General features: G+C 66.3%; 36 protein-coding genes, 1 tRNA gene, 1 pseudogene and 1 riboswitch. Of the genes and pseudogenes, 15 read left to right on the top strand and 23 right to left on the bottom strand.

Annotated features, from left to right (window positions below; genetic code table 11):
* The first annotated feature begins 122 nt into the window (after positions 1 to 122).
* Entirely contained in the window at positions 123 to 776 is a 654-nt protein-coding gene (locus AWB94_RS30930) for a hypothetical protein (RefSeq protein WP_201029567.1), read from the top strand.
* A gap of 138 nt (positions 777 to 914) precedes the next feature.
* Here the strand turns inward: AWB94_RS30930 and AWB94_RS36380 are convergent, their stop codons facing one another.
* Genes AWB94_RS36380 through AWB94_RS35945 form a run of 3 tightly spaced genes read right to left on the bottom strand, consistent with a single transcriptional unit; the run spans position 915 to position 3,706 of the window.
* On the bottom strand, positions 915 to 1,238 hold the full coding sequence (locus tag AWB94_RS36380) for a DUF3850 domain-containing protein (RefSeq protein WP_084395248.1): 324 nt from the start codon (positions 1,236 to 1,238) through the stop codon (positions 915 to 917).
* On the bottom strand, positions 1,235 to 3,430 hold the full coding sequence (locus tag AWB94_RS30920) for an FAD-dependent oxidoreductase (protein ID WP_131805321.1): 2,196 nt from the start codon (positions 3,428 to 3,430) through the stop codon (positions 1,235 to 1,237). Before AWB94_RS30920 ends, AWB94_RS36380 begins: the two co-directional genes overlap by 4 nt.
* Before the next feature lie 39 nt (positions 3,431 to 3,469).
* Complete coding sequence (locus tag AWB94_RS35945) at positions 3,470 to 3,706, bottom strand: tyrosine-type recombinase/integrase (RefSeq protein WP_062657627.1); 237 nt, start codon at positions 3,704 to 3,706, stop codon at positions 3,470 to 3,472.
* Positions 3,707 to 3,856: 150 nt separating this feature from the next.
* Between AWB94_RS35945 and AWB94_RS30910 the strand changes: the two genes are divergently transcribed.
* The 4 genes from AWB94_RS30910 to AWB94_RS30900 all read left to right on the top strand — a co-directional run bounded on the left by AWB94_RS30910 (position 3,857) and on the right by AWB94_RS30900 (position 9,615).
* A protein-coding gene (locus tag AWB94_RS30910) for an IS3 family transposase (protein ID WP_109762345.1) occupies positions 3,857 to 5,016 on the top strand; the annotation gives its coding sequence in 2 pieces (ribosomal slippage) (positions 3,857 to 4,148 and positions 4,148 to 5,016; 1,161 coding nt in all).
* 221 nt (positions 5,017 to 5,237) lie between these two features.
* A tRNA-Gly gene (locus AWB94_RS35375) sits at positions 5,238 to 5,320 on the top strand.
* A 241-nt stretch (positions 5,321 to 5,561) separates the two neighbouring features.
* Positions 5,562 to 6,761, top strand: coding sequence for a Fic family protein (locus tag AWB94_RS30905; RefSeq protein WP_062657630.1), 1,200 nt, complete (start codon positions 5,562 to 5,564; stop codon positions 6,759 to 6,761).
* Between the two features lie 76 nt (positions 6,762 to 6,837).
* The gene (locus AWB94_RS30900) at positions 6,838 to 9,615 is read left to right on the top strand and encodes an ATP-binding protein (protein ID WP_064961324.1); all 2,778 of its coding nucleotides are present in this window, start codon (positions 6,838 to 6,840) and stop codon (positions 9,613 to 9,615) included.
* Here AWB94_RS30900 and AWB94_RS30895 read toward each other — a convergent pair.
* Complete coding sequence (locus AWB94_RS30895; RefSeq protein ID WP_062657632.1) at positions 9,587 to 10,594, bottom strand: 1-aminocyclopropane-1-carboxylate deaminase; 1,008 nt, start codon at positions 10,592 to 10,594, stop codon at positions 9,587 to 9,589. The two genes, AWB94_RS30900 and AWB94_RS30895, sit on opposite strands and share 29 nt — an antisense overlap.
* A gap of 77 nt (positions 10,595 to 10,671) precedes the next feature.
* Between AWB94_RS30895 and AWB94_RS30890 the strand changes: the two genes are divergently transcribed.
* From AWB94_RS30890 to AWB94_RS30880, 3 genes are all read left to right on the top strand, one after another.
* The gene (locus AWB94_RS30890) at positions 10,672 to 11,328 is read left to right on the top strand and encodes a GntR family transcriptional regulator (protein ID WP_062657633.1); all 657 of its coding nucleotides are present in this window, start codon (positions 10,672 to 10,674) and stop codon (positions 11,326 to 11,328) included.
* Between the two features lie 326 nt (positions 11,329 to 11,654).
* A complete protein-coding gene (locus AWB94_RS30885) occupies positions 11,655 to 12,482 on the top strand; it encodes an alpha/beta fold hydrolase (RefSeq protein WP_084395250.1) in 828 nt (275 codons plus the stop codon).
* A 74-nt stretch (positions 12,483 to 12,556) separates the two neighbouring features.
* Positions 12,557 to 14,074 carry a GMC family oxidoreductase gene (locus AWB94_RS30880; protein WP_062657634.1) on the top strand — a complete coding sequence of 506 codons (1,518 nt, stop codon included), beginning with the start codon at positions 12,557 to 12,559 and terminating at the stop codon, positions 14,072 to 14,074.
* Between the two features lie 32 nt (positions 14,075 to 14,106).
* Here the strand turns inward: AWB94_RS30880 and AWB94_RS30875 are convergent, their stop codons facing one another.
* The 3 genes from AWB94_RS30875 to AWB94_RS30865 are packed head-to-tail and all read right to left on the bottom strand — an operon-like array spanning position 14,107 to position 15,495.
* Positions 14,107 to 14,397 carry a hypothetical protein gene (locus tag AWB94_RS30875; protein ID WP_062657635.1) on the bottom strand — a complete coding sequence of 97 codons (291 nt, stop codon included), beginning with the start codon at positions 14,395 to 14,397 and terminating at the stop codon, positions 14,107 to 14,109.
* Between the two features lie 34 nt (positions 14,398 to 14,431).
* Entirely contained in the window at positions 14,432 to 14,827 is a 396-nt protein-coding gene (locus AWB94_RS30870) for a YybH family protein (RefSeq protein ID WP_062657636.1), read from the bottom strand.
* 56 nt (positions 14,828 to 14,883) lie between these two features.
* Positions 14,884 to 15,495 carry a TetR/AcrR family transcriptional regulator gene (locus AWB94_RS30865; protein WP_109762347.1) on the bottom strand — a complete coding sequence of 204 codons (612 nt, stop codon included), beginning with the start codon at positions 15,493 to 15,495 and terminating at the stop codon, positions 14,884 to 14,886.
* A gap of 97 nt (positions 15,496 to 15,592) precedes the next feature.
* On the opposite strand from AWB94_RS30865, the gene AWB94_RS30860 reads away from it, so the two are divergent.
* The 4 genes from AWB94_RS30860 to AWB94_RS30845 all read left to right on the top strand — a co-directional run bounded on the left by AWB94_RS30860 (position 15,593) and on the right by AWB94_RS30845 (position 19,029).
* Entirely contained in the window at positions 15,593 to 16,696 is a 1,104-nt protein-coding gene (locus AWB94_RS30860; protein WP_062657638.1) for a DmpA family aminopeptidase, read from the top strand.
* Complete coding sequence (locus tag AWB94_RS30855) at positions 16,696 to 18,120, top strand: APC family permease (protein ID WP_062657639.1); 1,425 nt, start codon at positions 16,696 to 16,698, stop codon at positions 18,118 to 18,120. Before AWB94_RS30860 ends, AWB94_RS30855 begins: the two co-directional genes overlap by 1 nt.
* A gap of 143 nt (positions 18,121 to 18,263) precedes the next feature.
* Entirely contained in the window at positions 18,264 to 18,566 is a 303-nt protein-coding gene (locus AWB94_RS30850) for a hypothetical protein (RefSeq protein ID WP_062657640.1), read from the top strand.
* A gap of 229 nt (positions 18,567 to 18,795) precedes the next feature.
* Positions 18,796 to 19,029 carry a hypothetical protein gene (locus AWB94_RS30845; RefSeq protein WP_062657641.1) on the top strand — a complete coding sequence of 78 codons (234 nt, stop codon included), beginning with the start codon at positions 18,796 to 18,798 and terminating at the stop codon, positions 19,027 to 19,029.
* A gap of 63 nt (positions 19,030 to 19,092) precedes the next feature.
* Here AWB94_RS30845 and AWB94_RS30840 read toward each other — a convergent pair whose 3' ends face one another.
* Positions 19,093 to 20,100, bottom strand: coding sequence for a bile acid:sodium symporter family protein (locus AWB94_RS30840; RefSeq protein ID WP_084395255.1), 1,008 nt, complete (start codon positions 20,098 to 20,100; stop codon positions 19,093 to 19,095).
* Positions 20,101 to 20,171: 71 nt separating this feature from the next.
* On the opposite strand from AWB94_RS30840, the gene AWB94_RS30835 reads away from it, so the two are divergent.
* Complete coding sequence (locus AWB94_RS30835) at positions 20,172 to 21,035, top strand: LysR family transcriptional regulator (protein ID WP_062657642.1); 864 nt, start codon at positions 20,172 to 20,174, stop codon at positions 21,033 to 21,035.
* Between the two features lie 4 nt (positions 21,036 to 21,039).
* Here AWB94_RS30835 and AWB94_RS30830 read toward each other — a convergent pair whose 3' ends face one another.
* The 8 genes from AWB94_RS30830 to AWB94_RS30795 form a co-directional block, all read right to left on the bottom strand.
* On the bottom strand, positions 21,040 to 21,924 hold the full coding sequence (locus AWB94_RS30830) for a glycoside hydrolase family 16 protein (protein ID WP_024455226.1): 885 nt from the start codon (positions 21,922 to 21,924) through the stop codon (positions 21,040 to 21,042).
* 84 nt (positions 21,925 to 22,008) lie between these two features.
* Positions 22,009 to 23,880, bottom strand: coding sequence for an ABC transporter ATP-binding protein (locus AWB94_RS30825; protein WP_234811948.1), 1,872 nt, complete (start codon positions 23,878 to 23,880; stop codon positions 22,009 to 22,011).
* A 46-nt stretch (positions 23,881 to 23,926) separates the two neighbouring features.
* Entirely contained in the window at positions 23,927 to 24,616 is a 690-nt protein-coding gene (locus tag AWB94_RS30820) for a VldE C-terminal domain-containing protein (protein WP_084395256.1), read from the bottom strand.
* Between the two features lie 146 nt (positions 24,617 to 24,762).
* Positions 24,763 to 25,779, bottom strand: coding sequence for an ABC transporter ATP-binding protein (locus AWB94_RS30815; protein WP_062657644.1), 1,017 nt, complete (start codon positions 25,777 to 25,779; stop codon positions 24,763 to 24,765).
* Positions 25,776 to 26,777: an ABC transporter ATP-binding protein gene (locus AWB94_RS30810; RefSeq protein ID WP_062657645.1), complete on the bottom strand. Its 1,002-nt coding sequence runs from the start codon at positions 26,775 to 26,777 to the stop codon at positions 25,776 to 25,778. Before AWB94_RS30810 ends, AWB94_RS30815 begins: the two co-directional genes overlap by 4 nt.
* Entirely contained in the window at positions 26,774 to 27,736 is a 963-nt protein-coding gene (locus AWB94_RS30805; protein WP_062657646.1) for an ABC transporter permease, read from the bottom strand. The genes AWB94_RS30810 and AWB94_RS30805 overlap by 4 nt, the downstream gene beginning before the upstream one ends.
* A gap of 3 nt (positions 27,737 to 27,739) precedes the next feature.
* Positions 27,740 to 28,729 (bottom strand): ABC transporter permease, encoded by a 990-nt coding sequence (locus AWB94_RS30800; RefSeq protein WP_062657647.1) that lies wholly within the window; start codon positions 28,727 to 28,729, stop codon positions 27,740 to 27,742.
* Between the two features lie 6 nt (positions 28,730 to 28,735).
* Positions 28,736 to 30,379: an ABC transporter substrate-binding protein gene (locus AWB94_RS30795; RefSeq protein ID WP_062657648.1), complete on the bottom strand. Its 1,644-nt coding sequence runs from the start codon at positions 30,377 to 30,379 to the stop codon at positions 28,736 to 28,738.
* Positions 30,380 to 30,600: 221 nt separating this feature from the next.
* Positions 30,601 to 30,803: riboswitch (cobalamin riboswitch) on the top strand.
* Positions 30,804 to 30,933: 130 nt separating this feature from the next.
* On the opposite strand from AWB94_RS30795, the gene metE reads away from it, so the two are divergent.
* Positions 30,934 to 33,213 carry a 5-methyltetrahydropteroyltriglutamate--homocysteine S-methyltransferase gene (metE, locus tag AWB94_RS30790; RefSeq protein ID WP_234811947.1) on the top strand — a complete coding sequence of 760 codons (2,280 nt, stop codon included), beginning with the start codon at positions 30,934 to 30,936 and terminating at the stop codon, positions 33,211 to 33,213.
* Between the two features lie 50 nt (positions 33,214 to 33,263).
* Here the strand turns inward: metE and AWB94_RS30785 are convergent, their stop codons facing one another.
* Genes AWB94_RS30785 through prpD form a run of 4 tightly spaced genes read right to left on the bottom strand, consistent with a single transcriptional unit; the run spans position 33,264 to position 37,059 of the window.
* Complete coding sequence (locus AWB94_RS30785; protein ID WP_084395253.1) at positions 33,264 to 33,533, bottom strand: WhiB family transcriptional regulator; 270 nt, start codon at positions 33,531 to 33,533, stop codon at positions 33,264 to 33,266.
* A 3-nt stretch (positions 33,534 to 33,536) separates the two neighbouring features.
* Complete coding sequence (locus AWB94_RS30780) at positions 33,537 to 34,646, bottom strand: bifunctional 2-methylcitrate synthase/citrate synthase (RefSeq protein ID WP_062657650.1); 1,110 nt, start codon at positions 34,644 to 34,646, stop codon at positions 33,537 to 33,539.
* Entirely contained in the window at positions 34,643 to 35,557 is a 915-nt protein-coding gene (prpB, locus tag AWB94_RS30775) for a methylisocitrate lyase (RefSeq protein WP_062657651.1), read from the bottom strand. Before prpB ends, AWB94_RS30780 begins: the two co-directional genes overlap by 4 nt.
* Positions 35,554 to 37,059 (bottom strand): 2-methylcitrate dehydratase PrpD, encoded by a 1,506-nt coding sequence (gene prpD, locus AWB94_RS30770; RefSeq protein WP_062657652.1) that lies wholly within the window; start codon positions 37,057 to 37,059, stop codon positions 35,554 to 35,556. Before prpD ends, prpB begins: the two co-directional genes overlap by 4 nt.
* A 121-nt stretch (positions 37,060 to 37,180) precedes the next feature.
* On the opposite strand from prpD, the gene AWB94_RS30765 reads away from it, so the two are divergent.
* Positions 37,181 to 38,605: a short-chain fatty acyl-CoA regulator family protein gene (locus tag AWB94_RS30765; RefSeq protein WP_062657653.1), complete on the top strand. Its 1,425-nt coding sequence runs from the start codon at positions 37,181 to 37,183 to the stop codon at positions 38,603 to 38,605.
* Here the strand turns inward: AWB94_RS30765 and AWB94_RS30760 are convergent.
* The 3 genes and pseudogenes from AWB94_RS30760 to AWB94_RS30750 all read right to left on the bottom strand — a co-directional run bounded on the left by AWB94_RS30760 (position 38,598) and on the right by AWB94_RS30750 (position 40,887).
* Positions 38,598 to 39,335, bottom strand: a complete 738-nt coding sequence (locus tag AWB94_RS30760; protein ID WP_109762353.1) for an Rv3717 family N-acetylmuramoyl-L-alanine amidase — start codon at positions 39,333 to 39,335, stop codon at positions 38,598 to 38,600. The two genes, AWB94_RS30765 and AWB94_RS30760, sit on opposite strands and share 8 nt — an antisense overlap.
* Before the next feature lie 87 nt (positions 39,336 to 39,422).
* Positions 39,423 to 40,436 (bottom strand): annotated as a pseudogene (locus AWB94_RS30755) (HNH endonuclease signature motif containing protein).
* A gap of 31 nt (positions 40,437 to 40,467) precedes the next feature.
* A complete protein-coding gene (locus tag AWB94_RS30750) occupies positions 40,468 to 40,887 on the bottom strand; it encodes a hypothetical protein (protein ID WP_062657654.1) in 420 nt (139 codons plus the stop codon).
* Positions 40,888 to 40,979: the final 92 nt, after the last annotated feature.

The following is a 40,979-nucleotide window of genomic DNA, read 5'->3' as shown; positions in this document are numbered from 1 at the left end:
CTCATTTTCGAGAGACCTCGACCTCTATCCCGGCAACGACGCGCCAACCACCTCTACACCCTCATCTGTGAAGAGCCGGATTACTGCGAGAGCTGGGGTCCCAAGTTGAGTTAGCCCCCGGCATGCCTGAATTCATGAGACGAACAAGGGATTTCGTTGCACAGGACGAGCGATACGCGAAGCACTTGATCTCGGTCGAGCACTACGTGGTTTCGACCGGTCTCCGGCAGATGATCGAGGGAAACCCCATTTTCGAACACCTAGATGGCGTTTGGGCATGCGAGTTGCTACCGGACCCGCCGACGGCCAACGAAGGCCTCCTCGACCCGTCCAGCTTCAACCCAGACGGCCCATTAACACAGATTGGCTACACGATTGACAACACCACTAAGACGCGCGCCGTATTCGAAATCAACAAGGGCATAAACAAACTCGAGAATGTCAACGTGAATGCCCGCATGGCACCTGATGAACGCCGGGTTCCGATTAGCAACATGATCTATATTGCGGATGGACCGAGCGATGTGCCGGTTTTCTCCGTAGTCGGAGGCCAGGGCGGCAAGACGCTCGCAGTGCACAGCGGAAACAACTACGACGGTGTACAGCAGCTGCAAGACGATGGGCGCGTAAACCACACGGCCAGTGCGGATTACGCCAAGGATAGCGACGCTGACCTATGGCTGTTCCGCTCACTGCGAATCATCGCGGACGCGATTTGCGCAAGGCGAGAACAGCTGATCGACAGCATTGTGAACCCCGCTGGACACGCAGTCTGACTTTCGATCTCTTTGGAAGCCAGACAACCTCTGACGCCGGCTAGCAATGCGGCACGGCGCTCCGAACCGAGCACCCCCTCGTGAAGAAACTTCGTCCGATCGCGCTTCCGGACTGGCGGCCCGATCGTGGCCTCGTATCTAGGTTGCGGCATGCAATGAACCCGAGATTTCGCGAAGGTCTGGAGACACGGAGAGCACGCGTACCGAGAGTATGCAGAAGTCGGGGTTGAGGCCTTGATCCGAAACTGCGCAAGGAACATCCCGCGACGTTATGGATGTGACGACGGCCTCACAGAACGATCCCGTGTAGGTCTGCGAGCTTGGGTCGTACTCGCGTAGAAGTACTCGGTCTCCCACGCGATAGTCGCGGTCATTGCGGCGCAACTCGTGAGCACGTTCACCGGCAATAATCGGACGGAAGAATCGCGACCAGCTCTTTAGGTCGTGTGTCCGGACGGTCATATCTGCTCCACTGGGGTGAATTCAGAGAAGTCGAAGTTCACGTACCTGAGGCTGTCCGTGCGCGGGGCATCCATGGCTGCCTGCTCAAGTGCTTGCCAATTCGCCGTGTCGATGGCCTGCGACTCGTCGTCGCGCGACCTGGCGGATCCCCAGAATTCGGTATTCGCTATTCGCCCAGCGATCGTGTGAGTGACTGTGGGCAGCGAATCAAGGAAGAAGCCGCACATACGGATCACCCCGTCCAGCATCTCGTCGTCGACGAATGCGTCCTCGTCATAACTGTCAAAATAGAGGACCGCTATGACATCCCAGGAGTGTCCGGACTGTCGATCGGTGGGCCCGAGGAGAGGGATGGCCGCCACCGAAGCCACATCGATGGCCATATTCTGTGACGCCTCGTCGAGACTCATAGCCGCCATGTCCGCCACGAGCGCGTCCTTTGTAGCACCGAGTTTGGTGCGAACGACGCGTCCCAAGGAGAAAGCGGCACCGATGGTGCCGTTGCGACTTGGGAACGTGCGACCCGCTCGTCTCTCCGGCGACACTTCGACCCCTTGGTAGTCGCAACATTGCTGGAGGACGACTTCGTCGCCGGAGAGCAGTGTGCGGTGCAGTGTGACCCGGAGCCGTCTGGAAGGTGCGGTCGCACTGGCGATAAAGGCGGAAACCGCAGAGCAAAAGGCGGTAGCGATCGCCTCGGTGGGGCTGGGCAGATACTCTTTGCGCCAAGTGCCCTTCACTTGATTCGTCGCTCGGCGTCCGGTGCCCTCCTCGGCCTCGGTGAGGCCGGGCATGTCGAAGTAGCCGCCCGACCAAGCCGGGACGTCATCCTGCAGGTATCGGCCGGAGTTCTCGAAGCACTGACGGACCTTTTCGCGGAGGCTAACCTCGAGCACGTCGGTCATGCCGGCTTCCGTCTCGGTGCCGTGCCGGATGATGATGCGCTCTTCGGGTACGCGATGCTCCCTAGCCAGCCGACTGAGGTCGGCCTCCCTCACTGCCGTAACAGGGGTAAATGCCCCGCACCGGTACAGGAGGTAGGCGAGTAACCGGTTCTGGAATGAGACGCGCTTGTCGACGAAGAGCCTAGCGAAGCTGGGTTTCCGCACGCGCAGCAGCACCGTGGTGTCCTGCCTGAGCCGGTCGCGCAGGCGATTCAGGACATCGCTAGCCGACGTCGCCAGCGACGGGTCCTCCCAGACTGCGCGCAGTTGCTCGAAGTCAGCGCCGGTCGGTGCCGTGTCATGGAGGGCGCGTAAGCGTTTGAGCAGCTCTTCGTGGTCGGAGAAGAGTTCGGCGAGGATGCGGTCTTGGCGGAAGTGCGAGATCCGCAGCCTGAACATGTCGATCATCGCTCCGTCACCCGAGCCCGAGACTATATACGTGCTGCGGGCCTGTCCGAGGTGCGGTTGTGCCAGCGTCTCGTTGCGCCAATAGAACACACGCGCCCCTGACTCCAGGCCGAAGCCAACCGCCAGGACGACGAGGTCGAACGACTCGGAATTTCCGACAGCGGTGGGCCGGTCGGCGGCGGGGACGGCCGGTTCACTTCCTTTACGCTCCTCGCCGATCCACTCGACCGTCATCGCCGGCGTGCTGCCGGCATTCGCGACCTGGATGTGGCGGGTATTGCAAAAGACCCTGATTGACGGCGGGTCTGAGGTGGTGCTTTCTGGGGCCGGTTGTTCGGTGCTGGCGACCTGGGCCCACTCCTTGAGGACCTGTACGACAACGTCGGACGCCCTGCTGGCTGTCCAGTTGAGCACCGGTAGCGCGGCACTGTAGGCCTCACTGCCCCGGCTGGGCCAGTCGTAGATGTGCGGGTGGAGCCACCTCGAGTCGCTACCGTGCTGCAGCGGCAGTACGGTGTCTCGCCGCTCGAATACGGTGATGTTGGCGTTGACCCGTTTCTTCAGTAGGCCCGCCGCGAAGGTCAGGCCAGCGAAACCCCCTCCCACGACCGCAATGTGCTTGCGCGACGGGTCAGGGCCATCACGATCGGAACCGGGTGCCCGGTCGAGGGGCACTTCGCCGGACTCGACTAGCGCCCAGGCCAAGTTGAGTGCACGCACCTGCTGGCTCAGGACCGTGATGCCCTTGTCGAACATCCCTACCATGAACACGGAGGAATCCGGCAGTCGAAAGCGCTCTAGCACCTGATCAGGCGTCTCCGAGACCTTGGTCGCAGTCACATTGCACGACCCTAGCGCTCAGGGGTCCGGCCCCGGAGGCTAACGACGACGCATGGGCACGACATTCGGCGTATCGACTGGACGGCTCATAGCCTCAAGCGCAGACATCGTCGCCGCGTGATCGTCATCGAACCGATGGGTGTAGATGGACAGAGTGGTCGTGACCTTCGCGTGGCCCATGAACCGACTCAGATGGAGCGGCGAAATTCCCGCCGCGACGCATAAGCTGGCGTACGTATGGCGCAGCGCGTGGAACTTCAACAGGGGCGGCTGCACCGGATCGCCGTCGCAAAGGCGATTGGCGCGTCGGACCGCGGGCCAAAAACGGCTTTGTAGAACGTTTGGTGTCGAATTGGTCTGGGTCTGCCCCCGGTTTGGTTGACTCCTGACCTGTGAGGATTCGTCCTTGCTGGAAGGATCAATCTCGTGCCGACACCGTTTCCTGCCGAGTTCCGAGCTGATGTCATCGCCGTGGCCCGCAAGGGCGAGGCGCCGTTGCGCCAGATCGCGAAAGACTTCGGGATCTCGGAGGCCTGCCTGCACCGCTGGCTCAAGATCGCTGACCGTGAAGATGGCCGCGGCCAGCCCGCCTCAGCATCCGATGCTGACGACATGGCCGCACAGCTGCGCGAAGCGCACAAACGGATCAAACTTCTCGAGCAAGAGGCCGAGGTGATGCGCCGCGCGGTCGGCTACCTGTCGCGGGACGCCAACCCAAAATGACCTACCCGCTGGTCCTTGACCTTGCCGCCGACAGGATCCCCGTCACGGTGACCTGCCGGGTCCTGGGATTCACCACCCAGGCGTTCTACAAATGGCGCAAAGCGCCCGTTTCGCAGCGGGATTGGGACGACGCACACCTGATCAACGCCGCCCGCGACATCCACGCCGATGACCCTGCCTTCGGGTACCGGTTCATCGCTGATGAATTGCCCGGACGCGGGATCACCGCCGGCGAGAACCGGGTCGCACGGCTGTGCTCCCAGGAGCGGATCTGGTCGATCTTCGCCAAGAAGCGCGGACTGAACCGCCGATCCGGACCACCGGTCCATGACGACCTCGTGGCGCGTCAGTTCAGCGCCCCCGCCACCAACAAGGTCTGGCTGGCCGACATCACCGAGCATCGCACCGACGAAGGCAAGCTCTACCTGTGCGCCATCAAGGACGTGTACTCCAACCGGATTGTGGGCTACTCGATCGACGCACGCATGAAGTCCACCCTCGCGGTGACGGCCCTGGAGAACGCCGTGGCACTGCGCTCACCGGCCGCGACGATCGTTCACACCGACAGGGGCAGTCAATTTCGGTCGCGGAAGTTCGTCCACGCACTGTCGCACAACGGGTTACACGGATCGATGGGACGTGTCGGCGCCTGTGGAGACAACGCCGCCATGGAGTCGTTCTTCGCCCTGCTGCAACGCAACGTGCTCGACCGGCGACGCTGGACCACCCGAGCTGAACTCCGGCTGGCGATCGTGTCCTGGATCGAGCGGACCTACCACCGAAGCCGCCGGCAACGCGCCCTCGGCAGGCTCACCCCGATAGAGTTCGAACTGCTCCACACACCAGTCGCAACCGCGGCCTGAAATTCACACCCCACGAGTCAACTAAACCCGGAGCAGACCCGTCCCTTAGACTCCTGTCGGATGCTGCCAGGGCGGAGACGTCCGCGGACGTTTGCCGCGGGTGACCGCGGTTTGACCGTCACCAAGGGTCTACAGAGCTAAGTCGCAGCCCGCCGGAAGTCTCCGGATATCGGCTACAAACAGCCGCCTAGCTGCATACATAGGCCGAGTTCCGGAGGGTTGCGGATGCTAGCGAACGACTCGAGATACGCCGAAGCAGCTTCCCAAGCTGAATACGCGGGTTCGATTCCCGTCATCGGCTCCATTTTTCACAGCCGCCAGTAGCTGTTCGAACGGTTCACCATCGGTTTTGGTAGTCATTAAGGGGTCCAGCCGAGTCCTGCAGATCTCGCCACGCGGGTGTCCCATGCGAACGTTGCCTCCGGCGGCTAAAGCGCCTGCGCCGATGGTTAGCCGCTCGACACCCCGGACCAACGCGGGTCAAAGTCCGACTTAGCGCAATAACTCGGACTAACGCTATCGTTAGTCCGAGTTAGGAGACGTCGATGCGACCCAACGGTGCGTGGCCGCGCCACAGCGCAGAGGAACGCCCCTGGGCACAGACCCAGAGAGGCGGCACGCGCGAAGACAGGACACTTCGTTCCGTCACCGTGTCGCTTCCCCCTTACATCGCCACAATCGATCCCGATATCACTGCTGATATCGCTGTCGAGCTCGAAGCTGCCATGAGCGAGATCTCTCGACTCGACAGCACGCACGGAACTCACCTCGCGGCGCTCGGCACTCTCCTACTTCGAACAGAATCGGTGGCGTCTTCGAAGATCGAGCGCATCGAAGCGAGCGTGGACGACTACGCGCGCGCACTCCACGGCGGACGAGGCAATTCGAGTGCGGTCTCGATGGTGGCGGCGACCACGGCCCTGAACGACATGATCGAGAGCGTCGACCGAAACACCCCCATCCAGATGTCCGCCGTCCTGCGCGCACATCAGGCGCTGATGCGAGATGACCCAACAGAGGGGCGGCACGCCGGTCACATCAGGACGGTCCAGAACTGGATCGGCGGAAGCGACTACTCGCCGCGAAATGCGCTGTACGTTCCGCCGCCACCGGACACGGTGCAGGCGTACATGGACGACCTGATGCAGTTCGCGAACCGAACTGACATACCCGCCCTGATCCAGGCCGCCATCGCGCATGCACAGTTCGAATCAATTCACCCGTTCACCGACGGCAACGGCCGCATCGGCCGGGCGCTCATCAACGTCATCCTTCGACGGAGGGGGGCAACCACACACCTGGTCGTCCCTCTGGCATCAGCACTCGTTGCAAACCGAGAGCGCTACTTCGGCGCGCTCGACGCCTATCGCGCCGGCGACCTACGCCCACTGATAGTCACATTCGCGAACGCATCAAGGACCGCCGCCGCCGAATCACGCACTACGGCAGAGCATTTGGATCGGATCCCAGCCGAGTGGCGCAACATGGTCGGACCGATCAGGCGTCACAGTGCGACCGACAAACTATTAGGGCTCTTGCCGTCGACTCCCATCGTTTCGTCCGACGACGTCGCATCGCGTGTCGACGCACCTCGCAGCAGCGTGTTCGCCGCAATCAAACGCCTGCACGAAGCCGGCGTCCTACGCCCATTGACCGACCGCAAGCGAGACCAGGTATGGGGAGCGGGCCTTGTCCTCGACGAGTTGGACGACTTGGGGCACCGGATCGAGCGGGCAAGCAGTTGAACCCGGCAGCTCCCGCCCCATGCTCTTGACAATCCCGACACGGCGATATGCAATATATCGCAGCAGAGGGGTGGGCATGGCGGAACTGTTCGGTCGCGGCGTCGAGCTGCACCGGATCGAGCGTTTCCTCGAGGGCGTGCGACGCACCGGCGGCGATACCCGCTTCGTCAGCGGCCAGCCCGGCGTCGGCAAGACAGCCCTGCTCGCCGCCGCGGCCGACCGGGCTCGGGCGGCAGACATGCTCGTGTTGAGCGCCTCAGGTTCGGAGTTCGAGGTCCACGTCGGCTATTCCGGGCTCAACCAACTGCTCCTGCCGCTGCGCGACGACGTGGACCGCCTTCCGCCCGGATCGCGCGATGCGTTGGTGGTGGCGCTGGGATTCGGGCCCGGCCCCCAACCGGATGCGCTGCTCGTCTGCAATGCCGCGCTGTCCCTCCTGCTAGCGGTCGCGGAACGCAAACCGCTGCTGCTGCTCATCGACGACATCCAGTGGATCGACGGCGCCAGCGCCATGGTGTTCGGCTTCATCGCGCGGCGGGTGGCGGGTCACCCCATCGGTCTGGTGATGTCATGCCGGACCGGCATTGTGTGTCCACTCGATCGCCGGGGACTGGCCGAGCAAGTGGTCGAGCCACTCGACCGCGAGGCGTCCGAACGCCTCGTCGACGACCGCTTCCCGCACCTGTCGCCGGGCGTCCGGGAACGGGTGCTCGAACTCGCCCAGGGAAACCCGCTCGCCCTGGTCGAACTGCCCGACCCGCTGAGCTGCATGCCGCCCCCGGTCGACCAGCCCGACGCCGTGCCGTTGACCGATCGCCTCCAGGCGCTGTTCACCTCCCGCGTCGCGGCCCTCCCGGATGCCACCCGCCGACTGCTGCTCGTGGCGGCGTTCGAGGGCACCGGTGACGTCCGCCTGTTGCGTCAGGTCGCCGGCGAGCAGCCGGGCCTCACCGATCTCGCCCCGGCCGAGCACGCGCAGCTCGTCCATGTCGATGACGGCGCCGCTCGAATCACCTTCCGCCACCCCCTGATTCGAGCGACGGTCGTCGCGATGTCCACCCACGAGGACCGTCGTCACGCCCACCTCACCCTGGCGCGATCACTGCACGCCGACCAGGAACGGCAGGCCTGGCATCTGGCCTCGGCAGCGGCCGGCCCCGACGACGCGACGGCCGAGGTGCTCGACCGGGTGGCACGCCGCACCATGCGCCGCGGGGATCCGCGCGGCGCGGTGTCGGCACTGGTCCGGGCGGCCGATCTCAGCACCACACCCCAGGCGCGAGGCCGCCGACTGGCCGAGGCCGCCTACATCGGCGCCGAGTCCGGCAGCACGCTCGGCGACCCGGAAACCCTTCTCACCCAAGCTCGTCGGGCCGGCCCTGACGCGACGGGATCGCTGCACGCGGCGAACGCCGCGACATTCCTGATGCTCAACGGCGGCGGCGCCGTCGACACCGCACACCGACTCCTCCTCGACGCCATCGAGACCGCCGACCACGGCTACCGGGCCGACGACGCGGCACTGGTCGAGGCGATGCACACCCTGCTCCTGCTCTCCTGGTACGCGGGCACGCCCACCCATTGGGAGTCGTTCTTCCGCATACTGCGGATGCTGACCCCCGAACCACCGGAGATCCTGGCACTGGCCAGCAGGACCTTCGCCGACCCGCTGCGCACCGGTGCGGCGGCAGCACCCGAACTGGAGCGCGTCCTCGCCACCCTCCCCGGTGAGACCGACTCCTCGCGGATCGTCCGGATCGGCGCGGCATCGGTCTTCCTGGACCGCCTGGCCGACACGCGCGAAGCGCACTGGCGGGTGGTCCGCCACGGCCGCGACGGTGGTTCCCCGCGCAGACACATCGGCGCCTTGATGCACCTGTGCCTGGACGACTACCTCACCGGACGCTGGGACGAAGCCGAGGAACTCGCCCACGAAGGGCAAGAGCTCTGCACCGCAACCGGTTTCACGTTCTTCACGTGGTACTTCCAATACAACCGAGCGGTGATCGCCGCCGGCCGGGGTCGCGACGGCGAGGCGTTCGCACTGGCCGACGAGATGAGCCATTGGGCACGCCCGCGCGGCGCCACCAGTGTCCTTCTCTATGCGCACCACCCCCGTGCGCTCGCCGCGGCGGCCACCGGCGACTTCGACGCCGCCTTCCGCCACGCCGCTGCGCTCAGCGCCCCCGGCGTCCTCAACGTCCATGTCCCGCAGTGCACCTGGGTCATGTTCGACCTCGTCGAGGCGGCGCTACGCACCGGTCGCAATGCGGAAGCTCGGGCCCACCTGGATGTCATGCGGGCCACCGATATCGCAGCACTGTCACCGCGAATGGACCTCATCCAGCGTGGGGTGGCAGCGCTGGTGCTCGACCATGAGGCCGCCGACGCCGCGCTCGAGGAAGCACTGGCCTCCCCGGCCTCGGACCGGTGGCTGTTCGAGGCCTGCCGCATCCGCCTGGCGTATGCCGAAGCCCTGCGCAGACGCAAGGAATCGCAGCGAGCGCAGCGGCACCTGCTCGTCGCCGGGGACGGCTTCGCCGCCATAGGTGCCAAGCCGTGGCTGGCGCGTGCCCGGCAGGAATTGCGCGCCGGTGGCCACCGCTCGTCACGGGAGCCGTCGGTGACGACGCTGACGTCGCAGGAGCTCGAGATCGCCCATCTGGCCGCCAGCGGGCTGACCAACCGGCAGATCGGCGAACGGCTGTACCTGTCGCACCGGACCGTGGGCGCCCACCTGTACCGCGCGTTCCCCAAACTGGGTGTGTCCTCACGGGCCGGGCTTCGCGACGCGCTGTCGGCCGACGCGAGCCCGGACGCCCCGGTCAGTCGAACGCGCCCGCGTACGCGTTGAGCGCAGGCTGCCCGCCCAGATGGGCGTAGAGCACCGTCGACCCTGGCACGATGTCACCGCGCCGGACCAGGTCGATCAGCCCGGCCATCGACTTACCCTCGTACACGGGGTCGATGATCATTCCCTCCAGGCGGGCGGTCAACCGGATGGCGTCGATCGTGGACTGCACCGGGATGCCGTAGCGGTCACCGGCCCAGCCTTCCAGCACGGTGATCTCGTCGTCCTGCAGCGACCGGCCCAGGCCGATGAGATCGGCGGTGTGCCTGGCGATGCGTGCCACCTGCTCGCGCGTCTTGGCGATGGTCGCCGACGCGTCGATGCCCAGGATGCGACGGGGCCGGTCCTGGCCGGCGAATCCGGCGATCATCCCGGCGTGCGTCGAGCCGGTGACGGTGCAGACGACGATCGTGTCGAAGAAGACGCCGAGTTCGCGTTCCTGCTGCTGCACCTCGTAGGCCCAGTTCGCGAAGCCGAGTCCGCCGAGCGGATGTTCGGACGCACCGGCAGGGATGCCGTAGGGGACGCCGCCGGCAGCGCGCACCTCGTCGAGCGCCGTCTCCCAGGAATCCTTGATGCCGATACCGAATCCGGCGGGGTCCAGACGCACGTCGGCGCCCATGATCCGGGAGAGCAGGATGTTGCCGACCTTGTCGTTGACGATGTCGGGCCAGTCGACCCAGCGTTCCTGCACCAGCCGCGCCTTCATCCCGAGCCGCGCTGCGACCGCGGCCACCTGACGGGTGTGGTTGGACTGGTAACCACCGATGGAGACCAGCGTGTCGGCGCCCTTGGCCAGGGCGTCGGGAACGATGTACTCGAGTTTGCGCATCTTGTTGCCGCCGTAGGCAAGTCCGGAGTTGCAGTCCTCGCGCTTGGCCCAGATCCGCGCGCCGCCGAGATGTTCGGTCAGGCGTTCCAGCGGGTGGACTGGGCTGGGGCCGAAGAGCAGGGGATAACGCTCGAAGTCGGCAAGGGACATGATTCCTCGTTCCATGGAGTGGGGATCGGTTGACGGGTCGACGTTCGCGGGACGCGTTCGACGGTGCATGATGGGGTATGCCGGTTCCCGTTGCCAGCGCCCTTGAGGGGCGGCAATTGCTGCGCGACAGCGTGTTCGTGCGAATTCGCGACGCCATCATCGACGGGACCCTCGAGCCGGGAGAGCGACTGGTCGACGGCGAGCTCAGTGCCTGGCTCGGCGTCAGCCGGACACCGATCCGGGAAGCACTCGCGCGCCTCGACGCGGCCGGCCTGGTCGAGACGAGGCCCGGCCGGTACACGATCGTCAGCCCGATCGACCCGCGCACCCTCGCCGACGCGCAGGCGGTGACGGCGGCGATGAACGAGCTTGCGGCGCGCACGGCGGTACCGCTGCTCACCGCCGACGATCTGGCCGGCATGCGGGCAGCCAACGCCGCCTTCGCCGAGGCATTGGCAGCGGGAGACGTTGTCGCTGCCGTCGCGGCCGACGACGCATTCCACCGGATTCTCGTCGACCGTGCGGGGAACGCGGCGGTCCGCACCGTGCTCGACCAGTACACGCCGGTGCTCAGGCGGGTGGAGCGCATCCGGTTCGCCTCGCTGCGCGGACGCGACTCGGTGGCTCAGCATGCCCGGATCATCGCCTTTGCCGAGGCCGGTGACGCGGACGCCGCCGCGACGGAGACCCGGAAGAACTGGATGACCCTCGACGCGCACGCCTCCGACGACTGATCGCCGAGGGTCGACTTCGACTGCGTCAGCGACATTTTCGCTGAGGAAGTGCCACATGACGCCCCCTTCATGGCCGTGGCTCACCGGGCCCGGTTGGGCGGCGCTTCGACCGATGGGCAAGCGATATGCAATATATCGCGACTATCCGGCGGTGGGCAACCGGGGGCGATGCAGTCGAGTCGAATGACTGCATCGCGGCCGATCCGCGCTCGGCACGTCGGCAGTCGGATGACTGATTCCCCCAGCCGCCGCGGGCACGAGAGTGGTCTGTGCGGGCCGACGGCGCCGATGGACAGCCGTGTCCCGGTCGAAATCCAAGGAGATCAATGAGATTCACATCCCTGTTGACGACGATCACCGCCGGTGCCGTGCTGGCACTGTCGGCCTGCGGCGGTGCATCGGCCGAGCGACCGGCCTCGCCCGATCAGCCCGCCGCGGCGGTCAAGCCCACCGTGGTGCTGGTCCACGGAGCGTTCGCCGATTCCTCGAGCTGGAACGGCGTGGTCGCGAGCCTGAAACGGGACGGCTACCCGGTGATCGCTGCGGCGAACCCGCTGCGCGGGCTGCATGACGATGCGGCCTACGTCGCCGGTGTCCTGAAGAGTGTGCCGGGTCCGGTCGTATTGGCCGGCCACTCGTACGGCGGATCGGTCATGAGCGAGGCGGCCGCGGGCAATCCCAATGTCAAGGCTCTGGTGTACATCGCCAGCTTCATCCTGGAACCGGGCGAGAGCACCTCCCAGCTGGCCGGCAAGTTCCCCGGTGGCCAGCTCGGCCCCACCCTGCAGACCGTCGCCGTGCCGCTGCCGGGCGGCGGCACGGCCGATGACCTCTACATCAAGCAGGAGGAATTCCAGCGGGTGTTCGCTGCGGACGTGGCACCGGAGGTCACAGAGCTGATGGCGGCAACCCAGCGGCCCATCACCGAGGGCGCATTGAACGAGCCGGCCAGCAAGGCCGCGTGGAAGAGCATCCCGTCATGGAATATGGTCACCACCGCCGACCTCGCGATCCCTGCCGAGTCGATGCGCTTCATGGGTGATCGGGCGAAGTCACACTCGGTGGAGATCGACGCATCCCACGCCGTGACCGTCTCCCACCCCGACGCCGTCGCCGAGCTCATCGGTCACGCCGCTCGCGCCACCGCCTCGTGACCACCGGACAGTCCGTCGGCGCGGACATCACAGCCCGGACGATTACGTGATGACAAACTGGAAGTGATTGGCAGATGACAGAATTCACCGAGTACGACTACGTGGTGGTCGGCGCCGGATCGGCCGGGTGCGTGATCGCCGCCCGGCTGTCGGAGGATCCCACCACACGGGTGTTGCTGCTCGAGTCCGGGCCCGCCGACACCCTGCCCGAGATCTCCGCGCCACCCGCCTGGCCGGCACTGTGGGGCACCGAGGTCGACTACTCCTACGACACGGTCCCCCAGGCCGGCACCGCTGGGCACGCCCACAACTGGCCCCGTGGCCACACGCTCGGGGGCAGCGGCAGCATCAACGCAATGGTGTACTTGCGCGGTCACCCGAACGACTTCGACCGATGGTCCGAGTCGGGTTGTACCGGTTGGGATTACGAGTCGGTGCTGCCCTACTTCCGGCGCATCGAGACGGTACCGGACGCGGATCCTCGCTACCGTGGCACCGCCGGTCCGATGACTCCGGCACCGGCCACGGCCGAGGTGGCAAATCCGTTGTCGCAGGTGTTCCTCGACGCCGCGGCCGCGGCCGGGTTCCCACTGACCGACGACTTCAACGGCAGCCAACCGGAGGGCGCCGGTTGGCACGACCTGTCCATCTCCGGCGGAATCCGGCAGAGCACCGCCACCGCCTATCTGCACCCGGTGCACGGCAGGGCCAACCTGACGGTCATGACGGATTCTCGCGTGCACGCCCTGAGATTTTCGGGAACACGGTGTACGGGAGTGGATTTCGTGCACGACGGTCGAAAGACGACCGTTCATGCCGCTGCGGAGGTGGTGATCAGTGCCGGTGCGGTGGATTCACCACGCCTGCTGCTGCTGTCGGGCATCGGACCCGCCGCGGAACTTCGCGCCACGGGCGTCCAGGTTGTCCACGACCTGCCCGGGGTCGGACGCAACCTGCACGACCACCCCCTGTGCGGCGTCGTCTACGAAGCGGCGCAACCGATTCCGGTCGCGAAGACAAACCATGCCGAGGCGTCGTTGCTGTGGCGCAGTGACCATTCGCTGGCCGGCCCGGACATGCAGCTGATGTTCATCCACGTGCCGTTCCATCCCCCGCACCTGGCGGCACCACCGAACAGCTTCACACTGGCGGTCGCGACGGTGCCGGATGCACGCGGTTCGATCCGGCTGGCGGGACCGGATCCGGAAACCCCGCCGGTGATCGACCCGAACTATCTCGGCGTGGAGTCCGACGTGCGGCGAATGGTGCACGGGATCGAGGTGGCACGCGAGATCGCCGCCGGCCCACCGTTCGCCCCCTGGCGAGCGCGCGAAGTGCTGCCGGGTGTCGACGCCGCCGACGAGGCGGCTTTGCGGGCCTTCCTGGCTCACGGCACCAGCACGTACTACCATCCGGTCGGCACGTGCGCGATGGGCATCGGGCCCGACGCCGTGGTCGGACCGGACTTGCGGGTGCGCGGGCTGACCGGTCTACGCGTTGCCGATGCGTCGATCATGCCGCGGATCATGCCCGTGAACACGAACGCCGCGGCCATCATGATTGGCGAGAAGGCGGCCGAGTTGATCCGCTGACCGCGACAGATACCTCGACCGATCCTCCGCCGTCAGCCCAGCCGGATCACGTACGTCCCGTCCTCGTCACGCTCGATCTCGCTGTCCGCACTGCTCACCCACACCGGCGATTCCGCGCGGCTGCCCAGGAACGCGTTGCGGATCGATCCGCCGGGCTGCAGGTGCACGTTCCATTCGTCGCCGGTGGCGAAGATGCTCACCACTTCCTCGCCGTCGGCGTTCCGAATCGAGAGCATCGACCCGTTGGCCGTCTGCTCGTCGTCTTCCTCCTCGGCGATCAGGTCGGCCAGTTCGTCATCGGGTTCATGGTGGTCGTCAAACACCGGCCCACCGTACCGACGCAGGGTGACACCTGAGCTACCCCGTCATCGGGAACGAATGGTGCTCGTGCACGATCAGCCATTCGCCGTCGACCTTGCGCAGACCCACGGTCATCCGCAGCCGGATGTCCGGGTTCTTCGCGAAATCCTCGGCACGGCCGCACTTCGCCAGCCCATAGGCGAAGCCGACATCCTCGCCGGCCACGATGATCAATTCGCCGAGCTCGAAAACTGCTCCGCCGCGGAGGAATTCGAAGAACGGCGGCCAGGTTTCGCGGTAGGCCGGCACGCCGCGGACACCGTCATACGGTGGCGGCACGTCGAACTGCACGAAGTCGTCGGCGTGCGCGGCGACGACGGCCTCCACGTCACGGGCCTTGATGCCGTCGACCCACCGGGTGATCACGTCTCGAACGTCGGCTTCCGCACTCACGGAATTCTCCTTTCCACACCGGTATCGACCTGCGCGGGCCACGGAAGTCATCGCCCTCAGTCGATCTCCGGCAACTCCACCCCGACCGCCAGCTCCGCGTACTGCCGCATCAGCCGCAAGGCGGTCGCCCGGCTGAAGTCCGGGTCCCGCGCGACGATGCGGTAGCCGAAGTAGTCCTCCATCCCCATGATCGTCATCGCGATATCGCGCGCCGGATGCCGCAGGCCGAACACGCCCCGCTGCGCACCGGCGGTCAGCAGGTCGGCATACAACCCCACCTGCCGGTGATAGATGCCCTGCACATCGCGACGCTGGTCCAGCTCGAACCCGGCCGAGAGCACCGCCCGCCAGATCGCACGCCATTCGGCATCCTCGGGTCCGGTCGGCAGGCCGGCGGCCATGGTCAGCACCAGCTGCTCGCGCACGTCACCGGACGTGCGCTGCAGTTGGAGGCGCTCATCGTAGAACCGGACGTCGGAGCGCAGCGCCAGCTCCGAGAGCAGCTGCGTCATGTCCTTGAAGTAGTAGCGCACCGCATTGGTGGTCAGCCCGAGTTCCTCGGCGACATCGGACAGCTTGAGGGTGGCCAGGTCATGTCGCTCGATGAGCGTGATCGCCGCGTCCATAATGTCGTGACGCCGTTCCACCTGCTTGTTCGGCCGTGCCATGACACCAATCTTGCCCGTTCTGTTGCGGGACGCCGCACACCGGCGCATAGTTCTTTTCCAATCAGGAAAACAACCACCGACGAAGCGAGCTGAACCCATGCGTGCCAGAGATCTCGGTGTCGTCATCGGGGAACACCCCACCGGCCCCCACAACGCCATCACCGACGTCGCCGGCGTGCGGGTCGGCCACACCACACTGCAGGGTGACGGCATCAACACCGGCGTCACCGTGATCGTCCCGCACGACGGCATCTGGACCGAGCCGGTGTTCGCCGGGGCGCACCGGCTCAACGGCAGCGGCGAGCTCACCGGCCTGGAATGGATCCGGGAATCCGGTGAACTCACCACCGCGATCGGCCTGACCAACACGCACAGCGTCGGCGTGGTGCGCGACGAGTTGGTGGCCGCGCAGGTCCGCGCCCGCGGCGAGGGCCTGTACTGGTCGCTGCCCGTGGTCGGCGAGACCTATGACGGCCTGCTCAACGACATCAACGGCTTCCACGTCCGGCCCGAACATGCCCGCTCCGCCCTGGAGAACGCCTCCACCGACGCCCCGGCCGAGGGCACCGTGGGGGGCGGGACCGGCATGATCTGCCACGGCTTCAAGGGTGGTATCGGCACCGCGTCGCGCACCACCGAAACGGCCGCCGGCGCATACACGGTCGGCGTGCTGGTACAGGCCAATCACGGCCGGCGCGAACGACTTCGGATCAACGGGGTGCCCGTCGGCGAGCTCATCGGACCGGACGAGGTACCGCTGCCGGACCTGCCGCGCCAGTACGAGCCGGGCTCGGGGTCGATCATCGTCGTCGTCGCCACCGACGCACCGCTGCTCCCCCACCAGTGCACCAGGTTGGCCCAGCGCGCGACGCTGGCCGTCGGACGCCTCGGCGGCACCGGCGAGCAGTACAGCGGTGACCTGATGCTCGCGTTCGCCACGGGCAACCGCGGCATCCCGCCCTATGCCTGGGATGAGGACGCCGCCACCGGACGTCCGGAGATTCCGCTGCGCATGGTCGCGCCGCAGTTGATGACCCGGCTGTTCGACCTGACGATCGAGGCCACCGAGGAAGCCATCGTCAACGCGATGGTCGCGGCCACCACCGTGACCGGGCGCACCGGTTTCACCGCCCACGCCATCGACCACGAGCTGCTGCGCCAAGCCCTGTCTCCCAACACTTCTCGACACCAGGAGGCCTGATGACCACCTCACCCAGCACGACCGAGCGCCGGCGCCTGACCGGGCACCTGGGCCCCGTCGGGATCGTCTTCATGGTGGTCGCGGCGGCGGCACCGCTGACGGTGATCGGCGGCAACATGCCGTTGGCCATGGGGCTGGGCAACGGCGCCGGCGCACCCATGGGTTTCGTGATCGCCGCCCTGGTGCTGCTGGTGTTCAGCGTCGGGTTCGTCACCATGACGCCGCACGTCCCCGAGGCGGGCGCCTTCTTCTCGTATGTGACCGTCGGCCTCGGTGAACGGATGGGCAAGGGCATCGCGGTCGTCGCGCTGATCGCCTACACCGCCATCCAGATCGGTATCTACGGCTATATCGGTTGGGCCATCAACGACACCGTGACCCACTACGGCGGACCCGTGATCCCTTGGCCGGTCTACGCTTTCGCGGTCCTTCTGATCGTCGCGGTGCTCGGCTACCGGCACATCGAACTGAGTGCCAAAGTCCTGGGCGTGGCGCTGGCATGCGAGATCGGCATCGTCGCGCTGCTCGACGTCGTGATGGTGGCCAAGCCCAGTCCGGCCGGAATCACCTTCATCTCCTTCGACCCGGCCACGTTCGGCAACGGCGCCATAGGCATCGCAATCCTGTTCGCCCTCACCGGGTTCATCGGTTTCGAGGCCACCGCGGTGTTCCGCGACGAGGCGCGTGATCCGGAGCGCACCATCCCGCGGGCCACCTACGCCGCCGTCGTCATCATCGGCGCCTTCTACGCGATCACGGTGTGGGCCTTCGTCGTTGCTCTCGGCCCCGGCCAGGTGACCGACGTGGCGCAACGCACCCTGGCGGGTGAGGGCAACATGCTGTTGGACACCACCGGCGAGATGTTGGGCACCGTCGGCCGCGACATCGTGAACGTGCTCCTGCTGACCAGCCTGTTCGCCTGTGTGCTGTCGTTCCACAACGTGATCGCGCGCTACCAGTTCGCGCTGGCCGGCAAGGGTCTGCTGCCCGCGCGTCTGGCCCGGGTGCACGACAACCACGACTCGCCGTCGTTCTCCTCGGTGGTGCAAACCGTCACGGCCGCAATCATTGTCGCCGCGCTGGCGGTACTGGGCGTCGATCCGCTGGTCGGGGTGTTCGGGTCGATGGCCGGTATCGCCACCGTCGGCATGGTGCTGCTGATGCTCACCACGTCCATCGCCGTGCTGGTATTCTTCCTGCGCAACCGCGACCGCGCGCACGGGCTGTGGCCCACCCGGATCGCGCCCACCCTGGCCGTCCTCGGCCTGCTCGGCAGCCTGTGGCTGGTGTTGTCCAATTTCACGCTGGTGACCGGGGGCAGCCCGACGCTGAGCACGATCCTCGCGGCTATCCCGTTCGCCGGCCTGGCCATCGGCTTCGTGGCGTGGCGGCCATCGCGATCGCTGTCGGTCTCGGGCGGCTGAACCGGCCCGTTCCTCGACCACCACAAGCCTGCAGACCCCTCGGACTACCGGCTAGCCGGAAGTGCACGTTGCCAGCTAGCCGTGGCGATTTCCGCAACCGGCGAGCGAATGATGGAAATACCCGAGAGGAACAGGAGACCACCATGAAGACCCGGATCGCATTCGCAGCCCCCCTGCTGGCCGTCGGCCTGGCCGCCGGTTTCGTCGCCCTGGCACCTGCCGGCGAAACCATCGCGGTCGCTGCCGGCCCCACCTCCACCACGTCGTGGCAGAACGACACCCACATCTCGGTCGATACCGGAGCCCCGTTGGGCGACGCGAAGGCCGGCACCAATCCGCTCATCCCGTACGGCACCGATCCCCAGGCGCCCGTCACCACCGGCTATGTGAATCGCAACCACGACGAGGGCATCACCTCCGACGGGGAAGTCGACCTTCCGTTCTGAGCACGCACTCGTTTGTGGTCCAGCGGTCACCTATGACCGCTGGACCACATTTATGTGAAATTCATATCTTCCAACTCGAATATGCGTTGTCTATGAGTACATTTCACGCGCTTTCCGGCGACGCGAACCGCGGGTAGACAGGAGTCAGGCGCGGCACACAACCGATGGCCGCGACACCTTCCACAACGGCCGCCTCTCGCGGTGCGGCCGCCCGAAAGAGAGGTTTCTCATGTTGTTCAAGAAATTTGCCGTCCCAGTCCTCGCGGCGGCCGGTATCGCCTTCGGCCTGGCCGGCGCTCCCACCGCACTCGCGGCCGGTAACGACCCGTGCACAACTGCGGTCTCGACGTCGCGATGCCTGGGCCCGCAGGGCATCGGCGGTTTCTCCGTTCCGCAGTCGGGCACCGGCGGCGTGATGAACGGTCCCTACGGCGCTTGGGGTAACCTTCCCCCGCTCGGCTGATGCGTGGGCCACACACAGCGATCTGCCGGCGGTCCGAGACCGCCGGCAGATCACGTTGTACCACTAGGCGTCCTGCCGTGCCTGCACCCTCGAGGTGATGACACCGGTCGACGACTGCCGGCCCCAGCGCCCGGCCAGCGTCGCGCAGGTGATGAGCTGGATCTGGTGAAAGATCATCAGCGGCAACACGATCAGACCCACCGGATGACCTGCGAACAGCACCGTCGCCATGGGCAGCCCGGTGGCCAGGCTCTTCTTGGACCCGCAGAAGATCACCACGATGCGGTCGGCCCGATTGAAGCGCAGCAGCCGGGCCATGCTCGCCGTCACGGCGAGCACCACCGCCAGCAACAGTGCGCACACCCCGACCACGGCCAGCAGGTGCAATGCGGTCATGCCGGCCCAGATGTGCTCGCTCATGCCGGCGCTGAACGCCGCATACACCACCAGGTACACCGAGCCGCGGTCGACCACCTTGGTCAGCGTGGTATGCGCCAGCACACGATATAGCTTGGGCCGCAACAATTGTCCGGCGATGAACGGCAGCAGCAGCTGGACCACGATCTCCAGGATCTGCCGCGGCGAGACGGTGGCGGCGCCCGTGGTCTGCATCAGCAGGGTCACCAGCACCGGGGTGACGAAGATGCCCAGCATGTTCGACGCCGACGCACTCACCACGGCCGCAGCCACATTGCCGCGCGCGATCGAGGTGAAAGCGATGGAGGACTGCACGGTGGACGGCAGTAGGCACAGGTACAGCACGCCGGTGTAGAGGTCGTCGGTCAGCACCGAGGGCACCAGCAGCTTGAGCGCCAGGCCCAGCAGCGGGAACAGCACATAGGTACAGGCGAGGACCGTGGTGTGCAGCCGCCAGTGCCGCAACCCGTGCAGCGCCTCGCGCGGTTCCAGCCGGGTGCCGTACAGCAGGAACAGCACGGCGATCGCGATCTTGGTGGCCCAGTCCAGTACGCCGGCGGCCGCCCCGCCGGCGGGCAGCAGCAGCCCGATCGCCATGGCAGCGAACAACCCGAGGAGGAATCCGTCGATCCGGAGTTTGGCCAGCAAGGTCACCGCTCCACGGTAGGGGCGACCGGACTCATTGCGAAAGGCGATGCGCCGGATATCTCTGATCACGTAGCGTGATGAATATGTTCGACCCGGAGCAACTGCGCACCTTCTTGGCCGTCGAGCGGGCGGGCGGTTTCACCGCGGCCGGGCGGGTGCTCGGATTGCGGCAGTCCACCGTCAGCGGGCACATCGCCCGCCTGGAACAGGCGGTGGGACGGGAGCTGTTCCGCCGGGACACCCGCAATCTGGCCCTCACCGCCGACGGCGCCGCCATGGTGGGCTTCGCCCGCAACATCCTGGACGCCCAGGCGCAGGCCGACCGGTATTTCTCGGAGTCCCGTCTGACCGGTTTCATCCGGCTGGGTGCCTCCGACGACCTGGTCACCCGGGATCTGCCGGATGTTCTCGTCGAGTTCCAGCGCTCCTATCCGGCCGTCGATCTGGAACTCGTCGTCGGGCTCAGCGAGAACCTCAAGATCCGGATGGCCGCCGGTGAGCTGGACATGATGGTGGCCAAGCGGTTACCCGGCGAGCAGCACGGCGAATTGCTGTGGCAGGACCGGCTGGTGTGGGCGGGGCGGGAAGGGACGACCGGCCCACCACAATCGGGCGGCGACCCGGTTCCGGTCGTGACCTATCCCCCGCCCAGCCTGACCCGGCACATGGCGCTGCGGGCGTTGGAACGCGAGCACCGCAGCTGGCGCATCGCCTGTGTCAGCGACAGCCAGCTGGGCCTGCAGGCGGCGGTACTGGCCGGGCTCGGCGTCGTGCCGCACGCCGAAACCCTTCTGCCGCAAGGCCTCTACCCCGTCGATGACGGGCTGCCGGAACTGGGCGCGCTGGAGTTCGTGCTGGTGTGCCGGCGCAGCACGCTGTCCGAACCCGAGCAGGCGCTGCGCGACGCGATCGTCGCCAACGCCCGGCGGATGCACCGGTGACGGATCAGAAGACGCGGATCCAGTCGATCAGCATCTCGGCCGGGTAGTTGCCGCCGGCCGGTTCACGCCCGCCCGATCCGCCGACGGCGATGTTGAACACCGGGGCCAGCGTGTAGCCGGGATCGTTGAAGGGCCAGTCCTCCAGCGAGTTGGCCGGAACCGTGAAGTACGGCTCCATGCCCGGGGCGTAGTCCTTCCAGAAGTACATGCCGGTCGGCAGCCACGTCATCCGCCAGGTGTGCCAGGCGCTGTCGATCGGGTGTGGATCCGTCGCGAACGAGGTGCCGTCCAGGCGGGCGTGCACCGTGCTGCCCGACGGCCAGTCCCGGTTGCCGTACCACTCGACCAGATCCACCTCGCCGCCACGCACCGGATCGTCGTTGAGCAGCCAGAATGCCGGCCACGCACCGTCGGTGAGGCAGTTGAGCTTGACGCGGGCCTCCCACGTGGTGCCGATGGCGCCGCGCCAGTTGCCGATGATCTTGGCGCTGGCGTAGCGCTCCTGGATGTTGTTACCGGGCCCGCGGGTGGCGCGGATGACCAGATTGCCCTTGCCGTCCTGGAACACGTGCTCCTGGTCGGTGACGTAGCGGCCCATGTTGTAGGGCTTGTCCCACTCGACGGGGTTCCGGATGGTCTCGCGCGCGGGGACGATGAACCAGTCCGCCGGGTTGGGCGGGGCACCCGCGGGACCATTGAACTCGTCGCGCCACAGGAAGGCCGGTTCGGCCGCGGCGGGGGTCGGCGCGGGCGCGCCCGGCGCTGCCGGACCGGGGACCGGACCAGGCCCCAGATCTCCTGGAAGCGGCTCCGCGTGGGCCGTCTGAGTGGGCAGCACGGCGGCGGCCGCACCCAGACCAATCATCATCATGACGCTGCGACGATCCATCTCAGGCACAGCAGAACCTTAGACGATACAAGTGACGATGGTGATTCAGCCTGTGTTCGCGCGCCGTTAACGTGCGGCAACACCTCAGCCGGTCGCGGCGTTCTGCGCTTCGTACAGGCGTTTGTACAGACCGCCCTCGGCGATGAGCGAGCGGTGATCTCCCGACTGCACGATTCTGCCGTCCTCCAGCACCAGGATCCGATCGGCGACGGCGGCGATGAAATCCATGTCGTGGCTGATCACCATGCACGTGCGGTCCCGCGCATAGCCTCGGATCACCCCGGTCAGCCGGGCCCGCTGATCGGCGTCCAGGTTCTCGGTCGGCTCGTCGAGAAGCAGCACCTGCGGGCGGCGCAACAGGCAACGCGCCAGGGCGATGAGCCGCTTCTGCCCGCCGGAGGGCACCTGGACGTCGATCACCGTGTCGTAGCCGTCGTGCATCCTGACCGGGTCGGTGATGACCGAGTGGATGTGCGCCTGGACGCAGGCCGCCTCGATCTCGGCGTCGGTGGCCGCCGGCCGGGCCAGCCGGATGTTCTCGCGGATGGTGTCCTTGGTGAAGAACGGGAACTGGGCCAGTTTGGAGACCTGCTCGCGCAGCGAGGCGACGGTGACGCCGGAGATGTCGTGCCCGTCGAGCAGAATCCGCCCGCCCTGCGGGTCCAGGAACCGCAACATCAGGTTGAACACCGTGGACTTGCCCGACCCGATACCGCCGACCACGGCGACGGTCTCGCCTGCGGCGACGCCGAACGTCAGGCCGTCCAGCACCGCGTGCTGGTGTGTATAGCCGAACGTAACGTTCTCGAACACCAGATTGCCTTGCACCGCACCGAGTTCGGGCGCACCTGCCATCTCGACCACCGAGGGTCGCGTGTCGAGCAGTTCGTAGGTGGATGCGGCGTTGGGTGCGACGGATTTGTAGGTCGTGTAGGCGCCCATCACCCGTTGGGCCGCACCGAACATCGTCGGCACCATGCCCGCGAACACCAGCAGCCCGGCAAAGGTCAGACCGAAGCTCGCGCTGAATCCGATGCCCACCAGCAGCACCACCACGGTGCTCAGCGCCACGAAGATCTGGGAACCGTTGGCGGTGGCCTGCATCCATGCCACCGACGCGGCGCCGGCTTTCGCGGCGTTCTCGGACACCTCGTGAAAGCGCTTGCTGCGCAACGGCTGGGCGTTGAACGTCTGGATCTCGGAGATACCGCTGACCGTCTGCTCCAACTCGGTGGACATGGCCCGGTCGGCGGTCATCTCCTTGCGCACCGCCGCCTGCACATGCGCTCCCGCGTAGCGCAACGTGAACAGTGCCAGCGGGGTGAGCACCAGCGCGGCGACGGTCATCTGCCACGACAGGATCATCAGGTAACTCACGGCGATCAGCAGCACGACGGTGTCGATGAGAGGCGGGATCAGACACCCGGTCAACAGTCGTTGCACCCCGGCCGATTCCGTGGTGACCCGCTGGATCAGCTCACCGGTGCGCGAACGGGCAAAGAAGTCCATCGACAGCGTCTGGAGATGGTCGTGCACCCGCTGCCGGATGTCCACCACCAAGATCTGTTCGACCTTCGCCCCGACCCACCCGTTGACGAAGTACATGAACTGGGTCAGCACCAGTGACACCGCCCAGGTCGTCAGCAGTACCGCGAACGGAACCGATCCCGCCACCGAGTGCAGCGGCCCGTCCTCGCGGGCCACCAAGGGGCCGCGCATGTTCCACACGTCGCTGAGGTTTCCGCCGTTTCCGGCGTCGGCGACCACCTGCATCATCGGGCCGAACGCCGCGGCCGACAGATACGGCAGTGCGGAGGCGATCACGCCCAGCAACAGCGAGACCACGATGAGGCCCCGCACCGCCCGCAGCATGCCGAGGCTGCGCCAGATCAGGCGGGATCTGCTTCCCGTCGCTCCGCTCGCCCGGGAAGCAGAATTGACTCGAACGTCAGCCACGCGATCAGGATGCGCGATGCTCGGCTTTCGCGCACCACAATCGCGATCAGCGCGGGTACACCTCGGTGCCGGTGGGATAACCGCCGCCGGTGGTGGTGATGTGCACGTGGTCGTAGTGGCCGTAGCCGCCGCGCTGCGCGCCGCCCGGCGTGTAGTAGACGCCGCGCCAGATGGCGTCCTGGATACCGAACCGCACCGCGTTCTTCAGCACGTACGACACGATCTCGTTCCCGAGCGCGATACCCGACGCCGAGCCGGCGTCCGGGATCATGACGTCGAGCGCCAAGCCGTCGGGATGCCAGCGCAGCGCGTCGGGGCGCACCCCGCCGATGCTGTGGATCTCCGGGAAGGTCGCGGTGACGGCCCGCGAGGTCAGGATGGTGCGCACCTGCAGGCCACGTTCGGGGGCCAGGCCGACCGGTAGCAGCAGCGGCCGGGTGTCCACCCGCCACCGTGAGGCCGTGCCGGTCGGCGCGGCGGCAAAGTTGGCGACCGGTTGCGCGACGGTGGGCGCCGAGGAGAAGGCGGCCGGGGCCGCCACGATCTCCAGCCCGTAGGGGGCGCTGTCGGCGACCGTCACGACATCACCCAGCACGGGCGCTGCGGGCAATTGAGCCGTCAGTGGATGCACGTCACCGGCGGTGGCGGCCAGAATGGCGATGGGAACGACGAGCGCAGTCAAGGCAGCCGAGGGAGAAACAGCACGCCGCTTCTTGGCCAGTGCGTGTCGGCTCACCGACTGCACATTACGACCGAGACGAGGCATACGCAGCAACTTCCGATATCTCACCGTGCACTTGTTGTTACAAGTTCGTGATCATAACCGGGCGTGTCACTGACGCTCAAGTTGAGAGTGAGCGTATTTCCGCAGGCCGCGCGCCTTCAGTCGAGGTTGCGCGGGTGATGACAGGCCGCCATATGCCCGCGCTCTCGGCCACCGGTGTGGTCGACCAAATGCGGCTCATCGGCCTGGCATACCTCTGTCGACCAGGGACAACGGGTGTGGAACCGACATCCCGACGGCGGGTCGATCGGACTGGGCACATCGCCTTCGAGCACCAGCCGCTCGCGCGTTGCGTTGCGGCGCGGATCCGGCACCGGGACGGCCGACAGCAGCGCATTGGCATAGGGGTGCAGCGGATGCTCGTACAGCTCGGCCGCGCCGGCGCTCTCGACGACCTTGCCCAGGTACATCACCGCGACCCGATTGGAGACGTGCCGGACAACACCCAAATCGTGTGCCACGAACAGATAGGACAGCCCGAACTCGTCCTGCAGGTCCTTGAGCAGGTTGACGATCTGGGCCTGCACGGACACATCGAGGGCCGAGACCGGTTCGTCGGCGATGATCAGCTTGGGCCGCAGGGCCAGCGCCCTGGCGATGCCGATGCGCTGGCGCTGCCCGCCGGAGAACTCGTGCGGGAAGCGGTCGGCGTGTTCGGGGCGCAACCCGACGCGCTCCAGCAGCTCCTGTACCCGGGTGCGGGTATCACGACCGGAGGCCAGCCCGTGCAGCTCCATCGGCGCGCCGATGATCTGCGCCACCCGTTTGCGCGGATTCAGCGACGCGTACGGATCCTGGAAGATCATCTGGATCTGGCGCCGCATGCCGCGCAGGTCGCGTTGGCTCCTGCCGACCAGCTCCTGCCCGTCGAACCGCACCGAACCCGACGTCGGCGCGGTCAGCTGCATGATCAGCCGGCACAGGGTCGACTTCCCACAGCCGGATTCGCCGACCAGTCCCAGGGTTTCCCCCTCGTACAACGTCAGACTGACGCCGTCGACGGCACGCACCCGGCCGATCTCCCGGTCGACGATCACACCCGATTTGATCGGGAAATGCTTCACCAGATCGGTGACTTCGAGCAAGGGTTTGTCTCGTAGCTGCGGGCTGCTCATGTGGTCACCGGCTTCCGCAATCCGATCCGGCCGTCGACGACCCGCAGCGTGCGTTTCTGCTCGGCCGACAGCCAGCACCGATCCCGGTGCAGCGGTGGAGGTTCGGCACATTTGTCGAAGGCGTGCGGGCAGCGCGGGGCGAACCGGCAGCCGCCCGGTATGTCGGTCAACGACGGTGGCGCCCCGGCGATCTGGGCCAGCCGTTCCGGGTTGGGCTGGTCCAGCCGGGGCAGCGAGCCCAACAGCCCCCAGGTGTAGGGATGCTGTGGGTCGTAGAACAATTCGTCCAGGGTGGCCTCCTCGACGATCTGGCCGGCGTACATGACGGCCACCCGGTCGGCCACTTCGGCGACCACGCCGAGGTCGTGGGTGATCAGCACGACGGCAAGGCTGCGTTCCTCGTTCAGCCGCGCGAGCAGCCGCAGGATCTGGGCCTGCACCGTGACGTCGAGCGCGGTCGTCGGTTCGTCGGCGATCAGCACGTCGGGATCCAACGACAACGCCATCGCGATCATCACCCGCTGGCGCATGCCGCCGGAGAACTCGTGCGGGTAATCCCGCACGCGCCGTTCCGGATTGGGGATTCCCACCGAGCGCAGCAGTTCGATGGCGCGGTCCCGCGCCTCGGCCTTGGACACGTCGCGATGCGCCCGGATCATCTCGATCAGCTGATCGCCGACGCGGTACACCGGGTTCAGCGATGTCATCGGGTCTTGGAAGATCATCGCGATCCGTTCGCCGCGCACCGCCTGCCAACCGTCGTCGTCGAGGGTGTTCAGCTCGATACCGTCGAAGGTCACCGAGCCGCTGATCGTGGCGTTCGGAGCCCGGGTCAAGCCGAGCAGGGTTTGCGCGGTGACGCTCTTGCCTGAGCCGGATTCGCCGACGATGGCCAGGATTTCGCCGCGGTCCAGCCCGAAGCTGACACCGTCGACCGCATGCACCAACCCGCCTTCGGTGTTGAAACCGACGGTCAGCCCGTCCACTTGCAGCATCATGCCGGTGCCGCCTCTCCGAGCCGGATACGTGGGTCGAGGAATGCGTAGAGGATGTCGACGATGGTGTTGAACAGCACGATGAAGAACGCCCCGAAAATCGTCACTCCCATCAGCGGTGGCAGGTCCAGGCTGCCGATGGCCTGCCCGGCGTACAACCCGACCCCGTTGAGGTTGAACACCGTCTCGGTGAGGATCGCACCGCCGCCGACCACAACGCCGAAGTCCAGCCCGAACATCGTCACCACCGGAATCATGGAGTTGCGCAGCACATGCCGGATCCGCACCTGGCGTTCGCTGATGCCCTTGGCTCGCGCTGTCCGGACGTAGTCCTCGTTCATCGCGTCGAGCATGTTCGAGCGCAGCACCCGGCTGTAGAAGCCGACGTAGAGCACGGCCAGCGTGGTCCAGGGCAGGATCAGGTGATACGCCCATTGCACCGGGTCCTTGGTCAACGGGACGTAACTACTGGTCGGGAACAGTTGGGCCTTGAAGCTCAAGTAGTACAACAGGATCGCGGCCAACCAGAACACCGGCATGGACACGCCGGTCAGCGACAGCACGGTGAGAATCCGGTCGGTGAACTTGCCGGAGTGCACCGCCGACAGATAGCCGAACAGGATCGCCAGCGTCATCCACAGCACCGCCGCACCGATGCACAGCGAGAACGTCGCGGGCAGCCCCTTCCAGATCTGCTCGGTGACGTTCTGCGAACTCGCGTAGGAGGTCAGCTGACCGGTGAGGATCTTACGCATCATGGTCAGGTACTGCACCGGCAGCGGCTGGTCCAGTCCCAGATCGGCGCTTACCCTGGCGATCAGCGCGGGGTCGGAGTTCTTGCCCGCGATGCGCGCGGCCGGGTCGGAGTTGGGAATCACGTTGAAGATCAGGAAGACGACGACCGAGATCGCGAACAGGACCGCGACCATGCCGGCCAACCGCCGGGCGACGAAACGAACCATGGCCTAGTGCTCCAGCCTGATCTTGGCCCGCGGATCCAGCGCGTCGCGCAGGCCGTCGCCGAACACGTTGAGCGACAGCACGGTCAACACGATCATCAGGCCGGGCACGATCGTCAGATGCGGTGCGGTGTAGATGGTTTGGTAACCGTCGGCGATCATCGTGCCCCAGGACGCGTTGGGTGGCCGCACCCCCGCGCCCAGGAACGACAGCGACGACTCCAACAGCATGTTGTTGGCGATGTTCAGGGTGAAGAAGACGATGATCGTCGACACCACGTTCGGCAGCAGTTCGGTGAACATGATCCGCATGGAACCCATGCCCTGCGCGACGGCGGCCTCGACGAACTCCTTCTCGCGCAGCGCCAGGATCTCACCGCGGATCGGCCGGGCCATGTACGGCACGTACACGAGCCCGATGATCAGGATCGGTATCCACAACGAGTCGCCGGCGACCACCAGATCGCCGATCTTCAACCCGCCCAACGCCAGTGCGGTACCCAGGGCGATACCCAGGAGCAGCACCGGAAAGGCCCACACCACGTCCATCACCCGGGACAGCACGGCGTCGATCCAGCCGCGGTAGTAGCCGCACAGCAGGCCGGTGACCACCGCGAGCACCGTCGTGACCAGGGCGGCGAACACCCCGATGAAGATGGAGGTGCGCCCGCCGTAGAGCAGCCGCACCATGACATCGCGGCCATTCTGGTCGGCACCGAGCAGGTACCGGCCGTGCAGGCCCGGTCCCAGTGGCGTGCCGTCGGGCGTGACGACGTACTCCTCGTGCCCGTCGATCAGGACCTTGTCGGTGATGTGGTTGTCGTTCGGGCCGGTGTGGGCCACGTGCTCGGCCCACACCGGTGCGGCCAGGCAGGCCAACACGATGAGCAGGAACAGCGCTCCGAACGCCAGGGCGATCTTGTTGCGGCGCAACCGCAACAAGCCGAGGGACCAGGGCCCACGGACGCGGGTGGACTCCGAGATCTGGGTGGTCACCGTGAATTACTTCAGTGCCAGCGCCGAGTAGTCCTCGTTGAACAGCGGATGGTAATAGGCCTTGTCGAAGTCGATCCGGTCCGAGACGAAGGTGCTGAACTCCTCGTTACCGTACGGCGCCCACACCGCCTGCTCCATGAACGCCCGATCCAGGTCGGCGTACTGCTTCTTCACGTCGTCGGTGAGCTCCTCGGTGCGCAGCTTGTTCATGGTGGCATCCAATGCCGGGATGTTCACCCTGGAGAAGTTGTTACCGTTGGTCGGCAGGATGCTCGCGCCGTTGAGCAGCGGGCGGAAGAAGTCGTCCGGGTGCGGGAAGTCCTGGAACCAGTCGCCGAAGCCGGTGTCCAGGTCCGGGGTGGACTGATTGCCGATGGTGGTGAAGTAGACGTCGCCGGCGATCACCTTGAGCGTCGCGTTGAACCCGAGCTGGGTGAGCACGTCGTGGTAGTACTCGCCGATACGCTTGCGGTCCGGCTCGTCATCGGTCCACACCGTGATGTCCTTGTCGGCCGGATTCGCTTCGGCAATAAGCTGCTTTGCCTTGTTCATGTCCGGTCCCGGATACAGCTTGTACTCCTGGTAGCCGGGCATACCCGGCGGCAGGATCTGCTGCGTCGGATGCATGCGGCCACCGAACACCCGGTTCAGCGCCTCCGGGTCGACGGCATAGTTGACCGCCTGCCGCACCCGCAGATCGTTGAACGGCGCCTTCTGGGTGTTCATCCAGAAGTAATAGGTGTTGATCGACTGCTCCAGCCGGAATCGGTCGCCGTACTTGGTTTTCACCTCGGTCAGCCGGTCGGCGTCGGGCGGGTCCACCATCAGATCGATGGTGTTCTGTTCCACGCCGGTGACCTGAGCGGAGTTGCTCTTGTTCTGGGTGACCGTGATCTTGTCGACATGCACGTCGGCAACCTCGCTGGCCCCGGCATCCTTCACCGTCTTGAAGTTCGGGTTGCGCTCCATGGTGAGCGTTTGCGGTGCTTCGACTTTGGTGATCATGAACGGACCGCTGGACGCCGGTGGGTTGTTGGTCGCGTCCTTGTCCAGCGGCGTCGTCGGCGGCACGGGCGCAGAGAACGGCAGCCCGAGCACGTTCTCGAAGGTGCCGTTGGGCGCACTGAGGGTGATCGTGATGTCACCGGTGCCGTCGTCGGTCTTGATACCCGAGATGGTGTCGGACTTGCCCTCAGCGAAATCCGTTGTGCCCACGATGGGTTCGTAGAACACCGAGCCACCGGAGTTCGCCTTGAACAACCGCTTGATCGCATACGTGAAGTCAGAAGCCTTGATCGGGGTGCCGTCGGAGTACTTCATGTTGGGCCGCAGCGTCAGCTTGTAGGTCAAGCCGTCCGGGGATACCTCGGGCATGGCCTTGGCCAGGCCGGGTACCACCTGGGTGCCCGCCTCTCCCTTCTGGTGCTTATAGGTCAGCAACGGGGTGTAGACGTTGTACATCACCTCCCAGCCCTCGACGGTGTAGGACAGCTGTGGGTCGATGTAGTCCGGGAAGGACGTCATCGAGATGTTGATATCACCACCGCCACCGCCGGCACTCTCCGACGAATCGCCACCACACGCGGCCACTCCGAACGCCGTCAGCGCGACCGCGAAGACTGTGGTCGCGCCCCTGCGCAGCCTGCTCATTGCCATTCCCCCTTGTCCACCAGCTGTCGACTTGATGTCCACAAGCTGTACGCCACGTCAATGGGCTGTGGACCATCTTTGAGGAAAACCAGCCGCCGTCAACTCGAGTTCCCAGATTCGGTTGCGGCGGTGCGCTGCAGCCCAGCTCGGTGGTGACAAACGTCGCGGTTTGTCAGCTTGCAGTAGAGTGCCCCTCGCAGCTGGTTTGCAGTCGGCACGGAAACGTGTCGGCGGCATCGAGCGGCATCGCCCGATGGCGTTGTCGTGAGAGGGAACCCGGTGGGAATCCGGGACTGTCCCGCAGCGGTATGCAGGAACGAACGCCGTCATACGCACTGGGCAACTGGGAAGCGACGGCTACTAGGAACACCCGTTTACGGGATCGCCTGTGAGTCCGAAGACCTGCCGGCTGTACCGGGTGCGCCGCGCCCGGTGGCGCATCGCCTCGAGGACTGGGCGTATGACCGAACGTTCCGCCGCATGCTTTGGTGCGGCGTCTTTTTCGGTTGCACGTCCGATGGCGGTGAGCTTTCCCCCGTCTGAAGGACAGAGTTGTGACAACTTCTCACCCGTTCACCGCAACCGTGCTCGGTTCGCCGCGCATCGGGCCCAACCGTGAGCTCAAACGAGCCATCGAAAGCTATTGGGCGCACCGCATCGACCGCAGCCAGTTGGAGGCAGTCGCCGCCGATATCCGCGCCGCGACCCGCAGCGCCCTGACCGCCGCCGGCCTGGACTCGATCCCGGTCAACACCTTCTCCTATTACGACCAGGTACTCGACACCGCTGTCCTGCTGGGAGCTCTGCCTCCGCGGGTCACCGGCGCCGGGATCGACGACGATCTCGATCGCTACTTCGCGGCCGCGCGTGGCACCGCGGACGTCGCTCCCCTGGAGATGACGAAGTGGTTCGACACCAACTACCACTACCTTGTTCCGGAGATCGGCCCCGCCACGACGTTCAGCCTCAACCCGGAGAAGGTCCTCGACGAACTGAGCGAGGCCAGCGGTGAAGGCACGGCCGCGCGGCCGGTGATCATCGGGCCGATCACCTTCCTGGCGCTGTCCAAAGCCGTCGACGGGGGCCCCGCACCCATCGAACGCCTCGACGAACTGTTGCCGCTCTATCGGGACCTGCTGGGCCAGCTGACCGCCGCGGGCGCGCAGTGGGTTCAGCTCGACGAACCGATTCTGGTGACCGACGTCCTCGGGGACGCCGCCGAGCTGGCCGAAAGGGTTTATCGGTACCTCGGCGAAACCGACCTGCGTCCTGCGCTTTTCGTTGCGACGTACTTCGGGTCGCTCGAGCGGGTGCTGCCGGCCCTGGCCAGCACGCCGGTCGAGGCGATCGGCGTGGATCTGGTCGCCGGCGGTGATCAGCCGGTAGCCGCGGTTCCCGAACTCGCCGACAAACTCGTGGTGGCCGGTGTCGTGGACGGGCGCAACGTCTGGGCTACGGACCTGGAGTCCGCACTGGGCAAACTGGTTGCGCTGCGCGCGGCCGCAGGCGCAGTGGCAGTGTCGACATCCTGCTCCACTTTGCACGTCCCGTACTCACTGAGATCCGAGACCGAACTCGATGCCGCACTGCGCAGTTGGCTGGCATTCGGCGACGAGAAACTGGCCGAGGTCGCCACCTTGGCCAAGGCCCTGCGCGCCGGACGCGAATCGGTGATCGGCGCGATCTCCGCGTCGGCGCGAGCGCAGGAATCCCGGAGGTCCGACCCGCGCCTGCACAACGGCAAGGCTCGGGACCGACTGGCAGCGGTCTTGGCCGCCGGGACGACGCGCGGGCCCGCCGAGCAGCGACGCACCGCCCAGGACGCCCGGCTGCACTTGCCGGCTTTGGCCACCACCACGATCGGTTCGTATCCCCAAACCGTCGAGATTCGAAAAGCCCGCGCCGCAGTGCGATCCGGGCAGATCGATCAGGACGAGTACGAGCGGCAGATGAAGGCGGAGATCGCCGCCGTGATCAGTCTCCAAGAGGAGATCGGGCTCGACGTCCTGGTGCACGGCGAACCCGAGCGCAACGATATGGTGCAGTACTTCGCCGAACAGCTGACGGGTTTCTTTGCAACCCGCAACGGCTGGGTACAGTCCTACGGCACCCGCTGTGTGCGCCCACCCATCCTGTACGGCGACGTGGCGCGGCCCGAGCCGATGACGGTCGACTGGACCGTCTATGCCCAGTCACTGACCGCCAAGCCGGTCAAGGGGATGTTGACCGGTCCCGTCACGATTCTGGCGTGGTCGTTCGTGCGCGACGATCAACCGTTGGCGGACACGGCAAATCAGATCGCGCTGGCCATCCGGGACGAGACGGTGGACCTCCAGTCCGCAGGCATCTCCATCATCCAGGTGGACGAGCCGGCGCTGCGTGAGCTGCTGCCGTTGCGGTCGAAAGACAAGGAGGATTACCTGTCCTGGGCTGTCGGCGCGTTCCGGCTCTCCACTTCCGGGGTCAGTGACAGCACCCAGATCCACACCCATCTCTGCTATTCCGAGTTCGGTGAGGTCATCGGGGCGATCGCGGACCTGGATGCCGACGTCACCTCGATCGAGGCGGCGCGGTCGCGCATGGAAGTGCTCGACGACCTGAACGCGATGGGCTTCTCCAACAGCGTGGGCCCCGGCGTGTACGACATTCATTCGCCACGGGTGCCCGGAACTGACGAGATCGCCGAATCGCTGCGTGCGGCCGTGCGCGCGATTCCGGCGCAACGGCTCTGGGTGAATCCGGACTGCGGCCTCAAGACCCGCAAGACCGAGGAGGTGACGGCCGCGCTACGCCACCTCGTCGAGGCCGCTCAGTTGGTGCGCGCCGAGCAGTGACGAAGCGACCGTGCCCCGGGATCCGAAGGGATTCCGGGGCACGGTCGCGGTCAGGCGTTGCGGCGTTCGTCTTGGCGGTGCAACAGCACGGCCCGGTCGGCTTCTGACATACCGCCCCAGGTTCCGAAATCCTCTCCGCGCTCGAGTGCGAACCCCGCACACTCCCACTTCACCGGGCAGGTTGCGCAGATCTCCTGCGCCACGGCCAACCGCCGACGCCTGGACTCTGCGCGCTCACCGTCTGGATGGAAGAACAGGTCGGGGTCGTGATCGCGGCATCGAGCCAGATGTCGCCAATCCGGGGACGGGTTCCCGTTCATCGATCACGTGAGCGCGCGCTGCGGATGCCCGCTGTACTCGCTGAGGGGCCGGATCAACGTGTTCGACGCCGCCTGCTCCATGATGTGTGCGGTCCAGCCGGTGATCCGACTCATCACGAAAATCGGTGTGAAACTGGCGATGTCGAAATCCATGAGGTAGTAGACCGGCCCGGTCGGGAAGTCGAGATTGGGCTTGATCCCGGTCGCTGCGAACATGTCCTGCTCCAACCGGTTGTAGATGTCCAGCCACCGGCGGCCGTCGCGCACCGCGGCGACGCGTTCGAACGCCGCCTTCATCGTGGGCACCCGGGAGTCACCGTTTCGGTACACCCGGTGACCGAAGCCCATCACCTTCTCCTTGCGAGACAGCTTGCCGTGTAACCATTCCGAAGCCCTGTCGGCCGTGCCGATCTCCAGCATGTCGTGCATGACGGCCTCGTTGGCGCCACCGTGCAGCGAGCCTTTGAGCGCCCCGATGGCCGCGGTCACCGCGCTGTAGATGTCGGACTGTGTCGAGGTGACCACGCGCGCGGCGAAGGTCGACGCGTTGAAGCTGTGCTCGGCGTACAGCACCATGGACTGTTCGAAGGCCCCCACGATCACGCTGTCCGGAACCTCACCGAGTGCCATCCGCAGGAAATTCTCGGCGTAGCTGAGGTGGCTGTGCGGCGGAATCGGGTCGAGACCGCGCCTGCGGCGCATATCGGCCGCGACGATCGTGGGCAGCACGGCGAACATGCGCAGGGATTTCTCGTAATTCGCCGACTCCGATGCGTCGTCCTCTTGCGGATCCTCGGCGCCCAGATAGCTGATCGCGGTGCGTACGACATCCATCGGGTGACAGGTGTCGGGCAGCTTGGCCAGCAGCGACTGCAGCGAGCGGTCGATGCGGCGCAACGCCCGCTCACGCTGGGTGAACTGCGCCAACTCGGCGTCGCTGGGCAATTCACCGCGCCACAGTAGGTAGGCGACCTCTTCGAAGCTGCAGTGTGCGGCCAAGTCCTGGACCGGGTAGCCGCGGTAGGTGAGCGAATTGGTTTCCGGGACCACCTTGGAGATGGCGGTGGTGTCGACCACGACACCGGTCAGACCCTTGTGAACGGCGACACTCATCGTTGAGCCTCCTGCAAGACGAAGTTGAACACGTCGGAGTCGAACTGGTTGTAATCGGCGTATCGCAGCAGCTCGTAGAGTCGACTTCGGTGCTGCATCCGGTCAAGCAGATCAGATTGCGTTCCCACACTTTCGATCTCGCGCAGCCCGGCCTCGACGGCGAACATCGCCAGCCGCAGCGTCGTGACCGGGTAGATCACCACGTTGTAGCCGATATCGGACAACTGGCGGGCGCTGAGCAGTTCGGATTTGCCGAACTCGGTCATGTTGGCCAGCAATGGCGTCTGCACGGCGGCGCGAAACCGTTCGAAGTCCGCCCGGGTGCGCAACGCCTCGGTGAAGATCAGATCTGCACCGGCGTCGGCGTAGGCCTTGGCCCGGTCGATGGCCGCGGACAGCCCCTCGATACCCGCGGCATCCGTCCTTGCGCAGATGACGAAGTTGGGGTCGCGCCGAGCGGAAACCGCTGCCCGCAACCGCTTCACCATCTCCGCGGTCTCGACGACGGCCTTGCCGTCCAGATGACCGCAACGCTTCGGATTCACCTGGTCCTCCAGGTGCAGCCCGGCCAGGCCGGCGTCTTCGAGCACCGTGACGGTGCGAGCCGCACTCATCGGCTCACCGAATCCGGTGTCGGCGTCGACAAGGGTCGGCAGGTCGGTCGCCGACGCAATCTGTGCACCACGGGTCGCCACCTCGGTCAGGGTGGTCAAACCGATATCCGGCAGACCGAGATCGGCCGCGAGCACCGCGCCGGAGACGTACACCCCGTCGAAGCCGATCTCGGCGACCAGCTTGGCCACCAGCGGCGAGAACGCACCTGGGAAGCGTTGCAACTGTCCCGATTCCAGCCCGGCGCGCAAGTGCAGCCGCTTCTCGGCCGCCGATGCGGCCGTACCCAGGAGGCTCATCGGAAGATGCCCGAGGCAACGGTGGGGGCTTTGTCCAGCACCCGCTGGTCCACCCGGACGTTGAGTGCGTTCAGGCCACCTGGCTTGATGCCGGCGACGCCGTCCACGACATCCAGAAAGCGCTGCCGCTCTTCGGGTTCCACCACACCGTCGGCGAGTTCGGTGAATTTGGCGACGTACTGGGGTCGCTCGAACGGGCGGGCACCGAGCGGATGGGCATCCGCGACGGCGAGTTCGTCGACGATGGTCTCGCCGGTCTTCAACGTCACCACCGCTTTGGCGCCGAACGCCTTCTCGGCCGGGTCATTCGAGTGGTAACGCCGGGTCCATTCCGGGTCCTCGACGGTGGAGATCTTGTTCCACAGGTCGATGGTGTCGGGCCGGTGCGCTCGCTCGGGCGCATAGGACCGCTCGTGATGCCAGGTGCCGTCCTGCAGGGCCACGGCGAAGATGTAGGGCACCGAGTGGTCCAAGGTTTCGCGTGAAGCGTCGGGGTCGAACTTCTGCGGATCGCCCGACCCGGTGCCGATGACCACATGGGTGTGATGACTGGTGTGCAGCACAATCGATGCGACCTGCTCGAGGTCACCGATTCGCTCACGCATCCGGCGGGCCAGGTCGATGGGCGCCTGGCTCTGATACTCGGCCGAATGTTCCTTGGTATAGGTGTCGAGGATGGCGCGTTTGGGCTCACCCGGCTCGGGCAGGGGTACGTGATAGGTGTGCTGGGGGCCGCCCAGCAACCAGGCGATGACACCGTCTTCGCCCTCCCAAATGGGCGCCGGCGACCCTTCACCGCGCATGGCCCGATCGACGGCTTCGACGGCGACCTTGCCGGCCCAGGCGGGCGCGAAGGCCTTCCAGCTGGAGATCAGGCCCTTGCGGGACTGCCGGGTGGCTGTGGTCAGATGCAGCGCCTGACCGATCGCGGCATAGATGGTCGCCGTGTCCAGTCGCAGCATGGTGCCCAGTCCGGCGGCCACCGACGGACCGAGGTGGGCGACGTGGTCGATCTTGTGCTCGTGCAGACAGATTCCCTTCACCAAGTCGACCTGGATCTCATAGGCGGTGGCGATACCGCGGATCAGATCGGACCCGCGGACGCCCAGCTGCTGGCCCACGGCAACCAATGCCGGGATGTTGTCGCCGGGATGCGAATACTCGGCGGCCAGGAAGGTGTCGTGGAAGTCGAGTTCGCGGACGGCGACCCCATTGGCCCATGCGGCCCACTCGGCCGAGACACTGCCCGGCACGCCGAAGACGGCGGCGCCCTGACGGGTCGGGTGCGCCAACGCCTGCGCCCGCGCAACGGTGACCGGCCGGCGGGTCACCGAGGCGGCAGACACCGCCGCGTTGTCGATGATGCGATTGACGACCATCGCCTCGGTCTGCGGGAGCACCGCGACGGGGTCGGCGGCGACCTCGGCGATCTTCCAGGCGAGGTGCTCGGTGCGGGGGAATTCGTCGGCGCTGCGCCGGGTCCTGACGTCGTGTACACGCATGTTCCGCACGCTACGCAGGCTCACGCCGGCCAGGAAAGTGCCTGTAAGTGCGTAATTATGTGTCCATCAACGGGCACTTTTGCGAATCTTGCGTAAGAGGGGCACGGTAGTCTCGGCGGCGGTGGCGAAGACATTCGCGGGCGCCCGGCTGAGACGGCTGCGCGACGAGAGAGGCCTGACACAGGTCGCGCTGGCGCGCGCCCTCGGGCTGTCCACCAGCTACGTCAACCAGCTGGAGAATGACCAGCGCCCGATCACTGTCGGCGTGCTGCTGGCGTTGTCGGACCGCTTCGACCTGCCCACCCACTACTTCACACCCGACGCCGACGCCCGGCTGGTGGCAGATCTGCGCGAGATCCTCTCCGACGGGCCTGCCACCACCGGGCAGATCGAGGAACTGGTCGCCCGGATGCCCGAGGTCGGGCAGGCTATGGTCAATTTGCACCGCCGCCTGCACGACGCCACCGCCGAGTTGGAAGCCGTGCACGAGCGAGCCAACCTCGACGCCCAGATCGGCACGCAGCAGCCGATGCCGTTCGAGGAGGTCCGGGACTTCTTCTACGACCGGCGCAACTACATCGATGTCCTCGACCGGGCTGCCGAGGATCTGTTCACCACCCATCGGCTGCGCGTCGGCGGACTGGACACCCAACTCGCCACGTTGCTGGCCGCACAATTCGGCATCACCGTCGTGGTCGACGACGGCGACGTCCTGGGGTCGGATGTCAAGCGACGCTTCCAACCCGACACCAAGGCGCTCTATGTGGCCCGATGGCTGCTCCCCGGTCAGCGAGCATTCCAACTCGGGACCCAGCTCGCCCTGCTTCTGCACGCGGATCTCATTGCTGCCATCGTCGCGACCGACGACCAGCTCAGCCCCGAGGCGCGAGAGGTGGCGCGCATCGGACTGGCCAACTACTTCGCCGGCGCGCTGCTGCTGCCCTACCGTGAATTCCTGGACGCGGCAGAGCATTTGCGCTACGACGTAGACCAGCTGGCGCGCCGGTTCGAGGTCGGGTTCGAGACCATCTGCCATCGGTTGTCCACACTCCAGAGACCGGACGCGCGTGGCGTCCCGTTCATCTTCGTCCGCACCGACAGTGCCGGGAACATCTCGAAGCGACAGTCCGCCACCGCTTTTCACTTCTCTCGGGTCGGCGGCAACTGCCCACTCTGGGTGGTCCACCACGCCTTTGCACGTCCCGGAGAGTTCCTCACCCAGGTGGCCCAGATGCCCGACGGGCGCAGCTACTTCTGGCTGGCCAAGACCGCCGACTCGACGCCGGGCAGCTACCTTGGCACGCCCAAGCGTTTCGCGATCGGGCTGGGCTGCGACCTGGTGCATGCCGACAAGCTGATCTACTCCGTCGGCATCGATCTCACCGACCCCGACGCCACCGTGCCCATCGGCGCCGGCTGCCGGATCTGCGACCGCGTGGCCTGCCCGCAGCGTGCGTTTCCCTACGTGGGCCGCCCGGTTCAGGTGGACCCGGAGACCAGCAGTAACCTGCCGTATCCGCCCGCGGCCACAACACCATTCAGGTGAGCATCTGCAGATAGCCGGAGATACCCCGCGTTACGGCCTCGGCCATGCGCGCGCGGGTTCCGGCATCCGAGAGCAGCGCCGCGTCGTCGGGGTTCCGCATATTGCCCATCTCGATGAGGATCGACGGGTATTGGGCCAGGTTCAGGCCGGCCAGATCGGATCTTCCGTACAAACCGTCGGTGCCGCGGTAGGTGGACGGCTGCATACCGCAGGCCACCAATTCGTCGCGCATCACTTGCGCCAGCCGGCGCGCCGGGCCCGCCTGCGCCGCGTTCAGCGGTGGGTCCGAGTAGTTCACGTGGAATCCGCGGCCCTGCCGCGGGCCGCCGTCGGCGTGAATGCTGACGATCGCGTCGGGGTGTATCGAATTGGCCATGGCCGCACGCTGATCCACGCACGGCCCGAGGGCGTTGTCGTTGCCCCGGGACAGCGCGGACCGCACGCCGAGCTGGCTGAGACCGGCCCTGATCCGTAACACCGTGTCCCAGTTGAAGGTGTGTTCGGGATAGCCGGCGTCTGTGGTGGTGCCGGTGGTCTGGCATTCCTTGGTGGCGCCTCGCCCGTCGGTGACCTGCCGGACGATGGACGAGTCGTTCGCCCCGTTGTGGCCCGGATCGAGGAAGACGATCCGGCCGGCCACACTGGAGGCGGCATGCGCCAGCGGCGCACCGGACAGCGCCGCCGGTGCCGCACCGAGGAACACCGGCGTGGCGACCGCGTAGCGCAGCACATCGCGACGCGTCGTCGATCTCTGGCTGAAAGAGCCCCCGCAGCACACGCTTTCACCGTAGGTGCGCGATCCGCCGGACGCGACGGGTCACAGCAGTCCGGCAGGCAATCGATGCCGTCCGGCGACCTCGTTGTCACCGCTCGGTGTCGGTGGTGGTTGGAAGGGTTGGTACCACCACCGTTGGGCGCGTTCGCCGGTCGGGCCGTTATAGGGCGCGACTTCTGGTGGGGCGGTGCTGGGTGCTCTCGCCAGTGATCCGCGATCGATGGGCTGTCCGTCGGTGTCGGTGACGACGAGCCGGTGGGCGGGGCCGGAGATGGTGATCTCGCCGTGGTGGTGCAGCCGGTGATGCCGCGGGCACAGCAGCACCATGTTGTCCAGGTCGGTGGGCCCGCCGTCCTCCCAATGCACGATGTGATGGGCGTGCAATCCCCGACTGGCCGCGCAGCCGGGCACCACGCAGTGCCGGTCGCGGTGTTCCAGGGCGCGGCGCAACCGGCGCCCGATGGTGCGGGTGGACCGCCCGGCGCCGATCGGGCGGTCGCGGCGCTCGAACCACACCTCGCAGGTGGCGTCGCAGAGCAGGTATTGGCGTTCCTGGTCGGTGAGGATCGGGCCGAGGTGCAGGGCGGCGGGCCGGTCGACATCGACGTCGACGTGCACGATGACGGTGGTGTGCTGGCCGTGTGGGCGGGCCGCGGCGTCGGTATCCCAGCCGGCCTCGACCAGGCTCATGAACGCATCGGTCCGGGTCGGAAATCCGTCAGCGCCGTCGGGGGCGCGTTAGGCGATCACCCCGACCTGATCCAACGACAACCGGCCTTCGCGTAAACCGTCGGCGCAGCGCGGGAACTCGTCGAGGCGGTGCGCGACGGCGACCATCGTCTCCGCGTTGCGGGGTGTCGCCCCGGTTTTCCAGGCCACCAGCGCTGCGATCGTCCGGCAGCCGGTCATCCCGGCCAACTCGTCGCGGTCGATCTCGGCGACGATCTCGACCAGCCGGCCGTCGATGGCGTTGCGCTGCCCGCACAACTCACCGATCTCGTCGAACAGCACCGCCAACCGCTCTTTGGGCTCCAAAGACGCTGCGGCGCTGGACATGACCCCATTCTCGCAGGTAACCGCGGCGCCGTCAGCCACCCGACGGCGCCGCCTGCGCCGACGCCTGCGCGGCAGCCGATTCTGCGGCGGCCTTGGCGGCCCGGCCCTCCGGGCTACCGGCGGAGTAGCCCGCCGACTTGTTCGAGGCAGCACCCGAGTCGCAGTTCAGCGAGACGACCATCTCCTTGGTGGCCGATCCGCTGCTGTTCGGGGGCGGCTGGGCGGTGCGCGGCTGGGCGTTGACGACGATGCAGTCATCCCGCTGCTGTTCGTCGCCAAAGGTGGTACCCACGATGACCGTGTAGCCGGCCCCGCTGAGCGTCGACGATGCGTCGCTGTACTTCTGGCCGGTCACATCGGTATTGGCGGCGGCGGCACTGCCGGTGCTGATCACCACGACCACACCGGCCGAGACCGCGGCGAGCCCCGCACCGAGGGCAATGCGTTTCATGCTCAGCCCTTCTTCCGCGCCGTTTCTGAGATAACTAACCAGTTCGGGGTTCTAAATGTCCTCATCTGAGCTGGTGGGCTTGGGGTGAGTGT

The sequence above is a fragment of the Mycolicibacterium canariasense genome (genome assembly GCF_002101555.1).
GTDB classification, from domain to species: Bacteria; Actinomycetota; Actinomycetes; order Mycobacteriales; family Mycobacteriaceae; genus Mycobacterium; species Mycobacterium canariasense.
Note: the sequence above shows the minus strand (reverse complement) of the source record. Positions and strands in the feature narration are given on the sequence as shown.

What these genes read in the sequence shown, in the direction of transcription:
- AWB94_RS30835 (WP_062657642.1), top strand. Translation starts at nt 20,172, where the DNA reads ATGAATATGTTCGACCCGGAGCAACTGCGCACCTTCTTGGCCGTCGAG.
- AWB94_RS30880 (WP_062657634.1), top strand. Translation starts at nt 12,557, where the DNA reads ATGACAGAATTCACCGAGTACGACTACGTGGTGGTCGGCGCCGGATCG.
- AWB94_RS30900 (WP_064961324.1), top strand. Translation starts at nt 6,838, where the DNA reads ATGGCGGAACTGTTCGGTCGCGGCGTCGAGCTGCACCGGATCGAGCGT.
- AWB94_RS36380 (WP_084395248.1), bottom strand. Translation starts at nt 1,238, where the DNA reads ATGACCGTCCGGACACACGACCTAAAGAGCTGGTCGCGATTCTTCCGT.
- AWB94_RS30860 (WP_062657638.1), top strand. Translation starts at nt 15,593, where the DNA reads ATGCGTGCCAGAGATCTCGGTGTCGTCATCGGGGAACACCCCACCGGC.
- AWB94_RS30845 (WP_062657641.1), top strand. Translation starts at nt 18,796, where the DNA reads ATGTTGTTCAAGAAATTTGCCGTCCCAGTCCTCGCGGCGGCCGGTATC.
- AWB94_RS30890 (WP_062657633.1), top strand. Translation starts at nt 10,672, where the DNA reads ATGCCGGTTCCCGTTGCCAGCGCCCTTGAGGGGCGGCAATTGCTGCGC.
- prpB (WP_062657651.1), bottom strand. Translation starts at nt 35,557, where the DNA reads ATGAGCCTCCTGGGTACGGCCGCATCGGCGGCCGAGAAGCGGCTGCAC.
- AWB94_RS30750 (WP_062657654.1), bottom strand. Translation starts at nt 40,887, where the DNA reads ATGAAACGCATTGCCCTCGGTGCGGGGCTCGCCGCGGTCTCGGCCGGT.
- AWB94_RS30810 (WP_062657645.1), bottom strand. Translation starts at nt 26,777, where the DNA reads ATGATGCTGCAAGTGGACGGGCTGACCGTCGGTTTCAACACCGAAGGC.
- AWB94_RS30895 (WP_062657632.1), bottom strand. Translation starts at nt 10,594, where the DNA reads ATGTCCCTTGCCGACTTCGAGCGTTATCCCCTGCTCTTCGGCCCCAGC.
- AWB94_RS30785 (WP_084395253.1), bottom strand. Translation starts at nt 33,533, where the DNA reads ATGAACGGGAACCCGTCCCCGGATTGGCGACATCTGGCTCGATGCCGC.
- AWB94_RS30830 (WP_024455226.1), bottom strand. Translation starts at nt 21,924, where the DNA reads ATGGATCGTCGCAGCGTCATGATGATGATTGGTCTGGGTGCGGCCGCC.
- AWB94_RS30855 (WP_062657639.1), top strand. Translation starts at nt 16,696, where the DNA reads ATGACCACCTCACCCAGCACGACCGAGCGCCGGCGCCTGACCGGGCAC.
- prpD (WP_062657652.1), bottom strand. Translation starts at nt 37,059, where the DNA reads ATGCGTGTACACGACGTCAGGACCCGGCGCAGCGCCGACGAATTCCCC.
- AWB94_RS30850 (WP_062657640.1), top strand. Translation starts at nt 18,264, where the DNA reads ATGAAGACCCGGATCGCATTCGCAGCCCCCCTGCTGGCCGTCGGCCTG.
- AWB94_RS30780 (WP_062657650.1), bottom strand. Translation starts at nt 34,646, where the DNA reads ATGAGTGTCGCCGTTCACAAGGGTCTGACCGGTGTCGTGGTCGACACC.
- AWB94_RS30795 (WP_062657648.1), bottom strand. Translation starts at nt 30,379, where the DNA reads ATGAGCAGGCTGCGCAGGGGCGCGACCACAGTCTTCGCGGTCGCGCTG.
- AWB94_RS30885 (WP_084395250.1), top strand. Translation starts at nt 11,655, where the DNA reads ATGAGATTCACATCCCTGTTGACGACGATCACCGCCGGTGCCGTGCTG.
- AWB94_RS30905 (WP_062657630.1), top strand. Translation starts at nt 5,562, where the DNA reads ATGCGACCCAACGGTGCGTGGCCGCGCCACAGCGCAGAGGAACGCCCC.
- AWB94_RS30805 (WP_062657646.1), bottom strand. Translation starts at nt 27,736, where the DNA reads ATGGTTCGTTTCGTCGCCCGGCGGTTGGCCGGCATGGTCGCGGTCCTG.
- AWB94_RS30930 (WP_201029567.1), top strand. Translation starts at nt 123, where the DNA reads ATGCCTGAATTCATGAGACGAACAAGGGATTTCGTTGCACAGGACGAG.
- AWB94_RS30815 (WP_062657644.1), bottom strand. Translation starts at nt 25,779, where the DNA reads ATGAGCAGCCCGCAGCTACGAGACAAACCCTTGCTCGAAGTCACCGAT.
- AWB94_RS30865 (WP_109762347.1), bottom strand. Translation starts at nt 15,495, where the DNA reads ATGGCACGGCCGAACAAGCAGGTGGAACGGCGTCACGACATTATGGAC.